The organism is Streptococcus caballi DSM 19004 (assembly GCF_000379985.1).
Lineage (GTDB): Bacteria > Bacillota > Bacilli > Lactobacillales > Streptococcaceae > Streptococcus > Streptococcus caballi.
The window spans coordinates 1-49147 of record NZ_KB904067.1 but is presented as its reverse complement, the minus strand read 5'-3'; the positions used below and the strand labels follow the sequence as shown (position 1 = coordinate 49147).

Genomic DNA, 49147 nt, shown 5'->3' with positions numbered 1-49147 from the left:
TGACCCGCTCTATGTCTCATGTTGGTAAGTGTATTGACAACGCGCCAATTGAAAGTTTCTTTGGGCACTTTAAGACGGAGTGCTACGATTTGAAGAAGTATAAAACTTTTGAGGAGCTGGTGTCAGATATTGATGCCTACATCTATTTTTACAATCATCAACGTTTTCAAGAACGCAACAACGGCCTTGCCCCTCTTGAAATGAGGAACAAGGCCGTCGCCTAATCTTTTATTATTTCATTGTCCACTTGACAGGGAGCTGTTCAATCTGGATGTCATTTTTTGTGTTTATTGGAATAGCAGAGCTGCTTCTGACTTGCTGTATTCTTTGACTAAACGATAGTGAGGTATTAGGAAGAATAGAAGCAGAGCAATATTCCAGATGAGGGGGAGAGGGTTTCTTATTTCTCTATTAAAGAGAATAAATCAAAAAAACTAGGAAAGAAAGATAGGGTAGCAGAAGGTGGTAAGTCACTCAAAGATAGGTAGCCCTAATGCAAACGTGGTTCCTATCCTGTACTGATTGCCTTGGGAAATTAGGCCAGTTACTCATGAGGATTGATTTTCTTGGTGGACAATCAATAGTTTGTCTTTCTTTATTGTTAAGTTGAGCCACGATTTTTATTTAACCTGATGGTGATAGGGTAGGCTGTTGTGAACTAGTCGCTATCTGGCCTCGCTTTGAGCATAGCAAACGCTCCTTTTTCACTTATATAATAGCATGTTTTAGCTATAAATTAAGTCATAAAAAGCTCTGTCTTATCTTAATAGAGCGGTATCATATATCAAAAATAGTCATGGACTGTCGAAACTCGGTTGCTAATTGTTGGTGCTTGTAGTCTTGAAAATCAGGCAAATATCTGACTAAATTGTAGCGCTTGGAGAGATTCCATGTTCCACTTGGATTGAGTTCAGGATGTTGCTTGACATAGTCAATAGTCAAATCCCATTCGCGTACGTAGCCTAGTGGGCGGGAGTGGTAGTTAATGCCATCAATGTTTTGAGTACCATAGGAGCGGTGAGCGTGTCCAAAAACAACATCCTTAATGTTGTGCTTTTGAAAAATCTCGTGGAAGTTTTGACTACCCAAGAAAGCATTGAAAGGCTTGAATTTGTCATGGACTAGGGTGAATTGTTGGTGGGGGACGAAGTGCATGGCAACCAGAGGAGTATCAAGTTGAGCCAGTTCATTGTCAAGCCTTTGGCAAATGGATTTGGTCATGGCTGGATCAGATAATGGTCTATTTAAGCGGCGGTCAAACCAGAAAGTGTTTTTAAATCGCAGATTGTCTTCTGGGCTTTTCTCAGGAACAAAACTGTAATCGTACCAGCCATGAAAAGCTAGAAGTGTTCGTTTGCCAAGCGGTATTTTCTGAAAATCGTGTTGAATAATGTTTCTTTCATTGATGTCTAGCATGTCGTGATTGCCTAGATTATAGGTCAAATCAACTTGCTCTGCCATTTTTTCAAGAAAAGGGAGAGAAATGTCATAGTGGTGGTTGGAAATGTCACCTGCCAGATGCAGGTGATCAATCTTTTCTTCTTTTAGAGTGGCTAGCAGGGTCTCAATCTCAAACTCACCAAACTGGTTGAGGTCGATATGTAAATCACTCATGATTGCTAATCTTGTCATGCATCTATTGTAGCAGAAAATGTTGATTGAGGTGAATTGAGACGATTTTTAATGAGTGATGCTAGAAGTTTTAAAGGAATATTAAACAAGAACTGTTAGCATAGCTAGTGCTTTCTAGTGTATGCAGAAGCTTGGAGACTTGTCATATTTGTGATGTTTTGTAATGTTTGAGACTTGCAGGCTTTACATTTTTTCTTTAAAATAAAATCATGGATATTAAGGGAGAAATTAAGAAACTAGCTGATCAAATTGGAATTTCTAAGATTGGGTTCACCACAGCAGATGATTTTGCATATCTGGAAAAATCCTTGCGCGCTTCTGTCGAAGAAGGGCGCTCTTCTGGCTTTGAACATAAGGTCATTGAAGAAAGGATTTATCCCAAACTCTCCTTGAAATCTGCTAAAACCATCATTTCAATTGCTGTTGCTTATCCAAATAAACTCCCAGCTAAACCGCCCAAAACAGCCTACAAGCGTGGAAAAATCACACCTAATTCTTGGGGGCTAGATTACCATTATGTCTTACAAGACAAGCTCAGGCAGCTAGCTGAGGGCATTGAAAAATTGACAGAAAACTTTGAACACAAAGCCATGGTTGACACAGGAGCACTAGTTGATACGGCAGTCGCAAGGCGTGCAGGTATTGGATTTATTGGCAAAAATGGCCTAGTGATTTCAAAAGAGTTTGGCTCTTATATGTATCTAGGTGAGCTAATCACTAATCTAGAAATTGAACCTGACCAACCAGTTGATTATGATTGCGGGGATTGTAGGCGCTGCTTAGATGCCTGTCCGACATCATGTTTACTTGGAGATGGGTCTATGAACGCCCGTCGATGCCTATCTTTTCAGACTCAAGACAAAGGGATGATGGATATGGAATTTCGTAAAAAAATCAAAACGGTTATTTATGGTTGCGATATTTGTCAGATTTGTTGCCCTTACAATAAAGGAATCAAGAATACGCTTCCTTCAGAAATTAATCCCGAACTGGCTGAGCCTGAACTTATTCCTTTTTTGGAATTAAGCAATAAATCTTTCAATGAAAATTTCGGCATGATTGCAGGTTCTTGGCGGGGAAAAAATATTCTCCAACGCAATGCCATTATCGCGCTGGCTAATGCCCATGATCGAACAGCAGTTATCAAACTGATGGAAATCATTGATCGCAATAATAATCCGATTCATACCGCGACAGCTATCTGGGCTTTGGGAGAAATTGTTAAAAAGCCTAATGATGGCATGATTGACTTTATGAGAAATATCAAAATCAGCACCGAAGATGTCCAAAAAGAATGGGAACTAGTGCGTTCAAGATGGCAATTCTGACGGATATATGGTAAAATGGGCTCAGCCTGCGTGTTATTAGCAGATACATCATAAAATAGCGCCAGCCATATAGGCGAACAAAGTGAGCCTTACTCAATATTTCTCGTTATGGTGGAATGCTACTTAGAATACTCCAACAGGCACGGAATTTTTGAGACTTGGGCTTAAAATTAGGTATCCTCTTACAGCCTGAAAGACTGCAAGAGGAAAAGCGTTATATGAAAAGGTATCTGTCAGTTTAGACAAGCATCAAAAGAAAAATCATAAAGAAGAGGTAGAAAAACATGGAAGTAGCTGAAATCCGTCAAAAAATAGTAGAAAATCAAGAGAAGTTGACTAGCTTCAGGAGGTCTCTTTGACTTAGATCGTTTGGAAGAGGACATTGCACTTCTTGAAAATCAGATGACTGAGCCAGATTTCTGGAATGATAATATTGCGGCGCAGAAAACATCGCAAGAATTGAACGAACTGAAAAGGACTTACGAGACTTTTAATAAGATGCAAGAATTGTCAGACGAGACAGAGCTCCTGCTTGAAATGTTGGACGAAGATGGGTCTCTTCAAGAAGAATTAGAAGAAAATCTTGAAAAATTAGATAAAATCATGTCTAATTACGAGATGACTCTCCTCTTATCGGAACCTTATGATCATAATAATGCTATCTTGGAAATTCATCCAGGTTCAGGTGGTACTGAGGCTCAGGACTGGGGAGATATGCTGCTGCGTATGTACACACGTTTTGGTAATGCCAATGGATTCAAGGTTGAAGTCCTAGATTATCAAGCAGGTGATGAGGCAGGTATCAAGTCTGTAACACTCTCATTTGAAGGACCAAATGCTTACGGGCTTCTCAAATCAGAAATGGGTGTTCACCGTTTGGTGCGTATTTCACCATTTGACTCTGCCAAGCGCCGTCATACCTCGTTTGCATCCGTTGAGGTCATGCCAGAATTAGATGATACGATTGAAGTCGAGGTTCGCGATGATGATATCAAGATGGACACTTTCCGATCAGGTGGTGCTGGTGGTCAGAATGTCAACAAAGTGTCAACCGGTGTTCGTTTGACCCACATTCCGACAGGTATTGTTGTTGCATCAACGGTCGATCGTACTCAGTACGGAAACCGTGACCGCGCCATGAAGATGCTTCAAGCGAAGTTATACCAAATGGAGCAAGAGAAAAAAGCACAAGAAGTGGATGCTCTTAAAGGTGATAAGAAAGAAATCACTTGGGGAAGCCAAATTCGTTCTTATGTTTTTACGCCTTATACCATGGTTAAAGACCACAGAACAAACTATGAAGTTGCACAGGTGGATAAGGTCATGGACGGCGATATCAATGGTTTTATTGATGCCTACCTGAAATGGAGAATTGAAGACTGAGAAGTTTGATGGATAAGGTATAACCTAAAAAATAAAGAAAAGGACTGTAACATGGCATTAATTGAAATGAAGGGCGTTGAGAAGAAATATCACCGCTCGACAACTGCTTTGAGAAATATTACTGTGTCTATCAATCAAGGCGAATTTGTCTATCTTGTTGGACCTTCTGGAGCAGGGAAATCAAGCTTTATTAAGCTTTTATATCGTGAGGAAAAATTAACTAAGGGAACCATTACTGTTGGAAAATTTAACCTTAATAAATTAAAAAAACGCGAAGTTCCGCTCTTGCGTCGTAGCATAGGAGTGGTCTTCCAAGATTACAAACTCTTGCCTAAAAAGACTGTTTATGAGAATGTCGCCTACGCTATGCAGGTTATCGGTGCTAAGCGCCGTGATATTAAAAAGCGTGTGCCAGAGGTTCTAGATTTAGTTGGCCTCAAATCTAAAATGCGTTCTTTCCCAGATCAATTATCTGGTGGTGAGCAGCAGCGTGTGGCTATTGCGCGAGCTATTGTCAATAACCCTAAGGTTCTGATTGCTGATGAACCGACAGGAAATCTTGACCCTGAAATCTCATGGGAAATCATGCAATTGTTGGAGCGTATTAACCTTCAAGGAACAACTGTTCTGATGGCAACTCACAATAGTACAATTGTGAATACTCTTCGCCACCGCGTTATCGCTATTGAAGACGGACGAATTGTCCGTGATGAAGAGGAAGGAGAATACGGTTACGATGATTAGAAATTTTTTCAGACACCTTTGGGAGTCTATTAAAAGCTTAAAGCGCAATATTTGGATGACCATTGCTTCAGTCAGTATGGTTGCAGTGACCTTGACCATTGTGGCAATCTTTGCGGCGGTACTTTTGAATACTGAACGTTTGGCGACTGGTATTGAGAAAAACGTTAAAATTAACACTTATTTGCAAGTAGATTCTACAGATAATGCTAAACAAGTGACCGGTACTGATGGTCAAACCAAAGATAATGAAAATTACCATAAGATTTATGATAAAATATCAGCTATCAAGGGCGTTGAATCTGTTACCTTTTCAAGTAAAGATGAGCAGCTACAAAAGTTAAAAGAAACTTACGGTGATGATTGGAATCTTTTTGATGGAGACTCTAATCCTCTACAAGATGTTTATATCATTAAAGCTGAAGAATCGTCTCAAGTTAAAGGCATTGCTGAAAAGATCAAGAAGATTGAAGGTGTTGAATCTGTTGATTATGGAGGTTCTAATTCAGAGCGACTCTTTAGCGTAGCTTCAGTTATCCGAACTTGGGGACTTGCTGGAACAGTTTTACTTATCCTTGTAGCTATCTTCCTGATTTCAAATACTATTCGTATTACCATCATGTCACGTCAGCGTGATATTGAGATTATGCGCTTGGTTGGTGCTAAGAATTCTTACATTCGTGGTCCATTCTTCTTTGAAGGTGCCTGGGTAGGATTATTGGGAACAATTTTGCCAGCAGTCATTATTTATTTTTCATATCACTATGTTTACAAGGACTTTAACCCACAATTTCAATTGCAAGGTCTGTCGCTATACAGTCCAAACTTCTTCCTTCCTATTTTGATTGGTAGCATGTTTGTTATTGGTATTCTCATTGGTTCAATGGGGTCTGTCCTGTCAATGAGACGCTACTTGAAATTCTAAAAGAAAAAACTTCTGATTTGGTCAGAAGTTTTTAGTTTGCACTGATAAAAGTGTAGATATATTCAACAACTTGTTTTTCTTGGGCAGTAGATGTAATAGTTGCTTCATCGTCACCAGCTTGCAGTCCGTAGGAACCAAACCCACTATGATTACCACCTTGAATATTTTTGTAATCTGTCTTTTTGGGTAAGCGCTTTTTAGCTCTGTCGTAGTGTTTCCAATTCAGAATCTTATCTTTACTGGTCGTAATGGATAAGACAGCCAGATTTTTTTGTGATAAATCGTCTTTACTTTGAGGATAGGAGGCAAGTAGAATTAGGCCATCAATGTTCTTAGCGACTTTGGCATTTGAACTAGCAATAACCCCACCTAAGGAGTGCCCAGATAGATAGACATGCTTTAAGTGCTTTTCTTGTATCAGTTTAAGCGCCTTCTGCCGGCTCAATACAGGCAGGTTAAAAGGTGTTTTCAAGAGATAAACATTATAGCCACTATCAGATAAATCTTGAGCCATAATAGCATAACTTTCTTCTTCTACTAGAGCGCCTTGGTAAAAAAGGATATTAGCTCTTGCATATCGCTTGGCTTTAAAGAGCAGATAATCTTTATCGTCAGTCGCTTTTTGAGCAATAGCTTGCGCTTTTGTACTTGCTCGATATGTTTTGGTAGCAAGCACGACAGCAGAGCAGCTTATCAGAAGCGCAAGAACAATTAGAAAATATTTAGTAACGTTTTTAAGTTTAGTCATGTCTAAAAGAATGGATTGAATGTTTTTTCGTGGCCTATGCTTGTTGCCATGCCATGTCCTGGGTAAACTATGAAGTGTCCTGGAAGGGTAAAAAGTTCCTGGCGGATACTTGAAATTAAGGTATCAAAATTGCCTGTTGGTAAGTCGGTTCGTCCGATAGCTTCTTTGAAAAGTGCGTCACCAGTGATAACACATTCTTCCTTGGCAAAGACGAAGGAAACACCCCCGCAAGAATGGCCCGGTGTTTGCCTGACTTCAAATTGAAAGTCGGCGATGTCGTAGATTTCATTGTATTGAAAGGTCTGCTCAGCAGGCTCCATAATCACATCAACCAAGTCATCGTGACGTGGCAAGCCAGAAAGGTTGTCTACGGGTGTGTAGAGCCAGGAAGCTTCCTTATCAGAAACATAAACAGGTGGATGACCACAATGCTGGCGCACCAAATCTAAGCTCATGATGTGGTCATAGTGGGTGTGGGTCAGCAAAATTGCTGCCACAGGTTTTTCAAGTTCGTCCAGCTTGGCAAGAATCTCTCTGCCATTGCTACCAGGATCAATAAGGAGAATGGCCTTCTCATTGACAAGTAAGTAAGTATTTTCACGTGCAATTTGATTAAGAATTTTAATGATTTCCATACCTTTAGTGTATCAAAATTTTAAAAAAATAGGCAAAATAAAGTTTGAAAAGTAAAATTAACAGATGATAAGTTTTCAGAATTTATCGTTATTTTCAGAATATTAAGCTAGTAAAATAATCTCTTTTATGATAGACTGTTAGTAAGATTAGAAATGAGGAAAAACTATGTCAAGACCAATGAATTTTGTGATGATTTCCCCTCATTTTCCGGCTAACTTTGAGACCTTTGCTCATCGTTTGTCAGAAGCGGGTTTTCATACATTGGGTATCGCTGATACCCCATATGATCAGCTAAGTCAAGGTTTGCGTGATCATTTAACTGAGTACTATCGCGTTGACGATATGGAAGATTATGATCAAGTTTACCGTGCGGTGGCCTATTTTGCCCATAAATACGGACGCATTGACCGCATTGAGTCGCATAATGAGTACTGGTTGGAATTGGATGCTAAATTGCGTACAGATTTCAATGTTTTCGGTTATCATAATGAGGATATGCTGTCTATCAAGACTAAACGCCAAATGAAGGAAATTTTTCGTGCCAATGGTTTGAAAGTAGCTGCTGGTGATGTTTTTCATTCTGATGATGAGGCGCGTGCTTTGGCTCAAAAACTTGGTTTCCCAGTGATTATCAAACCAAATTCTGGTGTTGGGGCTTCAGACACCTACAAAATCAAGTCTAAACAAGAATTGGAAGACTTCTTTGGTTATAAGACTGATGGTGTTGAGTACATCATGGAAGAGTTTATTGATGGTGACATCGTGACCTTTGATGGTTTGACTGACCACGAAGGTAATATCGTCTTTTACTCAAGTTTGGAATATTCAGAAGCTGTTCTGGATACGGTTGAAAAAGATGGCGACATGTTCTACTATGTGCCACGCGAGATTTCAGAAGAATTGGTCAAATTGGGCAAAATTTGTGTTAAAGCCTTTAATGTCAAGGAACGTTTCTTTCACTTTGAATTTTTCCGTGTGAAAAAGACTAAAGAACTCATGGCGTTGGAAGTCAACTGCCGTCCGCCAGGAGGACTGACCATTGATATGTGGAATTACGCTAATGATTTTGACGTTTTCCGCGAGTATGCTAATATTGTCAAGGATAATCTTTTCGAAGCGGAAATTCTTCGTCCTTACAATGTAGTCTACATTTCTCGTAAGGCGAACCAACACTATGTACACAGCCTTGATGACATTTGGGCAAACTTTGGTGATAAAATTATTTCTATTCAATCTGTTCCAGGTGTCTTTGCCAAGATTATGGGTGAAAATGGTATCTTAGCCCGTACAAGCACAATGGAAGAGATGCGTGAGCTTGTTCAGTTTGCGCAGGCAAAAGCCTAAAAATAAGTCTAGTAAAGGAAAAGAAAATGCATTTTGAAAGAAGAAGTCACTGGTCAGGCGAACTTGGCCAGGAGATGTATTTTAACGTTTACGGTCATGCAGGAAAACCAATTATTGTTTTCCCATCATCAGGTGGCAGCCAGAATGAATATGGCGATTTTGGCATGATTGAAGCCTGTCAAGATTTTATTGATCGTGGATTGGTCAAATTCTATACACCAGATTCTTATGACAACGAATCTTGGCTAAGTACTTGGAAGAATGGTCACGACATGGCCTTAGCTCATGAAGCTTACGATCGTTATATTGTCAACGAATTGGTACCGCTGATTCGTTATGAGTCTAATTGGCAGGGTGGCATGATGGCAACAGGTTGCTCAATGGGTGCCTTCCATACTGTGAATTTTGCCCTTCGTCATCCAGACCTTTTTGATGTTTCAGTAGCTTTGTCAGGTGTTTATGATGCCCGTTTCTTCACAGGTGAGTTTTACGGTGATCCTGCTGTTTACTACAATTCACCAATTGATTACCTCTGGAATCAAGAGGATACCTGGTTCTTAGACCGCTATCGTGAAAATCGTTTTATCGTTGCGGTTGGTCAAGGTGCTTGGGAAGGTCCCCATATCATTGACACAAAGCGTTTGGAAGAAGCTTTTGCTGCTAAGTCAATCCCTGCTTGGTTTGATTTCTGGGGCGGCGATGTGGCTCATGATTGGGAATGGTGGCGTGTGCAAATGCCTTATTTCCTTGGCAAATTGGAAGAAGAAGGCCGTATTTAGTCATCAAAAGGCGTTGATAATATCATCGCTTTTTTATTTTGTAGGATGATGAAGAGTAGGAAAACTAATAAATTTTAAAATGATTGTCTAGTTTTTTCTTTTTCCTGCGAATAATATAAGTGAAGGGCACTTCGGTTAGTAGTCTCCTTATCTTTCATTTATTATAATGACCGAAGTTGCTTTTCGAGAAAGAAAAATGTAAACTTTTCTATTTGTCTTTCGAATTGTATAAGTGAAAGTACTTCACCACCGTTTAACTATTTTTGGGGATCATAAATGACAGAGGTGCTTCATTTGAGGGCTGGCTAGGGCTGGCCCTTTTTTGTTAGGAGGTTTTTATGTTAACAGCGTGCGATTATCAAGGTAATCTTGTGAATTTGTTGGAGGAAATTCCGCCCAAGCAGTTTTTTACCTGTCCTGCCTGTGACTCACCTGTCCGTCTAAAAAATGGTCAGGTCATGCGGCCGCACTTTGCTCATGTGCGTCTGAAGGACTGTCGTTTTTATAGCGAGAATGAGTCGTCAGAGCATTTGACGCTTAAGGCTCAGCTTTATCAATCTTTATCTCCCAGTGAGACGGTTGAGATTGAAAAGGTTCTGCCTCAACTGGGGCAGATTGCGGATTTGTTGGTCAATGGCAAATTAGCCTTGGAGGTACAATGCAGTCGACTTTCTGAGGAGCGCCTGCGCCAGCGGACACAAGCCTACCGTGACTATGGTTTTCATGTGATTTGGCTCTTGGGAGAGAAATTGTGGCTGGGCCAGAGGCTGACTAGTCTTCACAAGCAGTTTCTCTATTTTTCTAATAATATGGGCTTTCATCTCTGGGAACTGGATGTCAAAAGGCAGCAGTTGCGACTAAAATATCTGATTTACGAAGATTTGCATGGCAGAGTTCATTATCTCAGCAAGGTTTGTTCGTTTTCGGATGATCTCATGACCTTCTTTCGTCTACCCTATCAGAAGCAGCGCTTGGCTAGCTATGAGGTCAAAATGGATAGACAGATCATCACTTACATTCAGCGTCAGCTAATGGCGCGCAGCCCATTTTGGATGCGTCAGCAAGAAGCAGTTTATTCAAGAGGTGAAAATTTGTTAGTGCAGGATTGGACTGATTTTTACCCGCAGGTTAGGCCTCCACAGGCTAAGCAGGGATTTTGCCAGATTAGGCAGGATTTATCGGGCAATAGCGGAGCCTTTTTCCAATATTATAAAGATCAGGGAGCTAGGGCTGTTCAAAAACTGTATCCACCCTCCTATTATGTTAAAATGGTAAGGAAGAAATAACGTAAGGAGATTTTTATGTTAGATAATCGCAGTCATATTGAGGAAAAGTATCAATGGGATTTGACCACTGTTTTTGCTAGTGACCAAGCTTGGGAGGCTGAAATGGTGGCTTTGAGTGCCGATGTTGAGGCAGCTAGACAGTATGCAGGCCACTTGATTGAATCTAGCCAAAATTTGCTTGAGATTACGGAGTTAGAGTTGGACTTATCTCGACGATTAGAGAAGGCTTATGTCTATGCTTCAATGAAGAATGACCAAGACACCACTGTGGCTAAATATCAAGAATTTCAAGCCAAGGCAACCGCACTTTACGCTAAGTTTTCAGAAGTCTTTTCTTTTTATGAGCCTGAGTTCATGGCTCTGTCCAAGGAAGAGTTTGATCAATTGGTTGTTGAGAGGCCGGCTCTATTAAAATATGACCACTTCTTTGAGCAAATCTTTAAACGTCAAGCCCATGTCTTGTCACAGGCAGAGGAAGAATTATTGGCTGGCGCTGGGGAAATCTTCGGCGCAGCGGGAGAAACCTTCGAAATCTTGGATAATGCAGATATTGTTTTTCCCTTGGTGAACGATGAAGAAGGCAATCAGGTTCAGCTGTCGCATGGAAATTTTATCAGCTTAATGGAGTCTAAAAATCGAGATATTCGCAAGCAAGCTTACGAAGCCATGTACAGCACCTATAACCAATATCAGCACACCTACGCCAAGACCTTGCAAACCAATGTCAAAGTCCACAATTTCAATGCGCGTGTTCACAAGTTTAGCTCAGCGCGTGAGGCTGCTATGTCAGCTAACTTTATTCCAGAAAGTGTTTATGATACTCTCTTAGAAGCTGTCAATGACCATCTGCCCTTGCTTCATCGTTACATGAAGTTGCGTCAGAAGATTCTTGGATTGGATGATCTCAAAATGTACGATGTCTATGCGCCTCTGTCTCAGACGGATATAAGCTTTACCTATGAGGCTGCGTTGAAAAAAGCAGAAGAAGTCCTAGCTGTCTTCGGCAAGGATTACGCTGCCCGTGTACACCGAGCTTTCACTGAACGTTGGATTGATGTTCATGTCAATAAAGGCAAACGCTCTGGAGCTTATTCTGGTGGTTCTTATGACACAAATGCATTCATGCTGCTCAACTGGCAGGACACGTTGGACAATCTCTATACGCTGGTTCATGAAACAGGGCACAGTCTTCATTCAACCTTTACCCGTGAAAATCAACCTTATGTCTATGGGGATTATAGCCTTTTCTTGGCTGAGATTGCTTCAACAACTAATGAAAATATTATGACAGAAACCCTGCTCAAGGAAGTTGAGGATGACAAGCAGCGTTTTGCCATTCTTAATCATTACCTGGATGGCTTTAAGGGGACAGTTTTCCGTCAGACGCAGTTTGCGGAATTTGAGCATATTATCCATGAAGCTGACCAGAAAGGTGAGGTTTTGACCAGCGATTATCTCAATAACCTTTACGCCCAGCTCAATGAAAAATACTATGGACTAAAGGCTGAAGACAATCCTGAAATCCAATTTGAATGGGCACGCATCCCGCATTTTTACTATAATTATTATGTTTATCAGTACGCGACAGGTTTTGCAGCAGCTAGTTACTTGGGAAATAAGATTGTTCATGGCACTCAAGAAGACATTGATAGATATTTGGATTACCTAAAAGCGGGTAATTCAGATTATTCCCTCAATATCATCGCCAAAGCGGGCGTAGACATGACCAACGCTGACTACCTCAATGCCGCCTTCAAAGTCTTTGAAGAACGCTTGTCAGAGTTGGAAGAATTGGTTGAAAAAGGTATTCATCAATAAAATAAAGGTGGCTAAGACTAGCCGTCTTTTTATGTTATAATGTAAAAAAGACTTGGGATCCAGTAAGGAAGATTAGAGAACTTCAGATAACCAATGTTGACAATTCTAAGCACTTTAAGATCCAATCCGACAATCATGATTGGTCAACCTCAACTAACTGTTATTGCTTGTGAGCAGATTTTAATCGTTGCACATAATGCTGCTAATCGTCGCGTTGTTGAAGATGCTGGTGGTCAACTGGATGATTTTGCGGAAGACTAAGATTACCAATGGGTGAGACACTAGATAGACTTGAAGGAGAACTTATGGGACAAACGACATTTATTTGGGATTTTGATGGCACCTTAGTGGAGTCTTACGAGGCCATTCATCAGGTGCTAACTCTACTTTACAAGGCTTATGATTTGCCGCTTGATAAGGAGTTTGTCTTTGATTTTATCATCAAGGAGTCAGTCGGGAGCCTCTTGAGGAAGCTTGCGGCTGAGCATGATTTACCTTTTGAAGAATTGCTGCGTTTTTTCAATCGTGAGCAGGAAGCACGCGACAACATGATTTACCTTATGCCTCATGCTAAAGAAGCTCTGCAATTGACCAAGGAAAAGGGTATCCAACATTTTATCTACACCCATAAAGGAGCAACGACTGAGGCGGTCCTTGCACGTTTGGGCATTGATCATTTTTTTACCGAGGTCATTACTAGCGCCAATGGCTTTGCCAGAAAACCGCACCCTGAGGGCGTGGACTATCTGATGACTAGGTACGGGCTGGATAAAGCGCAAACCTACTATATTGGGGATCGCAAGCTAGACGTAGAAGTAGCTGAAAATTCCTGTATCCAGTCCATCAACCTTCACCAGCCGAGCTCAGCCATCAACCGTAAGATTGATGACCTGTCTGATTTGGTTGACTTGGTAACAGACGGGATATTGTAATCATTTAGAAATTTCTGAGAGGCTGACTGTGATTAGCCTAGCTTTTCATTTTTTAGAAGAAAGTCAATTGATGTCTAAACTACCTTCCTCGGGCTGCGGAGAAGCCAGCCGACTTTTGGATTGCTCTTCTAAAAGATTCGGAAAAGTCAACATGCACTAGTCTTTTTTAGCATTTTTGGACAGATAGCATGCCCAGTCTGATTTTGTAAATGGCTAAGATGAGCTGGGGAGGTCACCACACAGCTATTACCCTTTCCGAAAATTTGCTATAATAGAGTAGTTAACTATCAGATAGAAAGTGAAATTATGGTTCAATCATATAGTAAAAATGCTAACCACAACATGCGCAGGCCTGTTGTCAAGGAGGAAGTGGTTCGCTACATGCGCACGCGTCAGAAAGGGAACGAAGGCTACTTAGCAGAGCTTGAAGCTTTTGCCCATCGTGAAAACATTCCCATTATTCCACAGGAAACGGTGGCCTATTTCCGTTTTCTCATGCAGACCATGCAGCCTAAAAAAATCTTAGAAATAGGGACAGCTATCGGCTTTTCAGCCCTTTTGATGGCGGAAAATGCTCCTCAGTCAAAAATCACAACCATTGACCGAAATGAAGAAATGATTGGGTTTGCGAAGGAGAATTTTGCCAAATATGACAGTCGCAATCAGATTAGGCTTCTAGAGGGGGATGCAGCAGATATCCTGTCAAGACTAAAAGAGACTTACGATTTTGTCTTTATGGATTCGGCCAAGTCCAAGTATATTGTTTTCTTGCCAGAGGTTCTAGAACGTTTGGCAGTGGGAGGTGTAGTTGTTCTGGACGATGTCTTTCAGGGTGGTGACATCGCTCGGCCAATCGAGGAGGTGCGACGTGGTCAACGCACCATCTACCGTGGACTGCAGCGCTTATTTGATGCAACCTTAAAACATCCCAACTTAACAGCGACACTAGTCCCTCTTGGCGACGGACTTTTGATGATTCGCAAAAATATCCCAGAAATAAAGCTTGCAGATTAAGTCATTTTTAAGAATTTGTGATATAATGATGAGGTTAATGACTAAAAGGAGTTTATATTCATGAAAAAACGTTCTAAGCTTGCTGCAGGGATTGTTACACTTGTTTCCGTAGCGACACTTGCTGCTTGCTCTTCGACAACAAAAGATACCAATGTCATCACAATGAAAGGTGACACTATTACAGTCTCTGATTTCTACAATCAGGTCAAATCAACAAGTGCTTCTCAACAATCTATGTTGACTCTGGTATTGTCACGCGTCTTTGAACAACAATATGGCGACAAGGTATCAGATAAGAAAGTGACCGAATCTTACAATAAAACAGCTTCAAGCTATGGGGATTCTTTCTCAAGCGCCTTGTCACAAGCTGGTTTGACAACAGATTCTTACAAGCAACAAATCCGCACGACTATGTTGGTAGAATATGCTGTCAAAGAAGCTGCAAAGAAAGAATTGACAACCAAGAACTACAAGACTGCCTATGAGAACTACACCCCAGAAGTGACTGCCCAAGTCATCAAATTGGATTCACAAGATACAGCTAACTCAGTCCTCTCTGAAGTTAAGGCAGATGGTGCCGACTTTGCCAAGATTGCCAAAGAAAAAACAACTGAGTCTAAGAAGAAATACGAATATAAGTTCGACTCAGCAGATACAACTTTGCCAACAGATGTGATGTCAGCAGCCTTCAAACTTGATAAAGACGGCATTTCAGATGTAGTCTCAGTCGTTGATTCGTCAACCTATAAGACAACTTACTATATCGTTAAAGTAACAGCTAAGGAAGAAAAGAAAGCCGACTGGAAATCTTATAAAGCTCGTTTGAAGAAAGCTATCATGAATGAGAAAACTAGCGATGCTAGCTTCCAAAACAAGGTAATTGCAGCTGCACTTGAAAAAGCAAATGTGAAAATTAAGGATAAAGCCTTTGCTGACATTCTTGCTCAATATGCAACATCATCAAGTTCGTCAAGCTCAGCTAACTCATCATCTACAAGTTCATCTTCAAAATAATTTGACTTGGGAGTTGACCTACCTTTTAAAAGACAGTATAATAAAACTTATCGAGAATTAATTTTCAAAGGATCGAATACAGAAAAATGGCGGTCGCTGCGAGCCATGGTAGGTCTGAAAATTATGCTACTTGATTGATTAATTGAAAACAAACGAGAATGACAAGTTCATTGAATGAAGGTGGTACCGCGGTTTTTCGCCCTTCGTAGGATGAGCTTGTCTTTTATAATGTTTAAGTGATATTTTGTAAATGAAAGGAAGACTGTTTATCAGTCTCGGTAAAAGTTTTGAAACAATTATCTTCTGCGCAAGTGCGCCAAATGTGGCTTGATTTCTGGAAATCAAAAGGTCATTCTGTTGAACCGTCAGCAAACTTGGTTCCTGTAAATGACCCAACTTTGTTATGGATTAACTCAGGTGTTGCAACCCTAAAAAAATATTTTGACGGTTCTGTCATTCCTGAAAATCCACGTATCACAAATGCGCAAAAAGCTATCCGTACCAATGACATTGAAAACGTTGGTAAGACAGCTCGTCACCACACAATGTTTGAAATGTTGGGGAATTTCTCTGTTGGTGATTATTTCCGTGATGAAGCTATCACTTGGGGATATGAATTATTAACAAGCCCAGAATGGTTTGATTTTCCTAAAGATAAACTTTACATGACTTACTATCCAGATGATAAAGATACTTACAATCGCTGGATTTCACTTGGTGTTGAGCCAAGCCACTTGATTCCAATCGAAGATAACTTCTGGGAAATCGGTGCTGGACCTTCAGGACCAGATACAGAAATCTTCTTTGACCGTGGTGAAGATTTTGACCCAGATCACGTTGGTATCAAACTTCTCGCTGAAGATATTGAAAACGACCGTTACATCGAAATCTGGAACATTGTGTTGTCACAATTCAATGCTGACCCAGCTGTTCCACGTTCAGAATACAAAGAATTACCACACAAAAACATTGATACGGGTGCTGGTTTAGAGCGTTTAGTTGCTGTCATGCAAGGGGCTAAAACAAACTTTGAAACTGACCTTTTCATGCCAATCATTCGCCAAATTGAAAAATTATCTGGCAAGACTTACGATCCAGATGGCGACAACATGAGCTTCAAAGTTATTGCCGACCACATCCGCTCACTTTCATTTGCTATCGGTGACGGTGCTCTTCCAGGTAATGAAGGTCGTGGTTATGTGCTTCGTCGTTTGCTTCGTCGTGCGGTTATGCACGGTCGTCGTCTCGGTATCAATGAAACTTTCTTGTACAAACTGGTTCCAACTGTTGGTAAAATCATGGAATCATATTACCCAGAAATCCTTGAAAAACAAGACTTTATCGAAAAAATTGTAAAACGTGAAGAAGAAACATTTGCCCGTACAATCGATGCTGGTTCAAGCATGCTTGATGAATTGTTAGCTGATTTGAAAGCTGAAGGTAAAGATACGCTTGAAGGTAAAAATATCTTCAAACTTTATGATACTTACGGCTTCCCAGTTGAATTGACTGAGGAATTGGCTGAGGATGAAGGCTTCAAGATTGACCATGAAGGTTTCGAAGCAGCAATGAAAGAACAACAAGAACGTGCGCGTGCTAGTGTCGTCAAAGGTGGTTCAATGGGGATGCAAAATGAAACCCTTTCAAGCATCACAGAAAAATCAGTCTTTGACTACGAAAATCAAGAATTGGATGCTAAATTGTCAGTTATCGTTACTGACAACGAACGAACTGAAATGGTCTCAGAAGGTCAAGCACTTCTTGTATTTGACCAGACACCATTCTATGCTGAAATGGGTGGACAAGTGGCTGACCACGGTGTCGTTTTAAATGCTAAGGGTGATGTGGTTGCCCAAGTAATAGATGTTCAAAAAGCACCAAATGGCCAACCATTGCACACTGTTGACGTTCGTGCAAGCCTTTCAGTTGGTCAAACTTATCATTTGGCGATTGACACAGACCGTCGTAACCGTGTCATGAAGAACCATACCGCAACTCACTTGCTCCATGCTGCGCTTCACAATATCATTGGTAACCACGCCACTCAAGCAGGTTCGCTTAATGAAGCTGAATTCCTACGCTTTGACTTCACACACTTTGAAGCTGTAACATCAGATGAACTTCGTCAAATTGAAGCACAAGTCAACGAAAAAATCTGGGAAGCTATTCCAGTCACAACTATTGAAACAGATATTGATACAGCTAAAGAAATGGGAGCTATGGCCCTCTTTGGTGAAAAGTACGGTAAAAACGTTCGTGTCGTTTCAATCGGTGATTACTCTGTTGAATTGTGTGGTGGAACCCATATCAAAAACACTTCTGAAATCGGTATCTTCAAGATTGTCAAGGAAGAAGGTATCGGTTCGGGAACACGTCGTATCCTTGCTGTGACAAGCCGCGAAGCTTACATGGCTTATCGCGAATCAGAAGAAGCCCTCAAAGAAATTGCAACTATTGTTAAGGCACCGCAATTGCAACAGGTTTCTGCCAAAGTCGCTTCACTTCAAGAACAATTGCATAAATTGCAAAAAGAAAATGCTGAATTGAAAGAAAAAGCAGCTGCAGCGCAAGCTGGTGATGTCTTTAAAGATGTCAAAGAAGCAAATGGTAAATTCTACATCGCAGCTCAAGTTTCTGTTTCAGATGCAGGTGCTCTTCGTACTTTTGCTGACAAGTGGAAGCAAAAAGATTACTCTGACGTGCTTGTATTGGCGGCGGCTATTGGTGAAAAAGTTAATGTTCTTGTTGCAAGCAAGTCTAAAGACGTGCACGCAGGAAATCTCATCAAAGTCTTGGCACCAATCGTTTCAGGTCGTGGTGGTGGTAAACCAGATATGGCCATGGCTGGTGGTTCAGACGCTTCAGCTATTGATGCCCTTCTTGTCGCAGTCGCTGAAAACCTCTAACCAATAAGTAAAGAGTTTGGAAAATGATTTCCAAGCTTTTTATTGTACAATCTTTGTTTTCGAAGTCTTTTTACAGGCTTATATTAGAGAAGCAGGGATGAACAAATGCTTGACTCTGCTTTTGACTATCATCCTCAATTTTTTGACAAAGATAATAACATTTTTGACTACTATCATTGTCAAAATGAAAATGATATGTTACAATAAAACTGAAAAGAAAAGCATACAAAAAATAAGGAGAGAGTAAAATGAAATCATCTAAAAAAGAAATTATCATCACTGGAACGATGGTGATGCATGCAGTTGAAATCTTAGCTACTCTGACCTTAATCTGAGTACTAGTTGCAGATATATTGAAGCTACAATCTTTGGACACCAGTATAGTAGCATCGCTTATTTCCTCTATCACTAGTATGGAAGCTAATTTAAAAGTTCGGCAATTAAAGAATAGGAGATAGGAGTCATGAAACTCATTCAAGAATCAAATAGTTTACAGAATAAGAAGTTAACTCTTGTTTTAAATATTCTTGATTTTCCTCTATGATTAGCTATTTTTAGCTTAATCTATTATCAAAAAATATGTTGTTAAGGGAGGAGAAAGATGCCAGAATTGAGAAATCGGCTCAAGGAGTTGCGAGCCAGAGATGGCATTAATCAGACGCAGATGGCTAGGTTGGCAGGAATTTCCCGCCAGACGGTCAGCTTGATTGAGCGTAATGAGTACACACCGTCCATAGTGATTGCACTGAAAATTGCCCAGGTTTTCAAAGAACCTGTAGAAAGTATTTTTAGTCTTGTGGAGGAAGAGAAGTGAGCAAGAGTAGTAATAAAGTTATGTCAATCTTATTTCTAGTGGGAGGTCTGGTTTGGCTGCTTGCTGCTATTTATAGCTACCAATACGAGAAAAAGTTTATCTTGGATCCTATCTATTACTTGTCTCTTGGTGGCTACCTGTGAATTGGACAAAAGCCAGCTTGGGTCAAAATCCTCATGTCTCTTTTGATAGTCCTAGCAGTTCTAGCCCTTTTAGGAAATATATCAAATTGGTCATTTAAGCTGACATTATCTCCTATAACCTTAATTATTTTTTCCCTATTGTTGAGTGATGATACTCTGAAGAAGAAAGGTGAGTAAGAAAATGAAAGAATACATAAAAAAGACTGATGGTACGGGAAAGCGTATCTTTAAACAGCTGCTTTTAGGTGGTATAATTGGTGCGGTAATAGGTTTCATTTTGGGATTTGGTGCAGGCTATTTTGATATTTCGAATAACAATTTTCCCTTTTCTTTGGATGATGTTACTTCAGTTATTAGTTGGATTGCTCGTGTTGGTGCCGTCCTATCACTTATTACTGGACTATATTATATAGTAATCGTTTTGAAATATTATAAGCGCTACGAGCAGTTAGAAGATGAAGAATCTGAGGAACTCTATCGTATGATGAATAAAAAGCATAGTTATGCGGTTGTTTATGCGGGCATAACGTATGTTTTGGCATTTGTTTCTATTACCTTAACGTATCGCGTTAGTCTTGGTTCGGATTCAGCAGAACTTCATTTTCCTTTTATTGACTTTTTAATCTTGATTTGTGGAGGCATCCTACATGCTTATAGTCTGAAAGTCTATAAACGTATTCGAAATATTGATATCCCCTTGCTACCGACACTGAAGGAGTTAAAAGATAATATATTGCAAATGGATGAAGCAGAATTAGAAGCAAATTATAAAATGTCTTTTGATATTATCATGAGTCTTAGCGGTCAAATTCTGCCAGATATCTATATCATTCTTGCTTTTATCTCCTTTGTCTTCCAAAAGATTGAGCTGACAGGAATTTTAATTACAGCCTTTATTCATCTCTACATTTTGGCTAAGAATTTCAAATTAGCTAAAGATTATTACAAATAACAGTTAAAGGAATACATTATGAAAATTTTATTCAACATTCTAAAAGTTATTGGACTAATAGCCTTGTCTCTGACTTGTAACATAATTCCTATGATTTTATTGAAAAGACAGGCAGACTTATCTGATTCGGTCAAATGGTTGGCTGGTCTAATCTATATTGTTTTTATTGTTACTGTGATCACTTTGCTTTGGAAATGGTATCGCAAGGTGGAGGATTCTGAAGTTGCTAGTCAAAAAATGACTGGTAAGGATGTCGGCATTGACTTTCTCTATTTTCTAGCAGCACGTGTCGTGGCTATTGTCGGAACAGGCCTTATTCAAGTTATTTCGGGTCAAAAAACCACTGCTAATGATGCTGCTCTACAAAGTTTGACAGACTTCTTTAAAGGCGGTTTCTTCCTCTACACGCTTTTATACGTTGTGCTGGTTGGGATTGTTGGTCCCATCATTGAAGAATTAGCTTATCGAGCTTTTCCAAACAACCTACTCTTCAAACATCGTCATAAAATCTTAGCGGGTGTCGTCACCACAGCTGTCTTCGCTTTGCCGCACGCGACTAACCTAGCAGAGTTTCTGGTTTATGCGGCTTTGGGATCTATACTTTATCTGGCTTACGCACGCCGTGGCAACATTAAAGATTCTATGTTGGTGCATATTCTCAACAACTTGCCGTCAGCTATTTATTTCTTGGTTTTGGCATTTAGGTAAGAAAATTTGATAAATATACAAAAAATATCCAGTTAAGCTGGATATTTCAGACCGAAGACAAACCTGCTTTTGTAGGTTTGTCTTTTTTTGATGTCCCTTATCTTTGAGATGAAGGCAAAATCAATCACGGCCTCAATCTTACGAAGAAAGTGTTCTTCAGGAATGAGCTGGTCAAGCGTATAGAACCCGTACTGATTACGGTTATCATCTGGTTTTTCTTTGCGAAACGTGGCAAAACATCACGAATTCTTTTTCTTCAGCGTAACACAAATCGAGAAGAAAAGCCCTTAGAAAATGAATTCTAAGAGCTTTGTCTTCAATCTGGCCCACCTAAGAAGGTGGGTTTTTTAGTTATAGTTTTTAACTATCGAGTCTATTTAAAATAACTATTTTACGAGGGCTTTTTAGTCTGCTATAATAGTCACTAAGATTTCAGAATATTTTCACAGAAACTAGAATTGAGGGGAAAATGAAAGTTTCACTTATTCAGATGGCTATCCGTGAAGCGGAGCCTGGGCAAAATAGAAAGAAAGTATTGGAGTTATTGGAAAAAGCGGTGCATGATGTGCCAGATGTGATTGTTCTTCCTGAGATGTGGAATACTGGCTATGCCTTGAAACAGCTGGCAGGTATTGCCGATGTTAATGGGAAAGAAACGATAACGGATTTAGGAAATTTTGCTAAGAAGCACCATGTTAATTTGGTGGCTGGTTCGGTCGCAACGGCAAAAGATAATCACTTTTTTAATACGACCTATGTGTTTAATCGAGAGGGGCAAGTGATTGCTGATTATGACAAGGTGCATTTGTTTGGTTTAATGTCAGAAGATGAGTACCTGCAAGCAGGCAATAAAGAAAGTGTTTTTGAACTAGATGATGTCAAAGCAACTAGTGTGATTTGTTATGACATTCGTTTTCCAGAATGGGTGAGAACCTTGATGTCTAGCGGTGCTAAGGTTTTATTTGTGGTAGCTGAATGGCCCAAAGAACGTGTGGAGCAATGGGAGATTTTATTGCGAGCGCGTGCGGTTGAAAATCAGGCCTTTGTCGTGGCTGTCAATCGGGTTGGCGATGGCATTTCAGACCATTTTTCTGGGCATTCTCTGGTGATTGACCCATTGGGAAAAATCGTTTTACAAGTGCCAGATAATCAAGAGGGAATTTTTACGGCTGAACTTGATTTGACAGAAGTTGAAAAAATTCGTGGTCACATTCCAGTTTTTTCTGACCGCAAGCCAGATTTGTATCATTAGGAGGAATTAAGGTGTTTTCACAATCGAAGATTTTACAAGAATTGCCAGAACAGTTTTTTGCTAGTCTTGTCGCAAAAGTTAATGCCAAAGTGGCAGAAGGCTATGATGTCATCAATCTTGGACAGGGCAATCCAGACCAGCCAACTTATGATTACATTGTTGATGCTTTAGTTGAATCAGCCAAAAATCCTGCTTCTCATAAATACTCACAATTTCGTGGAAATGCTAATTTTAAAGCGGCAGTCAGTCAATTTTATAAGGACAATTATCATGTAAACCTTGATAGCGAAAAGGAAATTTGTGTCCTTGGTGGCGCAAAGATTGGCTTGGTAGAATTTCCTCTGGCGACAATGAATCCTGATGACTTGCTCTTGTTGCCAGACCCAGGTTATCCGGATTATCTCTCAAGTGTGTCACTTGGAAAAATCAACTATGAGACATTTCCATTAAAAGCTGAAAATAATTTCTTACCAGACTTGCAAGCTATTCCTGAAGAAGTAGCTAAACGTGCGAAATTCATCTATGTTAATTATCCTAATAATCCGACAGGTGCGGTTGCAACTGCAGCATTTTACGAAGAACTCGTCGCTTGGGCTAAAAAATACAAGGTTGGGGTGGTTAGCGATTTTGCTTATGCTGCCTTAGGGGCAGACGGTTATGAGAATCCAAGCTTTTTGTCAACACCTGGAGCTAAAGATGTCGGCATTGAGTTATACACTTTTTCTAAGACCTTTAATATGGCGGGGTGGCGCTTGGCATTTGCGGCAGGAAATGAACAATTGATTGAAGCGCTTAATTTGCTACAAGACCACCTTTTTGTGAGTATCTTCCCTGCTATTCAAGATGCGGGAGCAGTAGCTCTTTTAGATGAAAAAGCAAAAGCAGCAATCGCGGGGTTAAATCAGAAATACGACGAGCGTCGCCATGCTTTTGTTCAAGCAGCGGAAAAAATTGGTTGGCATGCTTTTGAGTCAAAAGGGTCATTCTATGCTTGGATGCCCGTGCCAGAAGGATATGGCAGCGAAAGCTTTGCGGATTTGCTATTAAATGAAGCCCACGTTGCTGTCGCACCAGGAAAAGGTTTTGGAGAGCAAGGAGACGGATACGTCAGAATCGGTTTACTCGTCGAACCAGACCGCCTCATCGAAGCCGTCGAGCGAATTAGCAAACTGAAATTATTTGAAAAATAGTGAAAGCATAAGTGAAAATTTATGCTTTTTTTGTTTTTTATGCAAAAAACACTTGACTTATGAATAAATATACTATAAAATTGAATACATATTTATTCAAGGGGTGTATATTATGAAAGTGTCAATTGTTGGTATCACTGGATATAGTGGTCTCGAATTAGTTAAATTATTGAATAATCATAAAAATGTTACGATTGCTTCGATTCATGCAACTAAGGAAATTGGCCGACAATTGTCAGAATTATACCCTTACCTTGTTGGCGTTTGTGACTTAGTTATTGAGGCATTTAATGCTCAAGAAATCATGGCAAAATCGGATTTGATTTTCTTTGCGACGCCAAGTGGGGTGGCTAGCCAATTAGCACAACCATTTGTTGAAGCTGATTTCCCAGTGATTGATTTGTCAGGCGATCATCGTTTGCCAGCTGATTCTTATGAAAAATGGTATAAAAAAACACCAGCTAGTGATGATGTGTTGAATAAATTTACATATGCTTTGGCAGAATTTACAGATGTCAAGGGTAAGAAATTCATTTCAAACCCTGGTTGCTATGCGACAGCAACGGAATTAGCCTTGATTCCATTGCTAAAAGTTGGGGCGGCTGAAGAAGATTCAATCATCGTTGATGCAAAAAGTGGTTTGACGGGTGCTGGTAAAGCATTATCAGAATCAAGTCACTTTGTCAATGTGCATGATAACTACGTGACTTACAAATTAAACCGTCATCAGCATATTCCTGAAATTGTGCAAGAATTGCAATTATTTAGCAAGAAGTTACACCACATTCAGTTTTCAACGTCATTGTTGCCAGTTAACCGTGGGATTATGGCGACTTCTTATGTTAAATTGAAAAAGCCATTGAGCGAAGCGGAATTATACGCCATTTACAAGGATGCTTACAAGGACAAACCTTTTGTTCGCATCCAAGATGATTTGCCAGAATTGCACAATGTTATCGGTTCAAACTTTACAGATATTGGTTTTCTTTACAATGATGTCACAAATGTGCTGACGGTCGTATCTGTTATCGATAATTTGATTAAAGGCGCTGCTGGTCAAGCCGTACAAAATCTAAATTTGATGAATGGGTGGAACGAAACAGAAGGTTTGTTGATTTCACCAAATTATTTATAGAAATAGAAAGGAAGTAGCACAGAAGGTTATTGGGAAGTATGAGTTCCTTACGTGTTACAGGTACAAGAAGATGAAAGTGATTGAAGGAAATGTTGCGAGTCCTCTTGGTTTTTCGGCAGACGGTTTGCATGCAGGATTTAAGAAAAGAAAACTTGATTTTGGTTGGATTGTTTCAGAAGTACCCGCTAGTGTAGCAGGTGTTTACACGACAAATAAAGTCATTGCTGCGCCATTGATTGTGACACGAAATTCCATTAAAAAAGTGAAAAAGATGAAAGCAATCGTTGTTAATTCAGGAGTGGCAAATTCTTGTACGGGCGTGCAAGGAATGGAAGATGCCTACACTATGCAAAAATGGACAGCTGAAAAATTAGGCGTTGAACCTGATTTGGTTGGGATTGCTTCAACGGGTGTTATTGGTGATTTGTTGCCAATGGATACTCTTAAAACGGGGCTTTCTAAGCTTGTTGTTAATGGAAATTCTGATGATTTTTCAAAAGCTATTTTAACAACAGATACCATGGTTAAAACCGTTGCTGTCACAGAAAAATTTGGTCGTGATGAGGTGACTATGGCTGGTGTTGCCAAGGGCTCAGGAATGATTCACCCCAATATGGCAACCATGCTTGCTTTTATCACTTGTGATGCGAATATTTCAAGTGAAACCTTGCAGCTTGCGCTAAGCCAAAACGTTGAAACAACATTTAATCAAATTACAGTTGATGGTGATACGTCAACAAACGATATGGTTCTTGTCATGTCAAATGGTTGCACTTTGAACGAAGAAATTTTGCCAAATACACCCGAATTTGATAAATTCTCAGCCATGCTTAATTACGTCATGCAAGAATTGGCTAAGAAAATCGCCAAAGACGGTGAGGGTGCAAGCAAACTCATTGAAGTCAATGTCAAAAATGCCCCAAATGCCCCAAATGCCCTTGATGCCCGTATGATGGCAAAAAGTGTCGTTGGTTCAAGTCTTGTTAAAACAGCGATTTTTGGAGAGGATCCTAACTGGGGACGTATTTTAGCAGCGGTTGGCTATGCGGGTGTAGATGTTCCCGTTGATAACATTGATATCTATTTGGGAGACGTTGCCGTAATGTTAAAATCAAGCCCAGTTGAGTTTGAGGCAGAAGAAATGCAAGATGTTATGCATAAAGATGAAATTACCATCACTGTTGATTTGCATGCAGGAGAAGCGCAAGGAAAGGCATGGGGCTGCGATTTGTCATACGACTACGTGAAAATTAATGCCCTTTATCGCACATAAAGAGAAGAAACATATGGAAAATATTATTGTGATTAAAATCGGAGGTGTTGCTAGTCAGCACCTTTCGCAAGACTTTATTAATCAAATCAAAAACTGGAAAGAAGCAGGCAAGCAGTTGGTTATCGTTCATGGTGGCGGCTTTGCGATTAACAAATTAATGGAAGAAGAGCACGTGCCTGTTAAGAAAATCAACGGTCTGCGTGTGACAAGCCAATCTGACATGAAGCTTGTTAGCTATGCCTTGTTAAATATCGTTGGCGAAAATTTGGTTAAAAAACTTAACCAGTCGTCTATTGATAGCATTCAACTCTTGTCTGATATTGAAAAAGTCGTTCAGGCTGATTTCTTAGACAAAGAAACTTACGGTTATGTTGGCAATGTTTCACAGATTCAGACGGAAATCTTGGAAAAAATGTTGGCGAATCAAATGCTACCTGTCCTTGCCTCAATTGGCTATTCTAAAGACGGTGATATGCTAAATATTAATGCGGATTATCTTGCGACAGCTGTTGCCGTTGCTCTCAGAGCTGAAAAATTAGTCTTGATGACGGACGTTAAAGGGGTTTTGGAAAATGGAGCGGTGCTTGATAGCCTTTCTTCGACAGAATGTCAAGATAAGATTGAGCAAGGAATTATCACAGGAGGCATGATTCCTAAGATTGAATCAGCGGTAAATACCGTTTTAGCAGGTGTTGGTGAGGTATTGATTGGCGACAATCTGGCAACAGGAACTTCAATCATCTGCTAAATCTAGCATGAAAGGGAAGATAACAATGACAAAATTATTTCAAAATTATAAACGCGCAGCCGTTGAATTTGTCAAGGCAGAAGGAAATTACCTTTTTGACCAAGATGGCAAGAAATACCTGGATTTTTCAACAGGAATTGGTGTGACAAATCTTGGTTTTCACCCAGAAGTAAAAGCTGCTTTACAAAAACAAGCTGGAGAAATCTGGCATACGCCAAACTTGTACCTTAATTCTTTGCAAGAAGAAGTGGCTGGCAAATTGATTGGTGACAAAGATTATCTTGCTTTCTTTGCCAATAGCGGTGCTGAAGCTAACGAAGCGGCTATTAAAATTGCACGTAAGGCGACTGGTAAACAAGAAATCATTACTTTTGTTAATTCTTTCCATGGCCGTACTTTTGGGTCAATGTCCGCAACTGGGCAAGACAAAATCAAGGAGGGTTTTGGTGATGTAGTGCCACATTTTAGCTATGCGATTTATAATGATTTGGATAGCGTGAAAAGCTTGGTGACCGATGACACTGCTGCTATTATGTTGGAATTGGTTCAAGGAGAATCAGGTGTTCGTCCAGCTGGCAAAGATTTTGTAGCGGCATTAAGCGCATTTTGCCAAGAAACAGGTATTTTGCTGATTGTTGATGAGGTGCAAACTGGGATGGGACGTACTGGGAAACTGTTCTCATTTGAACATTATGGTATTGAGCCTGATATTTTCACTTTGGCAAAAGGTCTGGGAAATGGTGTGCCAGTTGGTGCCATGTTAGCCAAGGAAAAATTTGGTTTTGCTTTCTCTTACGGTAGCCATGGATCAACTTTTGGTGGTAATAAACTTGTTATGTCAGCAGCCTCAAGCGTACTCGATATTATGTTGGCTGACGGTTTCTTGCCACAAGCGTTTGACAATGGAAATTACTTGCAAGCTGAATTGAAGAAAGTTTTGACTGGCAATGCAAAAGTGACTGATGTTCGTGGTCTTGGTTACATGATTGGGATTGAAACGACTGAAAATCTTGCCGAATTGGTCGAAAAAGCACGTGATAAGGGCTTGATTGTCTTGACAGCAGGAACAAATGTCATTCGTCTCTTGCCACCATTGACTTTGACGAAGGAAGAAATCAACCAAGGCGTAGCCATTTTGGCAGAGGTCTTTGCGTAAAAGCTAGGGGAAGTTGAGCAAGTTTATCTCAACTTCTTTTTCAGTTGACAAATTGTTTGGAAATGTATATAATTTTCTGAAAATACGAGAGGTAAAAATATGTCAAAAAATATTTTAATTGTTGTAGGGCATCCCGATTTGAAAAATGATTCTTTAGCCAATAAAACGATTTTGGAAGAAGTGAAGAAAGCTTTGCCAGAGGTGGAATTGGACATTTTGAGTGATTTGTATCCTGATTATCAGATTGATGTGGCAGCGGAGCAGGATAAATTGCGAAAGGCTGATGTGATTATTTTCCAATACCCATTGTACTGGTATATGACGCCGTCTTTGCTTAATAAATGGATTGAAAAAGTCTTTGTTCACGGCTTTTCACATGGTTCAACTGGTGATGCTTTGAAAGGAAAACATCTGGTGGCTTCTTTGACAACTGGAGCAGGAGAAGCGGCTTATAGTGCAGAATCAGGCACGACGATTGACGACCTTTTGGCACCAATTCGTTTGACAGCGAAATTAACACAGTTAAATTATGCAGGTCACATTGTCACACATGGTGTTTCTTACTCACTTCGCGAGGACGCTGACAAAGCACAAGAGATGGTTGTAAAATCACAAAAACACGCTAAACAATTAATTGATTTGATTAATGAATTGTAACAAAAATCAGAAAATAACAAAAAATTATTATTGACTTCTCCCTCGATTCGTGCTAACCTAAGAAAGAATTGAATAGTTTTCTTCGGGGAGGGGTGAAATTCCCGACCGACGGTGATTCTTTGTCGATGATTGCTACTTACTTTTATTCGTTGTTGACGCCTCTTGCCTAACACAAGTTATGTCTGCGAGGTGTCGCCTAGACTAAAAGCAAATTATCAATCAACTTTGTTTGATAATCAAATGAGCAAAGCTAAGTCCGTGAGCGTAAGCTGATCTGGTGTGATTCCAGAACCGACAGTATAGTCTGGATGGGAGAAGAAATTGATAGAGTATCAAAGGGCGAGTCTCTTGCTTTTTGAAATACTTTTTTAGTTGTCTTTGATTGCCTCGTAGTGTATTGCTACGAGGTTTTTGATTACAATTATTGTTTTTTGGTGTTGCTTGATAGCAACGGAAAAAATGAATTATCCCGATGAAAATAGCTTTGGCTAAGGTCGCTAAGCTTGTTTTTCTTGGGATTTTTTTGTTGGAAAGGAGGCTTATATGCACGAAACTTATATGGCACAAGCAATTGCAGAAGCTAGAAATGGCTTTAGGCAGACCTATACCAATCCTTTGGTTGGTGCGATTATCGTTAAAAATAATCGTGTGATTGCTCGTGGTGCGCATTTACAGTATGGTCATGAACATGCTGAGAAAAATGCGATTTTACATTGTAAAGTCCCTGAAGAACTAGCCAATTCAACCCTTTATGTGACTCTGGAACCTTGTCATCATACTGGGAAGCAGCCGCCTTGTACGCAGGCGATTGTTGAAGCTGGCATTAAAAAGGTCGTTGTTGGACAGCTTGACCCCAATCCCTTAGTTGCTGGAAAAGGTTTGGCCTTTTTAAAAAGCCAAGGGATTGAGGTTATTGCTGGTATTTTAGAAAAAGAAGCACGAGTACTTAATCCGCATTATAACTTTTATTATGAACATCAACGTCCTTATGTGGTTTTGAAGCAGGCGGTGAGCTTAGATGGAAAAATTGCGGTGCTTGGCAAACGAACTGCCTTGACCGATGATGAAACCAATCGTTTTGTTCATGATGAGCGAGATAACTACCAAGCCATTTTGGTTGGTGCTGACACGGTTTTGATTGATAATCCACGGTTATTGGGAATGGGAACTAGTCTGTATCCGCCAGTTCGTGTGATTTTGGACGAAGCAGGGCGCATTTTTGACAAACGAGAGTTACAAATTTTTACAGATGGTTCGGCCCCAATATTTATTTTTAGTAATCGTAAGATTTCAGATTTACCTAGTCATGTTAAGGTGATTGATTTGCCGGAATTTTCGATTGCTAATATTTTGCAGGCACTTTATGAGAAAAAGATTCAGTCTGTTTATGTTGAGGGCGGAGCGCAAGTTCATGATGCTTTCTTAGAGAGTAGTCTTTGGGATGAAATGATTTCTTACGTAACTCCCAAGGTTATTGGGGGCAATGGCAGAGCTGCGATATCAAGTTCTCGTCAGGTTGATCAGACACAAGACTTAGCGGAGTTTTCTGTTCAAACAATTGGAAATAATGTCCGTTTGTCAGCCAAAAGGAGGTCATGATGTTTACAGGATTAATTCAAGAACAAGGGCGTATTAGCCGTATCGTCAAACAGCAACACAGTATCAAATTAACTTGCAAAGCTTCACGACAATTGTTAGCGGATTACAAAATCGGTGATAGTATGGCAATCAATGGGGTTTGTCTGACTTGTGTGGCTAAAGCAGGTGATACGTTTACGGTGGATATTATGCCTGAGACCTTTAAGCGTACTATTTTTTCAGAATGTCGTATCGGTGATTTGGTGAATCTTGAGCTGGCTATGGCTGCTAATTCGCGTTTTGAGGGGCACCTTGTGACAGGTCACGTCGATAGTGTCGCAACCCTTGTTCAAAAACAAAGCGATGAAAATGCAATCGTGCTCAGCTTTGCTATTTCCCAAAAGCTGGCAGGACAAATCGTGGGGCAGGGATCAATCGCAGTTAATGGTGTCAGTTTGACGGTGGTATCTGTCAAGTCAGGACAATTTAGCGTGTCCTTGATTCCACACACAGCTAAAGCAACGAACCTATCTCAGCTTAAAAAAGGTGACAAGGTTAATATTGAAACGGATATTTTAGCCAAATACATGCAAGCACAAGTTGCAAAAATGGGAGGGCAATAAATGTTTAAGGATGTTGAAAAAGCACTTGCAGATTTGAAAGCAGGTAAATTAATTGTGGTGGTTGATGATGATGACCGCGAAGCAGAAGGAGACTTGGTCGGTTTAGCCGAATTGGCTAGTACTGACAATGTGAACTTTATGACCAAGCACGCGCGTGGTTTGATTTGTGCGCCAGTATCTAGAAGCATTGCTGAGCGTTTGGAACTTGTTCCAATGTCAGAAGAAAATACGGATGCGCATGGCACCGCCTTTACTATCAGCGTGGACCATAAAGAGACGTCAACAGGTATTTCAGCCTTTGACCGCGCTAAGACCATTCAAGCATTGGCTGATAAGGCTAGTAAAGCTAGTGATTTTCACCGACCTGGGCATATGTTTCCTTTGGTGGGGCGAAATGGTGGTGTTTTGCAACGTCGAGGGCACACAGAAGCCAGTCTTGATTTAGCACGTTTGGCTGGTAGCACAGAAGCTGCATATATTTGTGAGATTTTAAAAGATGATGGCACCATGGCACGAAAAGCTGATTTGCATGCTTATGCTGAGAAATGGCATTTGACCATGATTGAAGTAGGTGACATTGCGCGTTACATGAGTTTTCAAGATAGTCCAAAGGTAAAGTTGCCATCGGCTTACGGTGATTTTGAACTTCGTCTGTTTGAAGATGAGAAAAAGCGGGAACACCTCGTGTTATCTAAAGGTGACTTGATGTCTGATGAGCCACTGTTGGTTCGTTTGCATTCGGAATGCCTGACGGGGGATGTTTTTGGCTCTTTACGTTGTGATTGTGGTGAGCAGTTGCATGCAGCAATGAACCAAATTGACAAAGTTGGTCGCGGAGCCATTTTATACCTTCGACAAGAGGGACGTGGCATTGGTCTCAAAAACAAACTCAAGGCTTACCAACTGCAAGAAGAAGGTATGGATACCTATGATGCCAACCTTGAACTTGGTTTTGCACCAGATGAGCGTGATTACCAGATTGCAGCAGACATCTTGTCCTTTTTGAACATTAAACAAATCAAGCTTTTGACTAACAATCCCGATAAGTTAGAACAGCTTGAAAAATCTGGCGTTGAGATTATTGAACGCTTGCCTTTGCAGATGCCAGCTCATCAAGAAAACCGTGCCTATTTACAAACCAAGCAAGAAAAATTTCATCATTTATTACATATCGTTTAAGGAGAAAAAATCATGACAACATTTGAAGGAAAATTTATCGGAAAAGATGTCAAAATCGCTATTGTCGTTGCGCGCTTTAATGAATTTATCACCTCAAAATTATTGGGTGGTGCTATGGACGGTTTGATTCGTAACGAAGTGGCTGAAGAAGATATTGATGTTTACTGGGTCCCGGGTGCCTTTGAAATCCCATTCATGACGAAAAAAATTGTTGCGACTGGAAAATACGACGGTGTCATCACACTTGGTAGTGTTATTCGTGGGTCAACTAGCCACTATGACCTTGTTTGTAATGAAGTGGCTAAAGGAGTTGGTCAAATCAATCTCACTAGCGACATTCCAGTCATGTTTGGCGTGATTACGACAGAAGATATCGAACAAGCTATTGAACGTTCTGGTTCTAAAGCAGGAAATAAAGGTGGCGAATGTGCACAAGGTGTGCTTGAAATGATTAATCTGGCCAAACAAATTTAATTTGAAGAAATGACAAAAGCTAAGGCAATTTGCCTTAGCTTCTGTAGTGTTACGCTTAAAGAGGAAAAATTATTTCTTAACTAAGAAAAGCTTGCCTTGTATTGGAATAATGATAACTAGCGCTAAAATAACGAAAATCAAGGTTAACAGCCCAGCTGTTCCGTTAACGGTGAATGAATACCAATAAGGCGACATTCCTTTTGGCGCATAACTTCCCCAGAAAATAAATCCTGCAACGAAATGCCAGAAGTAGCGAACAAAAACCGCTAAAGTAGCACCTAGTGTTGAGTAAGCTAAAGCGCGTCCTTTGTTGTCTTTAGAAAGCGCATTTTGAAAAGGTGAAGATAGAAAACCAGCTAACCCGATTGAGATAAAGGCGATAATGTATTCAATAATAACTTGTGATAAAGCTAAGTACCAAACTTTACCTAAAATGAAATGAAGTAATCCCCAAATTAAACCAGCCAGTGTCCCATATTTTGGACCGCGACGTAAAGCAAAGAGAATGACTGGTACGGTACCAAATGAAGGGGTGAACCAACTTGCAAAATCTGGGATATAAGATAGGGCCATGGCAAAAGCAGCAACAAGTGCAGTCTCAATTAAAGCAGACAGTTGAGAATTTTTTGATGACATAAATAAAAGCTCCTTTGATACAAAAGAGCTTATTTTTCTGATAATATGTGCGATGATATTCAAAACAAAGTTTAAAACGGTCATGTCACAATCCCTACGCTCGTACTAACGAGATCAGGTTATCAGGATTTCGCAAATGCGATCTCAGCCAGAGGCACTCCTTTGTGAATCTAATTGCTTATAGTCTAGCATGAAAGAAAGTTTCTTGTCAAGCTTAGTTTTCATGCTTTTTGAAAATTATCACACATTTTCAAAATTGGCTCAGATTAGAGACCATAATTGTAATCATCATCTTGCATGGCTTCAACAGAACCAAGGAGATAACCATTTCCAACCTGACTAAAGAAATCGTGATTAGACGTTCCTGTTGAAATACCGTTCATGACGATTGGATTGACATCGTTGGCTGTATCAGGAAAGAGAGGGTCTTGCCCCAGATTCATGAGGGCTTTGTTGGCATTGTAGCGAAGGAAGGTCATAACTTCTTCTGTCCAGCCCACACCATCATAGAGAGTTTTGGTGTAGAGCTCTTCGTTTTCATAAAGTTGGTAGAGCAGATCATACATCCAGTCACGGAAGTCATTTTGCTCTTCTTCGGTCAATTCATTGAAACCAAGCTGAAACTTGTAACCTATGTAAGTACCGTGAACAGACTCGTCACGAATAATTAGTTTGATGATTTCGGCAACGTTGGCAAGCTTGTTATTACCGAGATAGTAGAGGGGAGTGAAGAAACCAGAATAGAAAAGGAAGGTTTCAAGATACGTTGACGCCACCTTCTTCTGCAAAGCTGTGCCATTTTCATATATATCATTGATGATTTTGGCCTTCTTTTGCAGGTATTCGTTGTTGTTGGTCCACTCGAAAATGTCTTCAATTTCTTTCTTGGTATTGAGAGTTGAAAAGATGGAGGAGTAGGACTTGGCGTGGACGGACTCCATGAATTGGATGTTGTTGAGGACGGCCTCTTCATGAGGGGTACGCACATCAGCTCGGATGGCCTCAACCCCTGATTGAGACTGCATGGTATCCAGCAGAGTCAAGCCGCCAAAGACCTTGCCCACCAAATCCTTTTCCTCTTCTGACAGCTTACGCCAATCGTCCAAGTCATTTGACAAAGGGATGCGGGTATCTAGCCAGAATTGCTCGGTCAACTTTTCCCAAGTTGACTTGTCAATCACATCTTCAATTTCATTCCAGTTTATTGCTTCGTAGTATGTAGTCATGTGTTTCTCCTATGAGGTGACTATAAGATGATAAAATGTATTCAGCCTGAAAGCTGTTGCTGCTGTCTTAATTAGTTAGATAATCCGATGGTAGCCTATCAAGTTTAGAAACTTTAGCTCCATATTTGGCTGTTCAATTAAATGACGCAAGACTCACATTCATTAGATCCGACTTCTTCACCGTCATCAGTGAAGGTGCGGACGTAGTAGATGGACTTGATGCCCTTATTGAAGGCGTAGTTGCGCAGGATAGACAAGTCACGGGTTGTTTGCTTACTTTCAGATTTCCATTCGTAGAGCTCTTTTGGCAATTCGCTACGCAGGAAGAGTGTTAGGGAAAGCCCTTGGTCAACGTGTTGTGTTGCGGCAGCATAAACATCAATGACCTTACGCATATCCATATCGTAGGCTGACGTGTAGTAAGGGATAGTATCAGTAGACAGACCAGCAGCGGGGTAGTAGATTTTACCGATTTTCTTTTCTTGACGTTCTTCGATACGACGGGTAATCGGGTGGATTGAGGCAGACACATCGTTGATGTAAGAAATTGAACCGTTTGGTGCCACAGCAAGGCGATTTTGGTGGTAAAGACCATCAGTCATAACAGCTTGACGCAGCGCTTCCCAATCTTCCGCTTGCGGAATGAAGTGGCCTTCAAAAAGTTCCTTGACACGGTCCGATTTTGGTACAAATTGACCAGTCACATATTTGTCAAAATAAGTGCCATCAGCGTATTTTGATTTGTCAAAACCAACAAAAGTCGTTTGACGTTCGCGGGCAATCTCATTAGAAGCTACTAGGGTCCAGTAGTTCACAAGCATGAAGTAGATGTCTGTGAACTCAATAGACTCAGGACTGCCGTATTCAATGTGATGCTTGGCCAGATAGCTGTGAAGTCCCATGGCACCGAGTCCAAAGGTGTGGGCCTGGCTGTTACCATTTTTGATAGACGGCACGGAGTCAATGTTTGATGAATCAGTAACAAAGGTCAGGGCGCGCGTCATGGCTTTGATTGAGCGGCCAAAGTCAGGCGAGGTCATCATGTTGACAACGTTGGTTGAACCCAAGTTACATGAAATATCTGTTCCCATTTCCACAAATTCTTGGGCATCGTTGATCAAACTAGGCTTTTGCACTTGGAGAATTTCTGAACAGAGGTTGGACATGACAACCTTGCCATCAATTGGGTTAGCGCGGTTGGCTGTATCTACATTGACAATGTAAGGATACCCAGACTCTTGTTGTAATTTAGAAATCTCAGTTTCCAGATCGCGGGCCTTGATTTTTGTTTTGGTGATGTTTGGATTGGCCACCATCTCATCATATTTTTCAGTGATGTTGACGTAGTTGTAAGGTACACCGTATTCTTTTTCCACAGAGTAAGGGCTGAAAAGATACATGTCTTCATTCTTACGTGCCAGCTCATAGAATTTATTAGGAACAGTCACCCCAAGAGAAAGAGTTTTGACACGGACTTTCTCGTCAGCATTTTCCTTTTTAGTTGATAAGAAGGCCATGATGTCTGGGTGGAAAACATCCAGATATACCACGCCTGCCCCCTGACGTTGACCAAGCTGGTTGGAGTAGGAGAAGCTGTCCTCAAAAAGCTTCATGACAGGCACGACACCAGAAGCGGCACCAGCAAATCCCTTAATAGGCGCCCCAGCTTCACGCAAGTTTGACAGGGAGATGCCCACACCGCCACCGATACGGGACAATTGCAGCGCTGAGTTGATAGAACGACCGATAGAGTTCATGTCGTCGGTTACCTGGATGAGGAAGCAGGACACCAACTCACCGCGGCGGCTACGTCCGGCATTGAGGAAAGACGGAGTCGCAGGTTGATAGCGTTGGTTGATCATCTCTACGGCCAAATCAGTTGCCAAGTCTTCATTACCATCTGCGAAATAGAGGGCGTTGAACATGACACGGTCTTCGATGCTTTCAAGATAAGCGTCGCCATCGTTGGTTTTGAGCGCGTATTGTTGGTAGAATTTGTAGGCTGCCATGAAAGATTGGAAGTGGAAGTCATGTGAATGGATTTCACGCGACAGTTTTTCAATAAATTCAGGCTTGTATTTGCTGATAAATTCCGCTTCAATATAATCGTTGTTGATCAAATACTGAATCTTGTCAGTGATGGAATCGAAGACCATAGAGTTCGGTTTGACATTTTCTTTAAAAAAAGCACGAAGAGCTTCCTTATCCTTGTGGAGCGGAATTTGTCCGTTCACAGGACGGTTAATTTCATTGTTGAGGCGGAAGTAGGAAACATCGCCAAGATTTTTAAGACTCATAATAATTCCTTATTTTTCAAGACTAATTTAGATAATTTCTTTTAATTTTGCTGGTTGGAAACCTGAGAAGGTAATGTCGCCAGCTTCGATGACTGGTGCAGCAGTAAAGCCAAGCCCCTTCACGTAGTCAATTTTTTCCGGATGCTCGTCGATGTTGATTTCTTCGAATTCAGCACCGTTTTGCTCTAAAAATTTCTTAGTCATTTTGCATTGCATGCAGTTATTTTTTGAAAATAGCGTAATCTTTGCCATTTCGATCTCCTCCTGAAATAATTAATTTGACTTATCTAGCATATCGGAAATAAGCAAAAAAAGCAAGTAATTCAATCTCAAAAAATACTATATATTGTGCCGGTGTAATTTCAAAAGCACGAAATATGGTATCTTTATTGACTTTTTAGCTTTAGGGAAATAAAACCGCAAGATATATGTTATAAAATATAACATATTATATTGACGAAAAATTCTGTTTATTGTATAATTAAAAGCACAACTCATAAAATATACGGAGGATAGCGCATGTCTTATCAATCTGAACTTCAATTTAATCATAAAAATTATGCATATTTCAACATTGCGAACGCGGTTGCAAAAATGGGAGGACATATAGAGGACTTGCCCTATACTATCCGTATTTTAATTGAAAGTCTTTTAAGAAAATATGACGGTTTAGATGTCACTAAAAGTCACATTGAGAATTTAGTGAACTATCAAGCTAGTTCTCCCGAGGGAGAAGTACCTTTCAAACCAAGTCGTGTCATCTTACAGGATTTTACAGGAGTTCCTGTGGTGGTTGATTTGGCTTCTATGCGAGATGCCATTGTCAAAAATGGAGGGAATCCTGATCTAATCAATCCAGAAATTCCAGTTGACCTAGTTATTGACCATTCTGTTCAGGTTGATTTTTATGGCTGCGATACGGCTTTGGAAGATAATATCGATATGGAATTCAAGCGCAACAATGAGCGTTACGAATTTCTCAAGTGGGCTGAGAAATCCTTTGATAACTACCGTGCGGTGCCACCAGCAACGGGTATTATCCATCAGGTCAATATCGAATTTCTATCTGATGTTATCATTGAAAAAGATGGTCTGCTTTATCCAGATTCCATGTTTGGGACAGACAGTCACACCACTATGATTAACGGAATTGGTGTGCTAGGCTGGGGAGTTGGTGGAATCGAAGCGGAAGCAGCTATGCTGGGAGAGGCTTCTTATTTCCCAGTACCTGAAGTGATTGGGGTGCGTTTGACAGGAAAGTTGCCAAAAATCGCCACAGCAACGGATTTGGCACTCAAGGTGACTCAAGTTCTTCGTCAAGAAAAGGTAGTCGGGAAGTTTGTGGAGTATTTTGGAGACGGCTTAGCTAATCTCAGTCTGGCTGACCGCGCGACAGTAGCTAACATGGCGCCAGAATATGGGGCGACTTGCGGTTATTTTCCTATTGACGAGGAAACCCTTACCTACATGCGTTTGACCAATCGTGATGAGGAACATATTGCCTTGACGGAGGCTTATGCTAAAGCCAACTACCTATTTTACGATCCAAGCAAGCAAGCTCATTACACAAAAGTTGTTGAGATTGATTTGTCTACTATTCGTCCTTCTATTTCTGGGCCAAAGCGTCCGCAGGATTTGATTGATTTGACTGAGGCTAAGTCTGCCTTTCAAGACAGTATCGTTCGTGAAGCGGGTGTTCAAGGTTTTGGACTGGGTAAAAAAGAATTAGACAAAAAAGCCACCGTTCACTTTGCAGACCATGATGAGGAGATTGCAACAGGACATGTCGCTATTGCAGCTATTACCTCTTGTACCAACACGTCCAACCCTTACGTTCTGATGTCTGCTGGTCTCTTAGCACGCAATGCGGTCAAGAAAGGTCTGCGGGTGGCACCAACTGTCAAGACTTCGCTGGCACCAGGTTCAAAGGTTGTGACAGGATACCTAGAAGCTTCAGGCTTGCAAGATTATCTAGATCAACTGGGCTTCAATGTTGTGGGTTATGGTTGCACCACTTGTATTGGCAATTCAGGTAATCTTCGTCCTGAGGTGGCACAAGCTATCACTGAAAGCGACTTGCTGGCGTCTGCTGTCTTGTCGGGGAACCGCAATTTTGAAGGACGTATCAATCCTCTAGTTAAGGCTAATTTCCTTGCTAGTCCACCACTTGTTGTGGCCTATGCATTAGCGGGTAATACCAATATAGATTTGACGACTGAGCCACTTGGTTTCGATGACAATTGCCGAGCTGTTTACCTAGATGACATCATGCCAAGCAGCGAGGAAGTCACAGCTTATGTTGACAAATATGTCACGCGTCAGCTTTTCCAAAAAGAATATGAACATGTCTTTTCGGACAGTGACAAATGGAATCATATTCCGACTGAAGAAAGCAAGATTTATCACTGGAATCAGGCGTCAACCTATATTCAAAACCCGCCATATTTTGATAGTTTAAGGGATGACCTGTCTATTAAACCTTTGAATGGTTTATCGGTTTTGGCTAAATTTGGTGATTCTGTGACGACTGATCACATTTCACCAGCAGGCAATATCGCCAAAAATAGCCCAGCTGCTCGCTATCTTCAAGAGCACGGTGTGGCCTATGCTGATTTCAACTCTTATGGCAGCCGTCGTGGGAATCATGAAGTCATGATGCGTGGAACTTTTGCTAACATCCGCATTAAAAATGAATTGGCTGATGGCAAGATTGGTGGTTTCACCAAATATGAAGGAGATATTGTTCCAATCTATGATGCAGCTATGGCATATAAGGAAGCAGGCATATCAACACTGGTTATTGCGGGTAAGGACTATGGTATGGGCTCTAGTCGTGACTGGGCTGCCAAGGGAGCCAATCTTTTAGGTGTTAAGGCTGTTTTGGCAGAGTCGTTTGAACGGATTCACCGCTCAAATTTGGTTATGATGGGCATGTTGCCTTTACAATTTTTGGAGGGTGAAAATGCAGACAGTCTTGGTTTGACAGGTTATGAAAATTATGATATTCATTTGTCAGAAAATCCTGCTATTCATGATATTGTGGATGTAGTAGCTCGTGATGAAAAGGGTGAGAAGCATTTTAAAGCCTTGGTGCGTTTTGATGCTGATGCTGACATTCGCTATTATAAAAACGGTGGAATTTTACCAATGGTTGTTCGAAAGAAATTAGAAGTAAGGTGATAGTGAGACTTAATAGAAGTTTTTATCTTGAAAGGAATAGAGGCTATGGAAGAAAATGGAATGAAGAACTTGATTGCCTGTAATACGCGGATTAGCGCTATTATTGATGACGATTTGTCCTACGCAGGCTACAATATTTCAGAATTGATGGATAATAATGCCAGCTTTGAGGAAGTCATTTATTTGTTATGGAATTTGCACCTGCCGACTCAGATTGAGTATAAGCATTTTGTAGAAGAACTACGAGCTAATTATGAAATCAGTGATGCAGTAGAGCAGTGTATCCTTATCCAGTCCCGTCGTCACCTCCATCCCATGAGTGTGCTACGGTCTACGGTCAGCTTGCTTGGGGTTTATAATGTTCATGCGGAAGATAATTCTTTAGAAGCAACCTATGAACAGTCCATTCAGTTGATGGCTAAGATGCCAACTATTATTGCGGCTTTTGCGAGACTGAGAACAGGACAGTCTCCTATCGCACCGCGAACAGATTTAGGGTTTGCGGCCAATTTCCTCTATATGTTAAAAGGAGAAGAGCCAAACCCTCTACAAGTGAAAGCGTTGAATAGGGCACTTGTTCTTCATGCAGACCACGAACTCAATGCCTCAACTTTCGCTGCGCGTGTCTGTGCTTCAACTCTGGCTGATATTTATTCTTGTGTGACGACTGCTATAGGAACTCTTAAGGGACCACTTCATGGCGGAGCCAACGAGAAAGTCTTTGACATGCTTCAGGAAATTCGTCAGCAAGGAGATACTAAGGCTTACTTACAGGAAAAATTGGATTCACAAGAAAAAATCATGGGCTTTGGTCACCGCGTTTACAAAACACAGGATCCGCGTGAGAAGTACTTACGAGAAATGGCTAAGGAACTGACTGAAGGAACTGAGTATGATATTTGGTTTACGTTATCATGTGAGATTGAAGACTATATGAAAAACACCAAAGGGCTCATTCCCAATGTGGATTTCTACTCGGCGACGGTTTATCATGTGCTAGGCATTGACAGTTCTATCTTTACCTTGATTTTTGCTATGAGCCGTGTATCTGGCTGGATTGCTCATATTCAAGAACAACAAAAGAACAATAAGCTCATTCGTCCACGTTCTAATTACATCGGACAAATGAATCTAGAATATGTCCCAATTGGTAAACGTTAGAAAGGACGGGTTATGGCAGATAAAATTATCTTAGAAGAAGGAAAGCTTAAAATTTCGGACCATCCCATTATTCCTTTTATTGAGGGAGACGGTGTTGGGCAGGATATTTGGAAGAATGCGCGTGCGGTTTTTGATGCAGCTGTTGAAAAAGCCTATGTTGGCAAGCGGCAAATTGAGTGGCAGGAAGTTTTGGCAGGCAAAAAAGCCTTTGAAGAAACAGGAGAATGGCTGCCAGATGAAACGCTAGCAACCATCAAGGATGATTTGATTGCTATCAAGGGGCCGCTTGAAACACCAGTAGGTGGTGGTATTCGCTCGCTCAATGTAGCTCTTCGTCAGGAATTAGACCTCTATGCTTGTGTTCGCCCTGTCCGCTATTTTAAAGGAATTGACAGTCCGCTCAAAAATCCTGAGAAAACTGACATCGTTATCTTCCGTGAAAATACCGAGGACATTTATGCCGGTATTGAGTGGGAAGCCGGAACAGCTGATGCTCAGAAAGTTGTTGACTTTCTTCAGAAAGAAATGGGTGTCAGAAAGATTCGTTTTCCAGAGAGTAGTAGCATTGGCATTAAACCAATTTCGATTGAAGGCAGTGAACGTCTCATTCGCTCCGCTATTGAATACGCTCTGGCAAATAAGTTGACCAAAGTGACCTTGGTTCATAAAGGCAATATTCAAAAATTCACCGAAGGCGGTTTCCGCAAGTGGGGTTATGAATTGGCTCAGCACGAATATGCAGCTGAGTTAGCTAGTGGAAAATTAGTAATCGATGATATTATTGCTGATAATTTTCTGCAGCAGATTCTTCTTAATCCAGAACGCTTTGATGTGGTTGCTCTGACTAACCTTAATGGAGACTATGCTAGCGATGCCTTGGCTGCCCAAGTTGGCGGTATTGGTATCTCACCGGGAGCTAATATCAATTACCTGACAGGTCATGCCATTTTTGAAGCTACTCATGGTACGGCTCCTGACATCGCAGGACAAGATAAGGCTAATCCTTGTTCTCTTCTCTTATCTGGCTGCATGCTATTTGATTATATCGGTTGGGGTGAAGTTTCAACCCTCATTACAGCCGCTCTTGAGAGATCCATTGCTCAAGGAATCTTTACGGCTGATTTGGCTAATGGCAGAGTGGCTTACGCGACCAGTGATTTTTGCCAAAGACTAATCACTAATTTATAGAAAACAAGGCTCCAGAATTTAGTGTTTCGGAGCCTTTGAATTTACTGATAAAATAGATTATAATGGGAAGCAAAGTGAGGTTAGTTTATGTTTTATTCCTTCCCAGAACTCGTCTTTCTCTTTTTTATCTATTCCTTTATCGGTTGGTTATGGGAGACGGTTTATTGCTCGATTTTAGATAGACATTTTGTTTATCGCGGCTTTTTGTTTGGCCCTTATTGTCCAGTTTATGGCTTCGCTGTCACCACAGTACTTATTTTTACTCAGCCTTTTCAAGCTAATCTGCTGAGTTTATTTTTGAGTGGCATGGTTATTGCGACAGTTTTTGAGTATTTGGCGGGCTGGTTTTTGGAGACTTTCTTCCACATGATTTTGTGGGATTATAGCCATGAAAAAGGTAATATTAAGGGACGAATTGCCCCGCGTATTTCCCTTTTTTGGGGGCTGGCTATCTTGATTTTGGTAAAATGGATTCAACCTTATATTATGACGGTCGTTCTCAAAATCCCTTCATATTGGGCTTTCCTGATTATGGTTGTGATGCTAGCTGACCTCGTTTGGACGGTGGTTGACACGGTGCCATTTCATAAGGCTGCCCTGTCTTTGGAAAATAAAATCAGAGATGAGCAGAATAGAATGCAAGAAAACGTTCGTCAAGAAGTAGATGGTTTGGCTCAACAAGCTGAGCTTTTCAGTCAGCGTTTGGAAAAATTCCGCCGTCATGCTGAAGATTTTTTGCAAGAAAAAAATATCAAGCCTTTTCATTTTAACCAACGACGCCTGATGAAAAATTATAGCCAATTTAAAGGTATTGATGTTCCTTTTGTAACAGAGCTTAGAAAACAAATGGCTCATTTTAGAAAGACTCCCAAAAATAAAAAGTAAACCAAAGACCTTGGCTTAGTGAAAACAAGGTCTTTAGTGTTCTATAATATCTGTAGTGGGTAAATCTCATATATCATAGGGCTTTGTTGACAGTGTGAAAAAAGTCCCACATGATTCATAATGAAAAGCTTTCAAACCTATAGCCTATATTAACGAAATCTATATGGAACTGCTAGATTATATCAAAAATTTGCTCGACATTAAAGATGCGATATCACTTTGGATAAAAAAGTGACCAAGTGTAAATCATATGGAAAAATGGCTGTCGCTAAGACCTCTTCAGTCTGAGAAAATCATCAGATTCCCAACATTATCGCCATCCTTGATGGGTACACTCAAGCTTTATCGGAAACGACGTCATGCGCTGTTTTAACAAGGCTTGCAGCCGTATCAAAGTCACTGCTATGGATCTGTTGAGTCTCTTCTACTAGTTTGCCTAAGCCCTCTGCTCTACAATTTCTAGGTTTAGGTTGAAACAGTTCAAGCCTAGACTGTTTCACTCCTTAATGCAAACAACCGCTCTTGATAGATTCCACACTATCCAAAATTTGTTCCACGCTATGAACTGATTTTGGATTCAAATCATGGATTAATTTGACCGTAACTCGTTGCTAGACAAGCTAATCCACTACAGTAGATAAAGAGCCTTTTAATATAGACTAATTTATGGTTTTAGAATGATTTTTCCACCATGAGGATAAGATTGAACCAGAAATGTTATGCCAAATGCTAAAAATAGTAGAAGGGATGGCAGCTTGTGGAACAAAGTATTTGATAGCTAAAGTAGCACCTAAGCTAGAATCCTGCATACCAACCTCGAAAGTAATTGCTTTTTGTTGAGGCTCTTCCAGTTTCAGTAATTTAGAGAAAGTGAATCCAAGAGTGTAGCCACATAGATTATGTAGAATAACCACTGGAATAACCACTGCTGTAGCTGTTGTGAAAATATTGGCATGGTTAGCGGAAATAACTGCTCCTACAATTAATAAAATGGCCAACTGCGAAATGAGGGGCATGATACGAATGATGGTATTCATTTTTTTACCAAAGATACTGTGAATTAACACACCTAGTATAATAGGAACGACAACAATGCGAAGGGTACTTAAAAAGAGGCTTGTTGCTGGAACTGCAACATACTGTCCTGCCAAAAGTGATAGTAGGGCTGGAAGCATGATTGGTGCTAAGAGTGTTGACAATGTTTCAATTGAGACATCTAAAGCCACATCACCTCCTGAAAGAAAAGCCATGACACTTGAGGATGTGCCACTTGGGCAAGAACCGACTAGGATGACTCCCGCAGCTGTTGCTCCTTTAAGATGGAAAATTAGGCAAAGCAGCCAAGCCAGTCCAGGCATGATGACATAATGTGCAATGGTTCCTAGAATTACAGGAATGGGACGTTGAGCAATTCTCTTGAAATCTTCAGTTGTTAGTGTCAGCCCCATACCAAATAAAATGATTCCCAGTAAGTAAGCAGTGTTTGGTATGACCCATGCACTTGTACTAGGAAGACAATAATTGAATATTGACCAAAGGATGACAGCAATGGTAAACCATTTGCTAAGCCACTTGCTAAATTTCTCTAGTGTATTCATAAGAAAACTCCCATCATTTATGTGATAAGGTGGTTCTGTGAAGTTTGTCTGATAGCAAATTCATAGGATCATCTTGTATTTACGAAAACAGTATATCACTTTCAAAATAGTTTTCAATATTATTTTCAAAATTTTCAGTATTTTTCGCGAGTAATAAAATAAAGCTCATGCTTAATAGAAAATTTATAGGAATTTAGAGCTTTTCATGAATTATTTTCAGAAAAAAACAGCGTAAAGATTGAAAATTTAAAATCAATGTGCTATAATCTTAATTTGTAAGGGTTATCATACTTTAACCCAAAAAATACACAATTTATAAAGGAGAACCATACTATGGCTTCAAAAGATTTTCACATTGTTGCAGAAACAGGAATTCACGCACGTCCAGCTACTTTGCTCGTTCAAACAGCTAGCAAATTTGCTTCAGACATCACTCTTGATTACAAAGGTAAAGCAGTGAACCTTAAATCAATCATGGGTGTTATGAGCCTTGGTGTTGGTCAAGGTGCAGACGTTACTATTTCAGCTGAAGGTGCTGATGCAGACGACGCGCTTGCAGCTATCGAAGAAACAATGACAAAAGAAGGATTGGCTTAATTATGACAGAAATGCTTAAAGGAATTGCAGCCTCTGATGGAGTTGCCGTTGCTAAAGCATATCTACTTGTTCAACCGGATTTGTCATTTGAAACTGTTACAGTTGAAGATACAAACGCAGAAGAAGCTCGCCTTGATGCCGCTTTACAAGCATCGCAAGACGAGCTTTCTGTTATCCGTGAAAAAGCAGTAGATACGCTCGGTGAAGAAGCTGCAGCTGTATTTGATGCACACTTGATGGTTCTTGCTGACCCAGAAATGATCAGTCAAATCAAAGAAACTATTCGTGCAAAACAAGTTAATGCTGAAGCAGGACTCAAAGAAGTGACTGACATGTTCATCACAATCTTTGAAGGTATGGAAGACAACCCATATATGCAAGAGCGTGCAGCGGATATTCGTGACGTTGCTAAACGTGTACTAGCGCATCTTATCGGTGCTAAACTTCCTAATCCTGCTACTATTGACGAAGAGTCAATTGTTATCGCACATGATTTGACACCATCTGACACTGCTCAATTGGACAAAAACTTTGTTAAAGCTTTTGTAACTAATATCGGCGGGCGTACAAGTCACTCAGCTATCATGGCTCGTACTCTTGAAATCGCTGCTGTACTTGGTACAAACGATATCACAGAACGTGTTAAAGATGGTGATATTGTAGCTGTTAACGGTATCACTGGTGAAGTGATCATCAACCCAACTGATGACCAAATCGCTGAATTTAAGGCAGCTGGTGAAGCTTATGCAAAACAAAAAGCTGAATGGGCGCTTCTTAAAGATGCCAAAACAGTCACAGCTGATGGTAAGCATTTTGAATTGGCAGCTAATATTGGTACACCTAAGGATGTTGAAGGTGTGAACGATAATGGTGCCGAAGCTGTAGGTCTTTACCGTACAGAATTCTTATACATGGATTCACAAGATTTCCCAACAGAAGAAGACCAATACCAAGCTTACAAGGCTGTACTTGAAGGTATGAACGGCAAACCAGTCGTTGTCCGTACAATGGATATCGGTGGTGACAAGGAACTTCCTTACTTCGACCTTCCAAAAGAAATGAACCCATTCTTGGGTTATCGTGCTTTGCGTATTTCAATTTCTGAAACTGGTAACCAAATGTTCCGTACTCAATTGCGTGCTCTTCTTCGCGCATCTGTTCACGGTCAATTACGTATCATGTTCCCAATGGTTGCTCTTCTTAAAGAATTCCGCACAGCTAAAGGTATTCTTGAAGAAGAAAAAGCTAAATTGTTGGCGGAAGGTGTGGAAGTTGCTGATAACATCCAAGTTGGTATCATGATCGAAATTCCAGCAGCGGCTATGCTTGCTGATCAATTCGCTAAAGAAGTTGACTTCTTCTCAATTGGTACAAACGACCTTATTCAATACACTATGGCTGCTGACCGTATGAACGAACAAGTTTCATACCTTTACCAACCATACAACCCATCTATCCTTCGTTTGATTAACAATGTTATCAAAGCAGCGCATGCTGAAGGTAAATGGGCAGGTATGTGTGGTGAAATGGCTGGGGACCAAAAAGCTGTTCCGCTTCTTGTTGGAATGGGACTTGATGAGTTCTCTATGTCAGCTACATCAATTCTTCGTACACGTAGCCTTATGAAGAAACTTGATACAGCTAAAATGCAAGAATATGCAAATCGCGCTCTTACAGAATGCTCAACAATGGAAGAAGTTCTTGAGCTTAGCAAAGAATACGTTGATTTCGATTAATTGTGTTTAATATTATCAGAAAGAGTCTGGACTATTTGTCCGAACTCTTTTTTTGAGTTTACGGATAGATGTGGGATGGTTTTCCTGACACTTTAGCTTAGCCAATAACTGAAAAATCAACTTTTATCGGAATTACTGATTTTTAAAGATCTATGAGTAGAATTTTACTAGAGAATATATTTTCTTGCTTTTTTAAAATAAAATTCTTGACTTGGAGTGTGTTCTAAATTGTAGAATACAGATGAAATTAATATTTTACTACAAAAACTTTATTCAATAACAGTTATTATTATAACAATTTGATGTTGTAAAGTTTTTTGTCTTAATTTTCTGAATTTTTTCGTGCTAAAATATTGAAAAAAGCGGAAAAAGTGATAAAATGGAATTATCATATTTAAAAGGAGATATAGCTTGACTAAACAATATAAAAACTATGTCAATGGGGAGTGGAAACTTTCTAAAGAAGAAATTAAAATTTACGCTCCTGCCACAGGTGAAGAACTCGGTTCTGTACCTGCAATGAGCCAGGAAGAAGTTGATTATGTTTACGCTTCTGCAAAAGCCGCTCAAAAAGAATGGCGTGCGCTTTCATACGTAGAACGTGCAGCTTACCTTCATAAAGCAGCTGATATTTTGGTGCGTGATGCTGAAAAAATCGGTGCCGTTCTTTCAAAAGAAATCGCTAAAGGTTACAAATCAGCAGTAGGCGAAGTTATTCGTACAGCTGAAATCATTAATTATGCCGCCGAGGAAGGTGTCCGTCTTGAAGGTGAAGTTCTTGAAGGTGGAAGCTTTGAGGCAGCAAGCAAGAAAAAAATCGCTATTGTGCGTCGCGAACCAGTAGGATTGGTACTTGCTATCTCACCATTTAACTATCCAATTAACCTCGCAGGTTCTAAGATTGCTCCTGCCCTTATTTCAGGAAACGTTGTTGCCCTTAAACCACCTACGCAAGGTTCTATTTCAGGTCTTCTTTTGGCTGAAGCATTCGCTGAAGCTGGACTTCCAGCTGGTGTATTCAATACCATTACAGGACGTGGTTCAGTAATCGGTGACTACATCGTTGAACACGAAGCTGTTAACTACATCAACTTCACAGGTTCTACACCAGTAGGTGAACACATCGGTAAATTGGCTGGTATGCGTCCAATTATGCTTGAACTTGGTGGTAAAGACTCAGCTATCGTTCTTGAAGATGCGGACCTTGACTTGGCTGCTAAAAACATCGTTGCTGGTGCTTACGGTTACTCAGGTCAACGTTGTACAGCCGTTAAACGTGTCCTTGTTATGGATAGCGTTGCAGATAAATTGGTTGCCAAAGTTTCAGAACTTGTTAAAGATTTAACTGTTGGTATGCCTGAAGATGATGCTGATATTACTCCGCTTATCGATACAAAAGCTGCTGACTATGTTGAAGGTCTTATCAAAGACGCTCAAGACAAAGGTGCTAAAGAAGTTATTTCATTCAAACGTGAAGGTAACCTTATTAGTCCAGTATTGTTTGACAATGTAACAACTGATATGCGTTTGGCTTGGGAAGAACCATTTGGCCCAGTCCTTCCAGTTATCCGTGTTAATTCAGTAGAAGAAGCTGTTGAAATTTCAAATAAATCTGAATACGGTCTTCAAGCAGCAGTATTTACAAACAACTTCCCATTGGCATTCAAGATTGCTGAACAACTTGAAGTGGGTACTGTTCACATCAACAACAAAACACAACGTGGTACAGATAACTTCCCATTCCTTGGTGCTAAGAAATCTGGTGCTGGAACACAAGGTGTGAAATACTCTATTGAAGCAATGACTACTGTTAAATCTACAGTATTCGATATTGCAAAATAAGAAATAAAGAAAACTTGGCCATGTGTCCAATGTCATTAAGTTAAGCAACTAAGCAATTGAAGAAACTATTCCCGTCTGAGCAGTTGATGACAAGACGGGGATAGTTTTTATATTTAGGGCGTACAAAAGGATGGTTTTTTGCTCTATTTTTTAACTATTATGTTACTCTATAAGTGAAGCTTACGGGAGCCTGGCTTTTTATCTTTCTTTGGAAGGTTCGATTGGGTCGAATAATAGATAGGTGCTTGGCAATGTAGGTTTCTAATTGGANGGAAGTNAGTTNNTCTCTAAGAAATTTTCGACAGGCATNAACAGCGTCTGAAAAACAAATTTTATAAGTCTGTTTTAACTTTGATGTTTTAATGGTAACGTGTGAGGTTAGCCATTTACAAACATTAAAATTGATAAAGCGAGCGTAGATTTCTTGGAGAAT

Annotated in this window: 44 protein-coding genes, 1 pseudogene and 2 riboswitches; of the genes and pseudogenes, 36 read left to right on the top strand and 9 right to left on the bottom strand. The window is 40.4% G+C overall.

Going from position 1 to position 49147, the window contains the following annotated elements:
* A partial coding sequence (locus A3GS_RS11415; RefSeq protein ID WP_018363960.1) for an IS3 family transposase occupies positions 1-224 on the top strand: 224 nt, incomplete at its 5' end.
* Between the two features lie 553 nt (positions 225-777).
* Here A3GS_RS11415 and A3GS_RS0103105 read toward each other — a convergent pair.
* Positions 778-1632 (bottom strand): metallophosphoesterase, encoded by an 855-nt coding sequence (locus tag A3GS_RS0103105; protein WP_026216247.1) that lies wholly within the window; start codon positions 1630-1632, stop codon positions 778-780.
* A gap of 209 nt (positions 1633-1841) precedes the next feature.
* On the opposite strand from A3GS_RS0103105, the gene queG reads away from it, so the two are divergent.
* The 4 genes from queG to ftsX all read left to right on the top strand — a co-directional run bounded on the left by queG (position 1842) and on the right by ftsX (position 6009).
* Positions 1842-2960, top strand: coding sequence for a tRNA epoxyqueuosine(34) reductase QueG (queG, locus tag A3GS_RS0103100; RefSeq protein ID WP_018363958.1), 1119 nt, complete (start codon positions 1842-1844; stop codon positions 2958-2960).
* A 284-nt stretch (positions 2961-3244) separates the two neighbouring features.
* Positions 3245-4343, top strand: a protein-coding gene (gene prfB / locus A3GS_RS0103095) for a peptide chain release factor 2 (protein WP_156808856.1) whose coding sequence is annotated in 2 segments (ribosomal slippage) — positions 3245-3316 and positions 3318-4343 — 1098 coding nt in all. Because the reading frame shifts where the segments join, the coding sequence is not laid out codon by codon here.
* 51 nt (positions 4344-4394) lie between these two features.
* Positions 4395-5087 (top strand): cell division ATP-binding protein FtsE, encoded by a 693-nt coding sequence (gene ftsE, locus A3GS_RS0103090; protein WP_018363956.1) that lies wholly within the window; start codon positions 4395-4397, stop codon positions 5085-5087.
* Positions 5080-6009, top strand: a complete 930-nt coding sequence (ftsX, locus tag A3GS_RS0103085) for a permease-like cell division protein FtsX (protein ID WP_018363955.1) — start codon at positions 5080-5082, stop codon at positions 6007-6009. Before ftsE ends, ftsX begins: the two co-directional genes overlap by 8 nt.
* A 31-nt stretch (positions 6010-6040) precedes the next feature.
* On the opposite strand, the gene A3GS_RS0103080 is transcribed toward ftsX, so the two are convergent.
* Positions 6041-6757, bottom strand: coding sequence for an alpha/beta hydrolase (locus A3GS_RS0103080; RefSeq protein WP_026216246.1), 717 nt, complete (start codon positions 6755-6757; stop codon positions 6041-6043).
* Between the two features lie 2 nt (positions 6758-6759).
* Positions 6760-7392 (bottom strand): MBL fold metallo-hydrolase, encoded by a 633-nt coding sequence (locus A3GS_RS0103075; protein WP_018363953.1) that lies wholly within the window; start codon positions 7390-7392, stop codon positions 6760-6762.
* A gap of 166 nt (positions 7393-7558) precedes the next feature.
* On the opposite strand from A3GS_RS0103075, the gene A3GS_RS0103070 reads away from it, so the two are divergent.
* From A3GS_RS0103070 to ribH, 24 genes are all read left to right on the top strand, one after another.
* Positions 7559-8737 carry an ATP-grasp domain-containing protein gene (locus tag A3GS_RS0103070; RefSeq protein ID WP_018363952.1) on the top strand — a complete coding sequence of 393 codons (1179 nt, stop codon included), beginning with the start codon at positions 7559-7561 and terminating at the stop codon, positions 8735-8737.
* A gap of 26 nt (positions 8738-8763) precedes the next feature.
* The gene (locus A3GS_RS0103065) at positions 8764-9516 is read left to right on the top strand and encodes an esterase family protein (protein ID WP_018363951.1); all 753 of its coding nucleotides are present in this window, start codon (positions 8764-8766) and stop codon (positions 9514-9516) included.
* A 338-nt stretch (positions 9517-9854) separates the two neighbouring features.
* Positions 9855-10802 carry a competence protein CoiA gene (locus tag A3GS_RS0103060; protein WP_018363950.1) on the top strand — a complete coding sequence of 316 codons (948 nt, stop codon included), beginning with the start codon at positions 9855-9857 and terminating at the stop codon, positions 10800-10802.
* A 15-nt stretch (positions 10803-10817) separates the two neighbouring features.
* Complete coding sequence (gene pepF / locus A3GS_RS0103055; RefSeq protein ID WP_018363949.1) at positions 10818-12620, top strand: oligoendopeptidase F; 1803 nt, start codon at positions 10818-10820, stop codon at positions 12618-12620.
* A 93-nt stretch (positions 12621-12713) separates the two neighbouring features.
* Positions 12714-12881 carry a hypothetical protein gene (locus tag A3GS_RS12645; RefSeq protein WP_018363948.1) on the top strand — a complete coding sequence of 56 codons (168 nt, stop codon included), beginning with the start codon at positions 12714-12716 and terminating at the stop codon, positions 12879-12881.
* A gap of 44 nt (positions 12882-12925) precedes the next feature.
* A complete protein-coding gene (locus A3GS_RS0103045; RefSeq protein ID WP_018363947.1) occupies positions 12926-13552 on the top strand; it encodes an HAD-IA family hydrolase in 627 nt (208 codons plus the stop codon).
* 306 nt (positions 13553-13858) lie between these two features.
* Positions 13859-14566 carry an O-methyltransferase gene (locus A3GS_RS0103040; protein ID WP_018363946.1) on the top strand — a complete coding sequence of 236 codons (708 nt, stop codon included), beginning with the start codon at positions 13859-13861 and terminating at the stop codon, positions 14564-14566.
* 60 nt (positions 14567-14626) lie between these two features.
* Entirely contained in the window at positions 14627-15580 is a 954-nt protein-coding gene (prsA, locus tag A3GS_RS0103035; protein ID WP_018363945.1) for a peptidylprolyl isomerase PrsA, read from the top strand.
* Between the two features lie 287 nt (positions 15581-15867).
* Positions 15868-18486, top strand: a complete 2619-nt coding sequence (gene alaS / locus A3GS_RS0103030) for an alanine--tRNA ligase (RefSeq protein ID WP_018363944.1) — start codon at positions 15868-15870, stop codon at positions 18484-18486.
* A 601-nt stretch (positions 18487-19087) separates the two neighbouring features.
* Complete coding sequence (locus A3GS_RS0103010) at positions 19088-19300, top strand: helix-turn-helix transcriptional regulator (RefSeq protein WP_018363942.1); 213 nt, start codon at positions 19088-19090, stop codon at positions 19298-19300.
* 20 nt (positions 19301-19320) lie between these two features.
* Positions 19321-19443 (top strand): hypothetical protein, encoded by a 123-nt coding sequence (locus A3GS_RS13160; RefSeq protein WP_276106583.1) that lies wholly within the window; start codon positions 19321-19323, stop codon positions 19441-19443.
* A gap of 181 nt (positions 19444-19624) precedes the next feature.
* Positions 19625-20395, top strand: coding sequence for a DUF3169 family protein (locus tag A3GS_RS0103000; RefSeq protein WP_018363940.1), 771 nt, complete (start codon positions 19625-19627; stop codon positions 20393-20395).
* 18 nt (positions 20396-20413) lie between these two features.
* The gene (locus A3GS_RS0102995) at positions 20414-21103 is read left to right on the top strand and encodes a CPBP family intramembrane glutamic endopeptidase (protein ID WP_018363939.1); all 690 of its coding nucleotides are present in this window, start codon (positions 20414-20416) and stop codon (positions 21101-21103) included.
* Positions 21104-21572: 469 nt separating this feature from the next.
* Positions 21573-22355: a carbon-nitrogen family hydrolase gene (locus A3GS_RS0102990; protein WP_018363938.1), complete on the top strand. Its 783-nt coding sequence runs from the start codon at positions 21573-21575 to the stop codon at positions 22353-22355.
* 11 nt (positions 22356-22366) lie between these two features.
* The gene (locus tag A3GS_RS0102985) at positions 22367-23545 is read left to right on the top strand and encodes a pyridoxal phosphate-dependent aminotransferase (RefSeq protein ID WP_018363937.1); all 1179 of its coding nucleotides are present in this window, start codon (positions 22367-22369) and stop codon (positions 23543-23545) included.
* Between the two features lie 112 nt (positions 23546-23657).
* Positions 23658-24680 carry an N-acetyl-gamma-glutamyl-phosphate reductase gene (gene argC / locus A3GS_RS0102980; RefSeq protein ID WP_018363936.1) on the top strand — a complete coding sequence of 341 codons (1023 nt, stop codon included), beginning with the start codon at positions 23658-23660 and terminating at the stop codon, positions 24678-24680.
* A gap of 70 nt (positions 24681-24750) precedes the next feature.
* Positions 24751-25953 carry a bifunctional ornithine acetyltransferase/N-acetylglutamate synthase gene (gene argJ, locus A3GS_RS0102975; RefSeq protein WP_018363935.1) on the top strand — a complete coding sequence of 401 codons (1203 nt, stop codon included), beginning with the start codon at positions 24751-24753 and terminating at the stop codon, positions 25951-25953.
* 13 nt (positions 25954-25966) lie between these two features.
* Entirely contained in the window at positions 25967-26701 is a 735-nt protein-coding gene (argB, locus tag A3GS_RS0102970; RefSeq protein WP_018363934.1) for an acetylglutamate kinase, read from the top strand.
* Positions 26702-26726: 25 nt separating this feature from the next.
* Positions 26727-27857 (top strand): acetylornithine transaminase, encoded by a 1131-nt coding sequence (locus tag A3GS_RS0102965; protein WP_018363933.1) that lies wholly within the window; start codon positions 26727-26729, stop codon positions 27855-27857.
* A gap of 99 nt (positions 27858-27956) precedes the next feature.
* The gene (locus A3GS_RS0102960) at positions 27957-28514 is read left to right on the top strand and encodes an NAD(P)H-dependent oxidoreductase (RefSeq protein ID WP_018363932.1); all 558 of its coding nucleotides are present in this window, start codon (positions 27957-27959) and stop codon (positions 28512-28514) included.
* Positions 28515-28588: 74 nt separating this feature from the next.
* A riboswitch (FMN riboswitch) is annotated at positions 28589-28838 on the top strand.
* A 219-nt stretch (positions 28839-29057) separates the two neighbouring features.
* The gene (ribD, locus tag A3GS_RS0102955) at positions 29058-30113 is read left to right on the top strand and encodes a bifunctional diaminohydroxyphosphoribosylaminopyrimidine deaminase/5-amino-6-(5-phosphoribosylamino)uracil reductase RibD (protein ID WP_018363931.1); all 1056 of its coding nucleotides are present in this window, start codon (positions 29058-29060) and stop codon (positions 30111-30113) included.
* On the top strand, positions 30113-30715 hold the full coding sequence (locus tag A3GS_RS0102950; RefSeq protein ID WP_018363930.1) for a riboflavin synthase: 603 nt from the start codon (positions 30113-30115) through the stop codon (positions 30713-30715). The genes ribD and A3GS_RS0102950 overlap by 1 nt, the downstream gene beginning before the upstream one ends.
* Entirely contained in the window at positions 30716-31894 is a 1179-nt protein-coding gene (locus tag A3GS_RS0102945) for a bifunctional 3,4-dihydroxy-2-butanone-4-phosphate synthase/GTP cyclohydrolase II (RefSeq protein ID WP_018363929.1), read from the top strand.
* Positions 31895-31906: 12 nt separating this feature from the next.
* The gene (gene ribH, locus A3GS_RS0102940; RefSeq protein ID WP_018363928.1) at positions 31907-32368 is read left to right on the top strand and encodes a 6,7-dimethyl-8-ribityllumazine synthase; all 462 of its coding nucleotides are present in this window, start codon (positions 31907-31909) and stop codon (positions 32366-32368) included.
* A 69-nt stretch (positions 32369-32437) separates the two neighbouring features.
* Here the strand turns inward: ribH and thiT are convergent, their stop codons facing one another.
* The 4 genes from thiT to nrdH all read right to left on the bottom strand — a co-directional run bounded on the left by thiT (position 32438) and on the right by nrdH (position 36779).
* On the bottom strand, positions 32438-33004 hold the full coding sequence (gene thiT, locus A3GS_RS0102935) for an energy-coupled thiamine transporter ThiT (RefSeq protein WP_018363927.1): 567 nt from the start codon (positions 33002-33004) through the stop codon (positions 32438-32440).
* Between the two features lie 74 nt (positions 33005-33078).
* Positions 33079-33176, bottom strand: a riboswitch (TPP riboswitch).
* A 94-nt stretch (positions 33177-33270) separates the two neighbouring features.
* Positions 33271-34230, bottom strand: coding sequence for a class 1b ribonucleoside-diphosphate reductase subunit beta (nrdF, locus tag A3GS_RS0102930; RefSeq protein ID WP_018363926.1), 960 nt, complete (start codon positions 34228-34230; stop codon positions 33271-33273).
* A gap of 137 nt (positions 34231-34367) precedes the next feature.
* Positions 34368-36527 (bottom strand): class 1b ribonucleoside-diphosphate reductase subunit alpha, encoded by a 2160-nt coding sequence (gene nrdE, locus A3GS_RS11405; RefSeq protein ID WP_018363925.1) that lies wholly within the window; start codon positions 36525-36527, stop codon positions 34368-34370.
* A 27-nt stretch (positions 36528-36554) separates the two neighbouring features.
* Positions 36555-36779, bottom strand: coding sequence for a glutaredoxin-like protein NrdH (nrdH, locus tag A3GS_RS0102915; protein ID WP_018363924.1), 225 nt, complete (start codon positions 36777-36779; stop codon positions 36555-36557).
* A gap of 267 nt (positions 36780-37046) precedes the next feature.
* On the opposite strand from nrdH, the gene acnA reads away from it, so the two are divergent.
* The 4 genes from acnA to A3GS_RS0102895 all read left to right on the top strand — a co-directional run bounded on the left by acnA (position 37047) and on the right by A3GS_RS0102895 (position 42941).
* Positions 37047-39707: an aconitate hydratase AcnA gene (acnA, locus tag A3GS_RS0102910; RefSeq protein WP_018363923.1), complete on the top strand. Its 2661-nt coding sequence runs from the start codon at positions 37047-37049 to the stop codon at positions 39705-39707.
* 45 nt (positions 39708-39752) lie between these two features.
* Positions 39753-40868 (top strand): citrate synthase, encoded by a 1116-nt coding sequence (locus A3GS_RS0102905; RefSeq protein ID WP_018363922.1) that lies wholly within the window; start codon positions 39753-39755, stop codon positions 40866-40868.
* A 12-nt stretch (positions 40869-40880) separates the two neighbouring features.
* Positions 40881-42056, top strand: a complete 1176-nt coding sequence (gene icd / locus A3GS_RS0102900; RefSeq protein ID WP_018363921.1) for an NADP-dependent isocitrate dehydrogenase — start codon at positions 40881-40883, stop codon at positions 42054-42056.
* Positions 42057-42143: 87 nt separating this feature from the next.
* A complete protein-coding gene (locus tag A3GS_RS0102895) occupies positions 42144-42941 on the top strand; it encodes a putative ABC transporter permease (protein ID WP_018363920.1) in 798 nt (265 codons plus the stop codon).
* A gap of 659 nt (positions 42942-43600) precedes the next feature.
* Here the strand turns inward: A3GS_RS0102895 and A3GS_RS0102885 are convergent.
* Positions 43601-44539, bottom strand: a complete 939-nt coding sequence (locus A3GS_RS0102885; protein WP_018363919.1) for a bile acid:sodium symporter family protein — start codon at positions 44537-44539, stop codon at positions 43601-43603.
* 333 nt (positions 44540-44872) lie between these two features.
* On the opposite strand from A3GS_RS0102885, the gene A3GS_RS0102880 reads away from it, so the two are divergent.
* The 3 genes from A3GS_RS0102880 to A3GS_RS0102870 all read left to right on the top strand — a co-directional run bounded on the left by A3GS_RS0102880 (position 44873) and on the right by A3GS_RS0102870 (position 48714).
* Entirely contained in the window at positions 44873-45136 is a 264-nt protein-coding gene (locus tag A3GS_RS0102880; RefSeq protein ID WP_003064009.1) for a phosphocarrier protein HPr, read from the top strand.
* A gap of 2 nt (positions 45137-45138) precedes the next feature.
* On the top strand, positions 45139-46872 hold the full coding sequence (gene ptsP, locus A3GS_RS0102875) for a phosphoenolpyruvate--protein phosphotransferase (protein ID WP_018363918.1): 1734 nt from the start codon (positions 45139-45141) through the stop codon (positions 46870-46872).
* A 411-nt stretch (positions 46873-47283) separates the two neighbouring features.
* The gene (locus A3GS_RS0102870; RefSeq protein ID WP_009853872.1) at positions 47284-48714 is read left to right on the top strand and encodes an NADP-dependent glyceraldehyde-3-phosphate dehydrogenase; all 1431 of its coding nucleotides are present in this window, start codon (positions 47284-47286) and stop codon (positions 48712-48714) included.
* 157 nt (positions 48715-48871) lie between these two features.
* Here the strand turns inward: A3GS_RS0102870 and A3GS_RS12205 are convergent.
* Positions 48872-49147: pseudogene (locus tag A3GS_RS12205) on the bottom strand (IS4 family transposase); the annotation flags it as partial.

Bases quoted from the DNA above. Each gene is read 5' to 3' on its own strand.
- ftsE (WP_018363956.1), top strand. From the start codon at position 4,395: ATGGCATTAATTGAAATGAAGGGCGTTGAGAAGAAATATCACCGCTCG.
- nrdH (WP_018363924.1), bottom strand. From the start codon at position 36,779: ATGGCAAAGATTACGCTATTTTCAAAAAATAACTGCATGCAATGCAAA.
- A3GS_RS0102880 (WP_003064009.1), top strand. From the start codon at position 44,873: ATGGCTTCAAAAGATTTTCACATTGTTGCAGAAACAGGAATTCACGCA.
- A3GS_RS12645 (WP_018363948.1), top strand. From the start codon at position 12,714: ATGTTGACAATTCTAAGCACTTTAAGATCCAATCCGACAATCATGATT.
- A3GS_RS0103060 (WP_018363950.1), top strand. From the start codon at position 9,855: ATGTTAACAGCGTGCGATTATCAAGGTAATCTTGTGAATTTGTTGGAG.
- ptsP (WP_018363918.1), top strand. From the start codon at position 45,139: ATGACAGAAATGCTTAAAGGAATTGCAGCCTCTGATGGAGTTGCCGTT.
- ribH (WP_018363928.1), top strand. From the start codon at position 31,907: ATGACAACATTTGAAGGAAAATTTATCGGAAAAGATGTCAAAATCGCT.
- A3GS_RS0103010 (WP_018363942.1), top strand. From the start codon at position 19,088: ATGCCAGAATTGAGAAATCGGCTCAAGGAGTTGCGAGCCAGAGATGGC.
- prsA (WP_018363945.1), top strand. From the start codon at position 14,627: ATGAAAAAACGTTCTAAGCTTGCTGCAGGGATTGTTACACTTGTTTCC.
- thiT (WP_018363927.1), bottom strand. From the start codon at position 33,004: ATGTCATCAAAAAATTCTCAACTGTCTGCTTTAATTGAGACTGCACTT.
- acnA (WP_018363923.1), top strand. From the start codon at position 37,047: ATGTCTTATCAATCTGAACTTCAATTTAATCATAAAAATTATGCATAT.
- A3GS_RS0102995 (WP_018363939.1), top strand. From the start codon at position 20,414: ATGAAAATTTTATTCAACATTCTAAAAGTTATTGGACTAATAGCCTTG.
- pepF (WP_018363949.1), top strand. From the start codon at position 10,818: ATGTTAGATAATCGCAGTCATATTGAGGAAAAGTATCAATGGGATTTG.
- queG (WP_018363958.1), top strand. From the start codon at position 1,842: ATGGATATTAAGGGAGAAATTAAGAAACTAGCTGATCAAATTGGAATT.
- A3GS_RS0102905 (WP_018363922.1), top strand. From the start codon at position 39,753: ATGGAAGAAAATGGAATGAAGAACTTGATTGCCTGTAATACGCGGATT.
- A3GS_RS0103040 (WP_018363946.1), top strand. From the start codon at position 13,859: ATGGTTCAATCATATAGTAAAAATGCTAACCACAACATGCGCAGGCCT.
- A3GS_RS0103065 (WP_018363951.1), top strand. From the start codon at position 8,764: ATGCATTTTGAAAGAAGAAGTCACTGGTCAGGCGAACTTGGCCAGGAG.
- nrdE (WP_018363925.1), bottom strand. From the start codon at position 36,527: ATGAGTCTTAAAAATCTTGGCGATGTTTCCTACTTCCGCCTCAACAAT.
- A3GS_RS0103080 (WP_026216246.1), bottom strand. From the start codon at position 6,757: ATGACTAAACTTAAAAACGTTACTAAATATTTTCTAATTGTTCTTGCG.
- A3GS_RS0103105 (WP_026216247.1), bottom strand. From the start codon at position 1,632: ATGACAAGATTAGCAATCATGAGTGATTTACATATCGACCTCAACCAG.
- ftsX (WP_018363955.1), top strand. From the start codon at position 5,080: ATGATTAGAAATTTTTTCAGACACCTTTGGGAGTCTATTAAAAGCTTA.
- A3GS_RS0103000 (WP_018363940.1), top strand. From the start codon at position 19,625: ATGAAAGAATACATAAAAAAGACTGATGGTACGGGAAAGCGTATCTTT.
- ribD (WP_018363931.1), top strand. From the start codon at position 29,058: ATGCACGAAACTTATATGGCACAAGCAATTGCAGAAGCTAGAAATGGC.
- A3GS_RS0102990 (WP_018363938.1), top strand. From the start codon at position 21,573: ATGAAAGTTTCACTTATTCAGATGGCTATCCGTGAAGCGGAGCCTGGG.
- A3GS_RS0102965 (WP_018363933.1), top strand. From the start codon at position 26,727: ATGACAAAATTATTTCAAAATTATAAACGCGCAGCCGTTGAATTTGTC.
- icd (WP_018363921.1), top strand. From the start codon at position 40,881: ATGGCAGATAAAATTATCTTAGAAGAAGGAAAGCTTAAAATTTCGGAC.
- A3GS_RS0103075 (WP_018363953.1), bottom strand. From the start codon at position 7,392: ATGGAAATCATTAAAATTCTTAATCAAATTGCACGTGAAAATACTTAC.
- A3GS_RS13160 (WP_276106583.1), top strand. From the start codon at position 19,321: ATGTCAATCTTATTTCTAGTGGGAGGTCTGGTTTGGCTGCTTGCTGCT.
- nrdF (WP_018363926.1), bottom strand. From the start codon at position 34,230: ATGACTACATACTACGAAGCAATAAACTGGAATGAAATTGAAGATGTG.
- A3GS_RS0102945 (WP_018363929.1), top strand. From the start codon at position 30,716: ATGTTTAAGGATGTTGAAAAAGCACTTGCAGATTTGAAAGCAGGTAAA.
- A3GS_RS0102960 (WP_018363932.1), top strand. From the start codon at position 27,957: ATGTCAAAAAATATTTTAATTGTTGTAGGGCATCCCGATTTGAAAAAT.
- A3GS_RS0103070 (WP_018363952.1), top strand. From the start codon at position 7,559: ATGTCAAGACCAATGAATTTTGTGATGATTTCCCCTCATTTTCCGGCT.
- argC (WP_018363936.1), top strand. From the start codon at position 23,658: ATGAAAGTGTCAATTGTTGGTATCACTGGATATAGTGGTCTCGAATTA.
- A3GS_RS0102895 (WP_018363920.1), top strand. From the start codon at position 42,144: ATGTTTTATTCCTTCCCAGAACTCGTCTTTCTCTTTTTTATCTATTCC.
- A3GS_RS0103045 (WP_018363947.1), top strand. From the start codon at position 12,926: ATGGGACAAACGACATTTATTTGGGATTTTGATGGCACCTTAGTGGAG.
- A3GS_RS0102885 (WP_018363919.1), bottom strand. From the start codon at position 44,539: ATGAATACACTAGAGAAATTTAGCAAGTGGCTTAGCAAATGGTTTACC.
- argJ (WP_018363935.1), top strand. From the start codon at position 24,751: ATGAAAGTGATTGAAGGAAATGTTGCGAGTCCTCTTGGTTTTTCGGCA.
- A3GS_RS0102950 (WP_018363930.1), top strand. From the start codon at position 30,113: ATGTTTACAGGATTAATTCAAGAACAAGGGCGTATTAGCCGTATCGTC.
- argB (WP_018363934.1), top strand. From the start codon at position 25,967: ATGGAAAATATTATTGTGATTAAAATCGGAGGTGTTGCTAGTCAGCAC.